Origin of the sequence: Cupriavidus cauae (assembly GCF_008632125.1) — a bacterium.
GTDB classification, from domain to species: Bacteria; Pseudomonadota; Gammaproteobacteria; order Burkholderiales; family Burkholderiaceae; genus Cupriavidus; species Cupriavidus cauae.
The window spans coordinates 1-57207 of the sequence record NZ_VWRN01000027.1 but is presented as its reverse complement, the minus strand read 5'-3'; the positions used below and the strand labels follow the sequence as shown (position 1 = coordinate 57207).

The window sequence follows — 57207 nt, the reverse complement described above, 5'->3', positions numbered from 1 at the left end:
CGATGACGGGATGGCTCATGGTCGTTCCAGCTCCGAAATGGTGTCGTTGGATGTCGTTGGATGTCGCCGAATGTCGTGGTGTCAGGATCGGCGCAATGGCCATTGGGACGGCCGTTTATTCACGGTCAAAGATTAATCGCCATCCTCGCGCGGTGAAATATGCGATATGCTCACCACAATCTTTACCGGCAGTGAATAATCGGGTGAAATAACCGTGGACCATTTGACGGCGCTGCGCGTATTTCGGGAAGTCGTCGAGCGCAACAGCTTTGCCGCGGCGGCGCGGCGGCTTTGCCTGTCTCCGGCGGCGGTCAGCAAGAACATTGGCGAGCTGGAGGCGCATCTGTCCACGCGGCTGCTGAACCGCACCACGCGGCGGCTCAGCCTGACCGAGGCCGGCCAGCAGTACTACACGCAGATTGCGCAGATTCTCGACGACCTCGACGAGGCCGATCGCGCGCTGGGCCGATGCAGAGCGAGCCCACCGGCACGCTGCGCGTCAGTGCGCCGATGTCGCTGACGCTGACGCAGCTGGCCGATGCGATCCCGCAGTTCCTGTGCCGCTATCCGCAGCTGTCGCTGGATCTGCGCCTGGACGATCGCCGCGTCGATCTCGTCAAGGAGGGCTTCGACGTTGCAATACGCGGCAGCGACAAGCTGGAGGATTCGAGCCTGGTTGCGCGCAAGCTGATGTCGATGACGCACGTGCTGTGCGGCGCGCCGGCGTATTTTTCGCGGCATGGCGTGCCCGATTCACCCGAAGCCTTGCGCCAGCACGAATGCGTGCAATTCAGCTTGTCCGGCCACGCTCGGCTATGGAGCTTTCGAAAGCATGGCGCGCAGGGCGATATCCAGGTCGACGTGCCGATCGACGGCCGCTACAAGGTCACCTCCAGCCTTGCCGTGCGCGAGGCGCTGCTGGCGGGCTTCGGCATCAGCCTGATTCCGCTGGTCTATGTGCGCAACGATATCGAGCAGGGGCGGCTCGTCACTGTATTGGACGAATGGTCCACCGTCGAGACGCATGTCTATGCCGTCTATCCGTCGCGGCGGTATCTCAATTCGAAGGTGCGCGCCTTCGTCGATTTCCTGATCGAGACCCTGGCCTGAACGCTCGGGGCTGCCGCATCGCGCCTTCGAGCCTTAACCTGCGTTCAAGGCAGCCATGCCGCGTGGGGCGGGCAAGCCGTCCTAGACTGGCTTCGTCCTGTCCGACCCACACCATAAAAGGCTGCGCCCATGATCGGTCTTCCATCCTTGCGCCGGCTTTGCGCCTGCCTGGCGCTGGCCGTTGCCACGCCGCTGGCGATCGCGCAGTCCGCATCGTCATCATCGTCCTCATCGTCATCCAGCGCCGGTTACCCGGAACGCCCGATCCGCCTGCTGCTCGGGCAGGCCGCCGGCGGCGCGGTGGACACCATCGCCCGCATGCTGGCCGAGCGCCTCGGCGCCACGCTGCGGCAGCCGGTGGTGGTGGAGAACCGGCCGGGCGCCGGCGCGATGATTGCGGCGGAGGCCGTGGCACGCGCGCCGGCGGATGGCTACACGCTGGCCCTGCTGGACGAAGGCGCGCTGACCGTCAATCCGGTGCTGCAGAAGAAGATTGCCTACGACGTTCTCAAGGATTTCAGTTACCTCGGCACCGTTGCGCGCATCCCGCTGGTGATGGTGGCGCATCCCTCGCTGAACGTCGCGACGTCCGACGAATTGACGCGCTACAGCAAGGCCCATCCGTCGGCATTGAGCTACGCGTCGGCGGGCGTCGGCAGCCCGCCGCACCTGGCCTTCGAAGCCTACAAGCAACAGTCGGGCGCAATCGTTGCGCATCTGCCCTATCGCGGCGGTGCGCCGGCCCTGGCCGATGTGGTCGCCGGCCATGTGCACCTGACCTTCATCGACACCAATCTTGGCAGCCAGTATGCGAAGACGGGCCGCGTCAAGCCGATCGCCGTGTCGACGCGCCAGCGCAGCCCCTTGCTGCCGGCCGTGCCGACCTTCGAGGAGGCCGGCCTGAAGGGCTTCGAATTCGCGCCGTGGGTCGGGGTGGTGGGACCGGCGGGGCTGCCGGCGCCGGTGGCCGAGCGCATTGCGCAGGCGCTGCAGACGGTGCTCGCGGACCGCGACCTGCTGGCGCGCGTGCGAGGCAGCGGCTTCGAGCCCTTCGCCAGCGGCAGCACCGCGTTCGCGGCACTGATCCGGCAGGATCTGGAGGCCCGCCGCACGCTGATCCGCGAACGGAATATCCGGCTCGAGAACTGAACCGCCGCAGCACCCGCCCACCGCCGAACCCTTATCGCTCGCTCCCATGACCAAGACCTTGTTGCTCGATGCCGTCCCCGGCGCCACCGTCGGCGCCGATCTCGATACCTTCGTCGATGCCTGCCTGATCCTTGCCGCCCAGGGCCATGCCGCGGGGCTGGCCGGGCAGATCACGATGCGCGATCCCGACTCCGGCGGCATGGTTACGCTCGCCCTCGGTACGGGCATGGAAGAGGCCAGCGCCGCCAATGTGCTGCTGGTCGATGCGGAACTGAACACGCTGCAGGGCAAGGGCCGGGCCAATCCCGGCGTGCGCTTCCACAGCTGGATCTATCGCCACCATCCGGAGGTCAAGGCGATCGTGCATACCCATCCGCCGGCGTTGTCGGCGCTGTCGATGCTGGGCATGCCGATGCCGGTGGCGCATATGGATGCGGCGATGTTCCACGACGACTGCGGCTTCCTGGCCCACTGGCCCGGCGTGCCGACCGGCGACGACGAAGGCGAACTGATCTCGGGCGCGCTGGCGGGGCGGCGTACCGCCTTCCTGGTCAATCATGGCGCCGTCTGCACCGGTGCGACGCTGCAGGAGGCCGTCTACCTGAACGTGTTCGCCGAGCGCAATGCCCGGATGTGCCTGGACGCGCTGGCCGTCGGGCCGCTGCAGCAGGTCGATCCGGCGGCTGCGCGCGAGGCGCACGACTTCCTGCTGCAGCCGGCAATCGTCAACGCGACCTTTGCGTACTGGGTCCGCCAGGCGAAAACGACGCTACGCCGTTGATACATGGGCCGCGCGCTATCGCGTCGCGATGCGGGCCGCGGCCGCCTCGATCGCGCGGATGGCCCGGCTGACCGCCTGGCTCGGGGGCGTGCCGCTGCGGTGGATCAGCACCACATGGCGATGCAGGTTGGCGCCTTCGATGGCGAGGCGATGCAGCCCGCGCGCCGTGATGGCGATGTCGGGCAGATCGCGCGGCAGGATCGTGGTGCCGACGCCCTGCATCGCCAGGTCGAGCGACATGCTGACCGAATTGCTCTCGACGGCGATCGACAACGGCGCCGGCAATTCCCGTTCGATCACGCGCCGCAGCGCGTACGGGCGCGGCGGCACGATCAGCGGCCGCTGTGCCAGCGCGGCGACGCTCAGCGTTCCCGGTGTCGGCGCGCCCAGCTCGCGGCTATAGGCGGCGATCTGCTCGATGCACAGCCGCCGCAGCGCCACCGCGTCGGTATCGACGGCGAGGTCGTAGACCAGGCCGATATCGGCGAGCCCGCGTTCGACCCGTTCCACCACATCGGGCGAGCTGGCGTTGAACACGCCGAGCGTGATGCCCGGGTGCGCGGCCCGCAGCGAGGCGACGACCTCCGGAATCAGATAGGCCGCCAGCGTATTGACGGTGGCGATCGTCACGCGCCCATGGCCGCCGGCCGAGGCCTGCCGCGCAACGTCCAGCGCGCTGTCGACCATGCCGAATCCCTGATCGATATCGCCGACCAGCCGTTCTCCCAGGGGTGTCGGCCGCATCCCGCGCCCGTGGCGGTCGAACAGTGGCGCCCCGAGGAACGTTTCCAGCGCGGCGATCTGCTTGCTGACGGCGGCCTGCGTGATGCCGAGCGAAGTGGAGGCAGCGCGCAGCGATCCGGCGCGCGCGACGGCGAGAAAGGTGCGAAGCAGGCGGTCTTTGTCTTGCATCGAGGGAGGGCGCTGGACAGTATCGGACGAAGCACGTGCTCCGTGGCGTCTGCATTGGAATCGATTCAACCGGCACTGTCCATCGGGGCCCGTGCTATGGTTCCAATACCGTTTCCTCCCAATCCGATGCCTGCCGGCCAGTTCCAGCTCCTCCCTTGCGCGTTGCCCGGTGTGCTCGCCGTCCAGGCCAGCTCGCGGCACCGTTTCGCCCGTCATACGCACGAACAGTTCGGCATCGGCGTGGTCGAGCGGGGCGCGCAGCGCTCGGCGAGCGGCCGTGGCGAGGTGCAGGCGGTAGCCGGCGACATCATCACGGTCAATCCCGGCGAGGTGCACGACGGCCTGCCGCTGGACGAGGCCGGGCGGTCGTGGCGCATCCTGTATTTCGATCCCGAGGTGGTGGCGCCGGTCTGTCACGATGTGAGCGAAGGGGCCGCGCGGCTCGGAGAATTCGTGCTGCCGGTGCTGAGCGATCGTGCCTCGGCCACGGTCTTCACGCAATTGTTCGACGCGATGACCGGGGGCAATGCCCCGGATACGGCCTTGCGTCGCGACAGCCTGCTGTTGATGCTGGTCGCGAGCACGATGGATTGCCGGCAAGGCATGCGGGACGGCGACGGCACCCCGGCGGCGATTGCCCATGCGCTGGCGCGCATCGACGACGATCCCTCGGTGCCGGTGACGCTGGACGAGCTCGCCCATGCCAGCGGCCTGAGCCGCTTCCAGGTGCTGCGCGCCTTTACCCGGGCCACCGGACTGACGCCGCATGCCTATCTGGTGCAGCGGCGGATCGACCTCGCGCGTCGCCTGATCGCGCGCGGCGAGCCGCTGGCCGATGCGGCAATCGGCAGCGGTTTTGCCGATCAGAGCCATATGACGCGCATTTTCGTGAAGAAATACGGCCTGTCTCCCAGCGCCTATGCCGCCGTCGCCACCGGCCGGTCCCTGCGCTGACGACGACCGTCCAGACGCCCGCTTTCCGCGCCGCTGCAATTTCGTTCAAGACGCCCGCCACGCCGCGGCCTAGCCTTAGGCATCCAACGATGCGGAGGCGGCCATGTCCGGCAAAACCGAAGGTTATTTCTATCTGGCGCTGGCCATGATCCTGGTCGGCAGTACCGTCATTGCCAGCAAGGTCATCGCGGCGGGGCTGCCGCCGTTCACTGCGACGGCGCTGCGCTTTGCCATCGCCTTGCCCGGCTTCCTGTTGCTGATGAAGCTGACCGGCACGCGCATGCCGGCCATCGGCCGTGGCGACGGGTTGCTGCTCGTACTGCAGGCGGTCGCCGGCAGCGTCGGCTATACCACCTTGCTGATCTCCGGCCTGCGGATGACCTCGGCCGCGGACGCCGGCGTGATCATCGGCACGCTGCCCGTGGTGTCGGCGCTGGTCTCGATCGTTGTACTGAAGGAGCGCCCGGGCGTGGCCTTGCTGCTGGCCATTGGGCTGGCGACGGCGGGCGTGCTTGCCGTGGCGGTACCGGAAGAGGGCGCCGACGGCGGCCGGGGGACGTGGCTTGGCAACGCCCTGGTGATGGGCGCGGTGGTCTGCGAGAGCCTGTTCATTCTGCTGAACAAGCGGCTGCGCCAACCGCTGCAGCCGCTGGCGCTGTCGACCGTGATGACGGCGATCGGCCTGGCCGCGTCCATCGTTCCCGCGCTGTTCGAGGCGCCATGGCGGCATGGACTGCCGAGCGGGGCGCTGGCGGCGGTGCTGTATTACGCGCTGGTGCCCACCGTGGCGGGCTTCGTGCTGTGGTATGCGGGCTCCGCGCGCACGACCGGCACCGAGGCATCGCTGTTCACCGCGCTGGCGCCGATATCGGCGGTGGCGATGGCCTTTCTGCTGCTGGGCGAGCCGGTCGGCACGAGCCAGCTCGTCGGCATCGGCTGTGTGGTGGTGGCCGTGCTGAGTCTGGTGCTGGTCGGCAAGCGCAATCCGGCCGGACCGCGCAAGGCTGCATGCCGCAAGCATGCATCCCGCAAGCACGCATGCGGGCTAGCGGAGCGATCGTGAGCGCGCGGCGCCGCCCGCGGGCATAAACGCGCGCGGCGTCGTGCCGAGATAGCGGCGGAACACCGCGATAAAGCTGCTGACGCTGGCATAGCCCAGATCGAGCGCAATCGCCGTGACGCTGTGGCCGGCGGCGAGCCGCTCCATCGCCGCAAGCAGCCGCATCTGCTGCCGCCACTGGCCGATGGTCCAACCGGTCTCGGCCTGGAAGCGCCGTGTCAGCGTGCGGCGGCTCATGCCGATGCGTGCGGCCCAGCCATCGAGACCGGTGTTGTCGTCCGGCGCGGCCAGCATCCGCGTCGCCATCCGCACCAGCCGCGGCTCGCGCGGCATCGGCAGGAACAGCGTCTGCGCAGGCTCGCGCGCGAACGCGTCGGCAAACACGGCGAGGTAGTGATCGAGGGCGGTGCCGGTGGGCGCTTCGTTGCTCGTCAGCGCGCCGAGCAGCGCGTCCAGCAGCGGCGACAGCCTGGCCACCTTGACCGTGTCCGGCATCGCGGCGCGGCTCCACGTACCGTCGAAATACAGGCTGGTGCCGACCATGCCGCCCTGCACGCTAGCGCCATGCACGATGCCGGGCGGAATCCACGCGATGCAGCCCGTCGGCATCACCCATCGGCCGCCGTCGGCCTCGATGGCCACCACGCCCGTCCGGATCGTGAAGAGCTGTCCGTCGTCATGACGATGCGGACGGCGCTCGCGGATGCCGGCGTGCGACAGCCGGCGGATGTGCTTCAGCGACACGGTGATCGAATGGTTGGCCCGATTGCATTATCGGTTGACATTCTAGCGTTGGCGGGCAAGGCGTGCGCCCCCTAGACTGCCTGCATTGCCCGATACCGGCCACTCACGGAGCCATTCGATGACATCTGCCACGCCATCCCGACCGTTCGCCGAGACCCACGGAGACCGCGCATGAAGCCGGAAGCCATGCTCCCCGACCATGTCGATGCCGTACAGGCCGACGGCATCACCGTACGCAAGGGCAGTGTCGGCGCGTTCCTCGCCAGCTGGCGCGTGCTGTCCGATCCCGCGCAATCCAACGAGAGCCGTGCCGCGGCGAGAAAGGACCTGATCGCGCTGATTCCGGCCCTGACCGCGCTGGGGCTGTTCGACGTGCTCGAGCCGCGCGATCCGCAACTGCGCGCGCTGATTGCACAAGGCCGCGGCGGCGCCTGAGCACCCGCCGCGGCCTTGTGCCGGCGTGGTCCGGATCAGACCAGCGTCAGGCGCACGTCGATGTTGCCGCGCGTCGCGTTCGAATACGGGCAGACGACGTGGGCCTTGTCGACCAGCGCCTGCGCGGTCTCGCGCGCCACGCCCGGAATCGAGATCTGCAGCTCGACCTCGATGCCGAAGCCCGTCGGGATCTGGCCGATGCCGACGTTGCCGGTGATCGTGGTCTCGGCGGGCAGGGCGACTTTCTCGCGGCCGGCGACGAACTTCAGGGCGCCAAGGAAACAGGCCGAGTAGCCGGCGGCGAACAGCTGCTCGGGGTTGGTGCCGGGACCGCCGGCGCCGCCCAGTTCGCGCGGCGTGCTCAGCTTGACCTCGAGCGCGCCATCGGACGAGACGGCGCGGCCGTCACGGCCACCGGTGGCTTGGGCTTGGGCACGGTACAGGACTTTTTCGATCGACATGGTTGGCTCCTTCGGGTTGATGGCCGGGTTCTGCTTCAGGGTTGGACTTCAGGGTTTTGCTTCAAGGTTTTGCTTCGGGTTTTTGCTTTAACATAGTGCGCTATTACATAGCGTGCTATATAAATTCGTCAAGTCAGGGAGCGTCGCCATCCCGTGCGGCTCAGTCGACCGCGTTCCGGGCGATCTTCGCCGTCACGCTGTCGAGCTTGCGCTTCAGGCTGGTCAGTTCCTCGACGCTGCACGCCGACGCGCACAACACCGACTCCGGGACCTTGCCGGCCTGTGTCTTCAGCGCGCGGCCGGCCTTGGTCAGGCTGACGATGACCTGACGCTCGTCCGCCGCCGCGCGGGCCCGCGAGACCAGCTCCTGCGTCTCGAGGCGCTTGAGCAACGGCGTCAGCGTGGCCGAATCCAGATTCAGCCGGGCACCGATCTCCGACACCGTCAGGCCGTCCTGTTCCCACAGCACCATCATCGCCAGGTATTGCGGATAGGTCAGGCCCAGCGGGCGCAGCAGCTTGCGGTACAGCTTGTTCAGCGCGAGCGAGGCCGAATAGACCGAGAAACAGAACTGCCGGTCCAGCAGCAGCGCGGTGGCAGGGTCGATCCGGGAGTTCGATGCGGCGTTCATGGAGCAGAATATAGATCGTACGCGATTGAATAGCAAGAAATTTATTTGCGGGAATGCCGATGGAGGGCGAGGATGGAGGGCCGGGCATCTTTCGCGGATACCCGGCCCGCCATCGTCAAGCCGCCACTTCCATCAACGCATCGACCACCACCACGCCATCCGGGCTCGCCATCACCGGGTTCAGGTCGACCGACCGGATCGCGCCGCCCGCGGCGTGCACCATCCTGCCGACCGACACCGCGGTGCGGCACAGCGCCGCCATGTCAACGGCCGCTTCGCCACGCACGCCGGCCAGCAGCGGGGCGATGCGAAGCGTGCGCAGCGCGCGGGCGACATCCTCTTCCTCGCAGGTCGCCAGCAGCACCGCGGTGTCGCGCAGCGCCTCGACATACTTGCCGCCGTCGCCGACCACCAGCACCGCGCCGAACACCGGGTCCCAGTGCGCGCCGATCATGCATTCGCGCTGCCCGCGCACCATCGCCGCGACGATGACGCCCTCGGCCTCGACACCCATGCCGGCCAGCGTGGCCATCTGCCGCTCGAATGCCGCGACGATCGAATCGGCGTCGTTGCAGCCGAGCGCCACCAGACCGTGTTCGCTCTTGTGCGGCACCGCGGCCGCGCAGGCCTTGACCGCGACGGGGCCATCCAGCGCACGCCAGGCCGACACCGCCTCATCGGCGCTGCGGCACAGGCGATGCGCGACGACCGGAACGCCGGCCTCGGCCAGGCGTGCGAGGCTGGCCGCTTCGCTCAGCGTCGCCGAGGGCGACGAGACATCGGGCGCCACCGCCGCGGGCGGTGCCGGTGGACGCGCGAACAGCTCCGCCAGCCGCAACCGGTGCGCGCGCCACTGGCTCAGCGCCGGCAGCGCCTCGCCGGCGTTGGCGTAGACCGGTACGCCGCGCTGCCGGAACGGCGCGGCCACGCCCTGCTGCCAGGCCGCCACCACGATGGGCTTGCCGCTGGTATCGGCGAAGGCGGCCGCATCGGTGGCAAAGCGTTCGATGTCGTAGCCCATGCCCGCCACCGGAATATCGAGCAGCACCATGTCCGCCGCCGCGTCGCCCGCGATCACCGGCAGCACATCACCGAACAGCGCGCTGTTGGTCAGCAGGGCGGCGGTCACGTCGACCGGATTGGCGGTGGCGGCAAAGCCGGGCAGGCGTTCGGCCAGCGCGGACTGGGTCTGTGCCGCCAGCGGCGCCATCGACAGTCCGCATGACTCGGCGGCGTCGGCCGCCATCACGCAGCTCGCGCCGGAATTGCTGACGACGACGAGCCCGCGCCCCTGCGGCTGCCAGTCGCGCAGATACAGCGGTGCGCAGCGCGCCAGCGCATGGGCGTCGTCGACGCGCCAGATGCCGTGATGCGCGAGGAAGGCATCGACGGCGCGATCCTCGTTGGCGAGCGCGCCGGTGTGCGAGGCCGCCGCGCGCTGGCCCGCGCTGGTGCGGCCGGCCTTGACCGCGACGATCGGCACGCCGCGTGCGCGCGCCACCGCGGCTGCCTGCGCCAGCGTAGCCGGATCGTTGAGCGTCTCCAGATACAGCAGCATCAGCTGCACGTCGTGATCGTGCGCGACGGCCAGCGCCAGGTCGCTGACCGTGACGTCCGCCTGGTTGCCGGTCGCATGCATGTGCCGCACGCCGATGCCCTGGTGGCGCAGCAGGCCGTAGACCATCGCGCCCATGCCGCCGCTCTGGCTGATCACCGCGACCGGCCCATCCTGCGGCGGCACTTCGATGAACATCGTCGAGAAGCTGGCGATCGCGCCGCTGCCGAAATTGGCCAGGCCCTGGCTGTTCGGGCCGACCATGCGCAGATTTCCTGCGCGCGCGATATCGACCATCTTCTGCTGCTGGCGCCGGCCTTCCTCGCCCGCTTCGCCGAAGCCCGAGGCGATCACGATGGCCGCCGCCACGCCGAGCCGCGCGCAATCGCTGACTGCCTGCACGGCGGCCTCGCCGGCGACCACGACGATGGCCAGCTCCGGCGCTTCCGGCAGCGCGTCCAGCGAGGCGTAGCTGCGCAGGCCCTGGATCGTGTCGCGCTGCGGGTTGATCGGATAAAGCGTGCCGCCGTAGCCGTGCTGCTGCATGTAGTGGATCGGCCGGCCGCCGATCTTGTGGATATGGTCCGAGGCGCCGATCACCGCGATCGAGCGCGGCGTCAGCAGGGCCTGCAGGCCGCGGGGGAGAGAAGCCGACATGTCGTAGTCCTGTAGTCGATCGGTTCAATGAAGTCGTTCAATGCCTGGGCTCAATGCACTGGTTCAATGCACTTGTTCAATGCATCGGTTCCATGCAAGCCAGGCTCAGTCGATGGTGGCGCCGGAGGTCTTGACCACGCCGGCCCATTTGTCGATCTCGGCGCCGAGGAAGCGGCCGGTCGCGTCGGGCGACGTCCATTCCGCGCCGAAGCCCTGCGTGGCGAAGCGCGAGCGGACTTCGGCATCGTCGAGCACGGCGCGCAGCGACTGGCTCAACTTGTCGATCACCGGAGCGGGCGTGCCGGCTGGCGCCAGCAGCGCATTCCACGCGGTCGCCTCGTAGCCGGCCAGACCCGCCTCCGCAACGGTCGGCACATCCGGCGCGGCTGGGGAACGCTTGGCGCTGGTCACGGCCAGGGCCTTGAGCTTGCCGTCGCGCACGAACGGCATCGCCGACAGCATGGTGTCGAACATCACCGTGGCCTGGCCGCCGATCACATCGGTCAGGGCCGGCGCGCTGCCCTTGTACGGCACGTGCGTCATGCGCACGCCCGCCATCGCGTTGAACAGTTCGGCGGACAGATGGGTCGACTGGCCATTGCCCGAACTGGCGAAGCTCACCTGGTCCGGCTTTGCCTTGGCCAGCGCGATCAGCTCGGCGACATTGCGCGCCGGCGTCGATGGCGCGGTCACTAGCACCAGCGGTCCGCGCGTCAGCAGGCTGACCGGCGCGAAATCGCGACGCGTGTCGTACCCCGGCTTGCGGAACAGCGTCATGTTGATGGCATGCGCGGTGGTGGCGACCAGCAGGGTATAGCCGTCGGGCGCGGCCTTGGCGGCGGCCTCCGCGCCGATATTGCCGCCCGCACCCGGCCGATTCTCGACCACCACCGGTTGTCCGAGCCGCTCGCCGAGCTTCTGTCCGACCACGCGCGCGACGATATCGGTGGGGCCGCCGGGCGGGTAGGGCACGATCATGCGGATCGGCTTTGCAGGCCAGGTTTCCGCTTGGCCGGGCCGCGGCAATACCGCGCACAGCGTGCCGAGCGCGAGCACCGGCAGCACGGCGCGCAACGCGTGCCGCCTGGTTGAAGAAAACGGACGGGCGAGCGCGGCCCGCCGATGCTGCTGATTCGGCTGCATAGGTGTCTCCATCTGGTTGTTGTCGTGCCTGGCTGGCTGTTTCGGTCCGCGGTTCCGGCTCACTACTCCCGCTCGAATCGCAACAGCGTCCGCTCCCCATGCCGGAAAAACCCGGCGCGCACACGGTCGCCGATCGCCACGCCGGGCTCGGCATGGCCCATCACGCGCGGCCCTTCGTCGAGAGTGGCCAGCACCAGCGTGTACGGGACCAGCGTGCGGAAGCTGTCGTCCGGCGCGCGCGCGACCGTGGTCACGGCGTAGACGGTGGCCACACCGGCGGCATCGCGCCAGGCGAGCCGGACGCTGCCGCAGCGCTGGCAGGCATGGCGCTCCAGCGATTGCGCCGCGCCACAGTCGCCGCACGACTGGTAGCGAACGCGGCCCGCTTCCAGGCCTTCGGCATAGGGATGAAGCCCTTCGGGCAGGGCGGATTCGGCTGAGATCGCCATCACAGGGCCTCCAGCACCAGGCTGACATGGGACGACAGCACGCCGCCATCGGCATGGAACAGCGCGCGGCGACGCGGACCGATCTGGCGGTCGCCGGCACGTCCGGCAAGCTGCCGCGTCGCCTCGGCCAGATGCATCAGGCCGCCCGCGACGCCGGAATGGCCGAACGCGAGCAGGCCGCCATGGGTATTGAGCGGCAGCGCGCCATCGACATCGAAGTCGCCGGCCAGCAGCCGCGCAGGCGCGCCGCCTCGCGGCGCCACGCCGATCTCCTCGAGCAGCATCAGCAGCGTGATGGTGAACGAGTCATAGATCGCCAGATAGTCGAGGCCATCGACCCCGATGCCGGCCTCGCCAAGCGCGCGCGTGGCCGCTTCGCCGGCGCCGGTCGTCATCACGCTGTCGATCGCGCATAGATGCTGATGGCGATGCGCCTGTCCCGCGCCGGCGATGCGCACAGGCCGGCCGGGCCCCGGCTCCGCCGAGACCACCAGCGCCACCGCGCCATCGGAGATCGGGCAGCAGTCCGACAGCAGCAGCGGCGTCGCTACCGGCTTGGCGGCGCACGCGGCGGCCGCGGTCAGCGGCTCGCGCAGATGTGCGTCGGGGTGGGCGCCGGCATGCTTGCGCATCAGCACCGCGAAATCCGCCAGCGCGTCGCGTGGCAGGCCGGTCTCCATCAGATAGCGCGAGGCCAGCAGCGCGTAGTACGCCGGCACCGAGGCGCCGTTGGGCACTTCGATCTGCGGCTCGCCGACCTGGGCCAGCGTCTGCACCGACTGGTCGCGGCTCTGGCCGCTGAGGCGGTTCTCGCCCGCCACCACCAGCACATGGCGGCAGCGGCCGGCACGCACCAGTTCGCGCGCCAGCATCGCCATCGCCCCGCCGGTGGCACCGCCGGCGGCCATGCCGTGCGCATAGGCGGGTTGGAGCGACGCGTATTCGCAGAAGCGGTCGGCCAGCATCAGATGCGGCAGCGTGGTCGCGTAGCCGCACAGCACGCCATCGATCTCGGCGCGCGACAGTTCCGCCTCGGCCAGCGCGGCATCGGCGGCCTGCGCCATCAGCGTCAGCGGCGTGCTGCCCGCGAGCCTGCCGAAGCGCGTATTGCCGGCGCCGCGCAACCAGGCGCCGCGTTGAAGGGAGTCGCTCATGTCAGCGCTTGAGCAGCGGGCACTTCGACTTCGACGGCGGGATGAAGGCCTGGTCGCCGGGCACCGTGGCGAGGACCTTGTAGTAGTCCCATGGATATTTCGATTCGGCCGGCGTCTTCACCTCGAACAGGTACATGTCGTGCACCATGCGTCCGTCCTCGCGGATACGGCCATTGGCGGTGAAGAAGTCCTGGATCGGCATCGTCTTCATCTGCTTCATCACGGCGACGGTCTCATCGGTGCCGGCCGCCTGCACCGCCTTCAGGTAGTGCATCACCGACGAATAGACGCCCGCCTGGCTCATGTTGGGCATCTTCTTGAGCTTGTCGAAATAGCGGCGCGACCATTTGCGGGTGGCGTCGTTCATGTCCCAATAGAAGGCCTCGGTCAGTACCAGCCCCGCGGCGGTCTTCAGCCCGATCGCATGGATGTCGTTGATATAGAGCAGCAGGCCGGCCAGCTTCTGCTTGTTGTCGCGCGTCAGGCCGAACTCGTGCGCGGCCTTGATCGCGTTGACCGAGTCGCCGCCCGCATTGGCCAGGCCCACGACCTGCGCCTTGCTGGCCTGCGCCTGCAGCAGATACGAGGCGAAGTCGCTGGCGCCGATCGGATGGCGCGCCGCGCCGAGCACCTTGCCGCCGGCCTCGGTGACCACGGTGGTGGCCGAGTCCTGCAGCGTGTGCCCGAACGCGTAGTCCGCCGTCAGGAAATACCAGGTCTTGCCGCCGCGCTGGACCATCGCACGCGCGGTGGTATTGGCGAGCGCATAGGTGTCGTAGGCGTAGTGCACCGAGATCGGCGTGCACAGGTCGTTGGTCAGACGCTCGGTACCGGGGCCGGAGAACACCACGATGCGGTTCTTCTGCTTGGCGACTTCGAGCACGGCAAGCGCGGGCGCCGACGCCGCGACATCGAGGATCGCGTCGACCCGGTCGGTGTCGAACCATTCGCGCGCCTTGTTGGCGGCGATGTCGGCCTTGTTCTGATGATCGGCGACCACCAGTTCGATCTTGCGGCCGAGCACCTTGCCGCCGAAGTCGTCAATCGCCATCTGCGCGGCGGTGGCGCTGCCGCGGCCGGTCACATCGGCATAGAGGCCGCTCATGTCGAGGATCAGCCCGATCTTGACCAGATCGTCGGAGAGGGTGGCCTTGGGCTGGGCCTGAGCCTGGGCGTAGGCGGTGCCGCCGAGCGACAGCGCGCATGCGCCCAGCATGCCGGCGAGCGTGCGGGAAACAAGGCCGGCAATGCGCCGGCGTGCGGGAAATGGCTTCATATCGTAGGTCTCCTCCGGATCGTTGGTGTCGCCACTCAGACGGTGGCGATCGGCGTGGTGGGCGAACCGACCGCCCCGGGCAGGCGCAGCGGCGGCGCCGTCAGCATGAAGCGGGTGCGGCCGTGCTCGCGCAGCCATTGCGCCAGGTCGCGCAGATACCAGAGCTCGCCCAGCGGCAGGCCAAGCTTGAACAGGCAGTGGTGGTGCAGCGGCAGCAGCGGATGCGGGCCCGGGCCGCTGGCCGGCTGCGCCGGATAGCGCTCGACCGCGTAGTTGTCGGCGATCAGCGCGGCGATGCCGGCGTCGGTGATCCACTGCAGCAGCTTGTCGTCGCGTCCATTCAGCGCGCTGCAGCTGTGGTGCAGCACGTTCTCGTCGGGCTCGCGCTGCATCGACAGCACCACCTCGGCGAAGCCGGTGCGCAGCAGCAGCATGTCGCCGCGCTCGACTTCGACGCGGTCCGCCTCCATCGCGCGCATCAGCTCGTCGTAGCCGATATCGCGGAAGTCGGTGCCGTAGCAGTGCGCCAGATCGACCAGCACGCCGCGGCCCTGCATGCCCTTGACAGCGAAGTTTTCGATGCCGAGCGCGCGCGCCTCGCTGTGTTCGTGATTGCAGCCATGCGCGGCGAAATGATCGTCGTCGGCATAGTCGACCGGACCGACGATATGCTCGTTGGCGCGATAGCCGTTGTAGTAGACCCGCTCGGCGCGGCCGTCGCCGTCGGCATCGAACAGCGCGCCGACGTGGGCCAGCGAATCCCATTGCGTCGAGTACTGCAGCGACAGCAGGACCTGGTCGTCGCTGATCACGTCGGTGGCCTCGGGGTCGACCTTGGCCAGCGGGAAATTGACGTAAGGCAGGTCGTCGCGGAAGGTCGGACGCAGCACCGGCGGATGGCGGCGCGGATTGAGCTTGTTGCCGCCGGGATAGTCGAGTGGCAGCGACAGGCAGAAGCTCAGGCCCGCCTGGACCTCCTGCGCGGCCCTGCGTACCTGCTCGGCGCCGATCAGATTGAGCCGCCCGATCTGGTCGTCGGGCCCGAAGTCGCCCCAGGTGGAGCCCTGCGGACGTTGTTTCCAGCGCATGCCTGATGTCTCCATATCCGTGGTCCTTTTCTTGTTGAGGGTCGTGCAGAGGGACTGCCGCGCCGTCTCGGCTAGGGCGTATCGGCCGGCGACAGCGTGGCGCCGCCCGTGCGTGCCGCGGTGCCGCGATGCGGCCAACGGTCGGGCAGCGACGCCTCGATGGCGCCGAGATTGGCAACGATGCCGTCGGCCTCGCGCCGCAGCGCCTTGGCCATCGCGGCCTCACGTTCGGTGATGCGCTCGTTCAGTGCGGCGATGCTCAGCGCGCCGAGCGGATAGCCGTCCGGGCCCGGCAGGGCGATCGCGATGCCGCCCATGCGCTCGACCACCACATCGAGCAGCACCGCATAGCCGCGTTCGCGCGTCGCTTCGACATGGCGCAGCAGCGCGGCCGTGCTCAGCCGCGGATAGCGCTTGAGCGCCGGCGCCACGCAGCGCAGTACCGCGTCGATTTCGTCGTCGGGAAGGGCGGCCAGCAAGGCCAGGCTGCCGGCGCCCACGCCGAGCGGGCGGCGGCTGCCGATATCGAGATAGTTGGCGCGGATCGGGAAATTGCCGAAGCGCAGTTCGGTGCAGACCGATTCCCAGCCGCTCGGCACCGACAGGATGGCGGTGTCCTCGAACGCGCACGCCAGGCGGATCAGAGCGGGACGGGCGAGCGGGCGCATGTCGAGGCGCCGCAGCGCGGCCGCCCGCAGCACCAGCCATTCGGGGCCGGGGCTGAAGGCCTTGGTGGCGGGATCGCGCGAGACCAGCCCTTCGGCCGCCAGCGTGTCGAGCAGCCGCAGCGCCGACGCCTTGTCGACGCCCGACGCCTGCGCCAGGTCGGTCAGCCGCGTATTACGCGGGTCCGACAGCGCCCGTAGCAGCTGGCACGCCTTGCGCAGCGACGATCCCTGCGTCGTCATCCGGCCGTCTCCCTGTTCTGGTCATTTTGCGGAATGAAACCGCAGATGCCGTTATAGGGCGGCTGGAGGGCCGCGTCATTTTGCGGCGCGTCAAAGTTTCGCGGGATGAAACTGCATCGGCCGACCCGGGGAACACATCGAGGCTATGTCCGCCGTGTTCGTTTTACCGGACATTCGCCGGCAGAGGCGGGGCGATGCCCGGAATTCTTGACACGGCAGGGCGGGCTTACGCCGCAAAAGGCAGGAAGCCGGTTTCCCCTGACGACGTCGCCTACCCCGCAAACACCGGCTCGTCCCGATCCACCTTTGCCGCGGCCAGCAGGGCGTTCAGTTCGGGCACGCACGATCCGCAGTTGCCGCCGGCCTTGACGCAGGCGGTGATCTCGGCCGCGCTGCGCAGGCCGTGTTCGCGAATCGCGTCGCAGATGGTATTGCGGCCGACGCCGAAGCACGAGCAGACGGTGGGGCCGGCATCGACGCCCGGCTGGGCGGCCTGGCCGATCAGCAGGCCGATGCGGTCGTCGTCAACGAGCCGGTCCTTGGCGAACAGGCTGCCGAGCCAGGCCCGGGCCGGCAGGTCGGGCCGCGTCGAGACGTAGACGCAGGCCTGCAGGCGGTCGTCGACGACCAGGGCGGCGCGGTAGACGCCGGCGGAACGGTCCTCGTACTCGATCCAGTCTGCCTCCGGGTCGGCCGCGCCGAGCAGCTGCCGCGCCCACGCAGCGCGATCGGCGACCGACTCACGGCCGGCGAACTCATAGCGCTGGAACTGCCGGCCGGTCACGCGCGTCCACCAGGTCAGCGCGCCGCAGTCCAGCGTGTCGCGCGCCAGCGCGAAGCCGTGCCACGAGACCGGAAAGGGATCGATGCGGACCGGCGTGTGCTTGAACTCGGGCTCGCCGGACACCGGATCGACCACCGGATTGACCAGCGCGCCGACGCGCGCGTCGGAACTGAACTGCCCGTTCCAGTGGATCGGCACAAATACGCTGCCGCGCGGAATGCCGCCGCCATGGCGCACGCGCACCACCATCGCGCCCCAGCGCGTCGACACCCGCGCGAGGCGGCCTTCGCCGACGCCGCACAGCAGCGCGTCCTGCGGATGCATGTCGACGAAGGGTTCGGGCAGATGCTCGGCCAGGCGCGCCGACTTGCCGGTGCGGGTCATCGTGTGCCATTGGTCGCGCACGCGGCCGGTGTTCAGGATCAGCGGATAGTCCTCGTCGGTAGCGTGGACGGGTTTGCGCGGCGCGGTGGCGACGAAGCGCGCGCGCCGGTCCGGATGCGAGAAGCCGCCGTCGGCGAACAGCCGTGTCGTGCCATTGCCGTTGCCGCTGGCGCGCACCGGCCATTGCACCGGTTGCAGCGTGTCGTAGCTGTGGGCGTCCAGGCCGGCCAGGCCGCCGATGTCGAAGGCGCGCGGGACCGTGTCTTCCCTGCGGGCATGGCCGTTCTCGTTGCTTTCGTCGCTGTCGTTGCTTTCGTGGCTGTCGTTGCTGTCATTGCGGTATGCCGACAGCCGCGCATGCTCGTCGAAGATCTCGCGCGGCGATCCATAGTCGAAGCCGGCAAATCCCATCCGGCGTGCGACCTGGCAGACGATCCACCAGTCGGCGCGGGCCTCGCCGGGCGCGGGAAGGAAGGCGCGCTGGCGCGAGATGCGCCGCTCGGAGTTCGTCACCGTGCCGTCCTTTTCGCCCCAGCCCAGCGCCGGCAGCAGGATATGCGCGCTGTCGTTGGTATCGGTGCGGGTGACGATGTCCGACGCGATCACCAGTTCGCAGCGCTGCAGCGCGCGGCGAGCCTGGTCGGCGTCGGGCAGGCTGACCACCGGATTGGTGGCCATCACCCACACCGCCTTGATGCGGCCCTGTTCGATCGCCTCGAACAGCTCGACCGCTTTCAGCCCGGGACGATCCGCGATGGCCGGCGCATCCCAGAAGGTCTGCACCAGTTCGCGATGGCGCGGCTCGGTCAGATCCAGATGGGCGGCCAGCATGTTGGCCAGGCCACCGACCTCGCGTCCGCCCATCGCGTTCGGCTGGCCGGTCAGCGAGAACGGGCCCATGCCGGGCTTGCCGATGCGGCCGGTCAGCAGGTGGCAATTGATGATGCTGTTGACCTTGTCGGTGCCAGCCGACGATTGATTGACGCCCTGCGAGTACGCGGTAACCGTACGTGGGGTCTCGGCGAACCATTGGTAGAAGGTCAGCAGATCGGTTGGATCGACCTTGCAGGCGCGGGCGACGGCAGCCGGATCGGCCTCGCCGGCGGCGGCCTGCAACGCGGCCGCCAGCGCGTCGTCGCCATCGGTATGCGCCTGCACGAACTGCGCATCGATGGCGCCCTCGCGGTGCAGATGATGCAGCAGGCCGTTGAACAGCCAGACGTCGGTGCCCGGCCGTATCGGCAGGTGCAGGTCGGCGAGATCGCAGGTGGCGGTGCGGCGCGGGTCGATCACCACCAGCTTCATCTGCGGGCGTTCGGCCTTGGCCCTGGCCAGCCGCTGGAACAGGATCGGATGGCACCACGCGGTGTTCGAGCCGACCAGCACCACCAGATCGGCCATCTCCAGGTCCTCGTAGCAGCCGGGCATGATGTCCTCGCCGAACGCGCGCTTGTGGCCGGCCACCGCCGAGGACATGCACAGCCGCGAGTTGGTATCGATATTGGCCGTGCCGATGAAGCCCTTCATCAGCTTGTTGGCGACGTAGTAGTCCTCGGTCAGCAACTGCCCGGAAACATAGAGGGCGACCGACTCCGGACCGTGGCGCGCGATGATGTCGCGCAGGCCGGAGGCCGCGCGATCGAGCGCCTCGTCCCACGACGCGCGCCGCAGCGTGCCGTCGGCCGCGCGCAATTGCGGATGCAGCAGGCGCTCGTTCAGCTCGACGGTTTCGGCGAGCGCCGAGCCCTTGACGCACAGGCGTCCCGCGTTGGCGGGATGCGAGGGATCGCCGGCGACCTCGACGGTGCCGTCGGCGTGCCGCTGCGCGCGCACGCCGCAGCCGACGCCGCAGTAGGGGCAGGTGGTCTGCACGCTCGCCACCGGCGTGGACGGCGCCGCGGCGTCTTCCGCGGCGCCGTCTTGCGTGATGGCGCCCGCGGCGATGGCGACTGGAATATCGGAGAGTTTCACACCTTGCCCCTTGCTGGCTTGCTGCTGTGCGCGATCACGCGGCTACCGCCTCGCACTGTGCCTTGCCGAACAGCAGCCGGTTGCGCATCGCGCCGATCGGCGTGCCGTTCTGGATCAGCTCGAAATACCACGGACCGTCCTGCACGTCGCCGTAGAGCACGGCGCCCGCCAGCCGGCCCTGTTGCAGCACCAGGCGCTTGTAGACGCCGCGGCGCGGGTCGCGCAGCACCAGGTCCTCGCTGTCCTCGCCGCCGACGATGTCGCCGGCCGAGTACAGCTCGACGCCGCTGACCTTCAGCCGCGTGGCCGTGGCATGCTGGACATAGCGGCGGTGTCCGGCACCGGCCAGGTGCGCGGCGCACACGCGCGCCTGATCCCAGATCGGCGCCACCAGCCCGAAGGTGGCCTGGCGGTGCTGCACGCATTCGCCGACGGCATAGATGCGCGGGTCGTAGGTCTGCAGCGTGTCGTCGACGACGATGGCGCGCTCGCAATGCAGGCCGGCGGCCCGGGCCAGCTCCGCGTTCGGACGCACGCCGGCGGCCATCACGACCAGATCGGCGGGAATCCGCGCGCCGTCGGCCAGGCGCACGCCGGTGACACGCTCGTCTCCAAGGATCTCGCTGGTATTGGCGCCGAGCAGGATGCGCAGGCCGCGCCGTTCCAGCGTGCGCTTGAGCAGCGCGGCGGCGTTGGCGTCCAGCTGGCGATCCATCAGCGCATCGCCCAGATGCAGCACGGTGACGTCCATGCCCTGGCGCAGCAGGCCGTTGGCCGCCTCCAGCCCGAGCAGCCCGCCGCCGATCACCACGGCATGGCGATGCGCGCGTGCCGCCGCCAGCATGGTCTCGACATCCTGGATGTCGCGGAACGCGATCACGCCGTCGAGCTGATGGCCGGGAACGGGGACGATGAAGGGACGCGAGCCGGTCGCCAGCAGCAGCCGGTCGTAGCGGACCTCCTTGCCGGACTGCGAACGCACCAGCCGCCGCGGGCGATCGATCGCCACCACCGGATCGCCGGCCAGCAGCGTGATGCCATGGCGCGCATACCACTCGCGCGGATGCAGCATGATGTCGTCGACGGTCTTTTCCCCGGCCAGCACCGGCGACAGCAGGATGCGGTTGTAGTTGCCGTGCGGCTCGGCGCCGAACACGGTGATGTCGTACAGGTCGGGCGCCAGCGCCAGCAGCTCCTCGACGGTGCGCATGCCGGCCATGCCGTTGCCGACCACCACCAGGCGGGGCTTGTCGGTTCGCGTCATGCCGCCACCCATACCTTGCCGTCGTAGACGCGCGCCGGATAGGCGGGCACCGAATGCTCCGGCGCCTCCAGGCATTCGCCGGTGCGCAGGTCGAAATGCTGCTTGTAGATTGGCGAGGCCACCACCAGCCGGTCGCCCAGGTTGCCGACCAGACCACGCGACAGCACCGAAGCATCGGCGTTCGGATCGTAGTTGCCGATCGCGAAGACCTGGTTGTCCGGGCCGACGCGGAACACCGCGATCTGCTGATACCCGACCAGTGCGCAGACGCCGGTGTTCGGCACGATGTCGCGGAGCGCGCAGACCGCGGTCCACTGTTCGGAAGAAGCGTGCGTGGCAGACTGGCTCATGATGGTTTCCTCGGCTGCGTAGGGCATGGCGGCTGATGTGGCGACAGATGTGGCGACAGATGTGGCGGCTGACGTGGCTGGTGTCGTTCGGCTGGCGAAAGGGTCCGGTTACGCTACCGGGTCCGCCTCGGCGACCCGATCCATGCGGACCAGCGGCACCGCCACCGGGCGCTGCGCCGGCATGCCGCCGCCAGCGCCGCGTTGCAGCTTCCGTTCCTCTGGCGTGGCCGGACGGATCTGGCCGCGCTCCTGCACGAACACGACATGCTCGTCCCCTCGCTCGCTGTTGACGAAATGGTGGAAGCGCTGGCGCGTCTGCGGATCGGTGACGGCCTTCTTCCATTCGCACTCATAGGTATCGACCACCAGTTGCATCTGCGCCTCGAGCTCGGCCGCGATGCCGAGGCTGTCGTCGACGACGACGGCCTTCAGGTAGTCGAGGCCGCCTTCGAGGTTGTCGCGCCAGACGCTGGTGCGCTGCAGTCGGTCGGCGGTGCGCACGTAGAACATCAGCACGCGGTCGATGTAGCGGACCAGCGTGTCGCGATCCAGATCGCTGGCCAGCAGCTCGGCATGGCGTGGCTTCATGCCGCCGTTGCCGCAGACGTACAGGTTCCAGCCCTTGTCGGTCGCGATCACGCCGATGTCCTTGCCCTGCGCCTCGGCGCATTCGCGCGTGCAGCCGGACACGCCGAACTTGATCTTGTGCGGCGCGCGCAGGCCCTTGTAGCGGTTCTCCAGGTCGATGGCCAGGCCCACCGAATCGCCGACGCCATAGCGGCACCAGGTCGAGCCGACGCAGGACTTCACGGTGCGCAGCGACTTGCCGTAGGCGTGGCCCGATTCGAATCCCGCTTCGATCAGCTCTTCCCAGATCAATGGCAGCTGCTCGACGCGCGCGCCGAACAGGTCCACGCGCTGGCCGCCGGTGATCTTGGTGTAGAGGCCGTACTTCTTGGCGACGCGGCCTACCGCGATCAGTCCGTCGGGCGTGACCTCGCCGCCCGGCATGCGCGGCACCACCGAATAGGTGCCGTCCTTCTGGATATTGGCCAGGAAGTAGTCGTTGGAGTCCTGCAGGCTGGCGTGCTCGGGCTTGAGCACGAATTCGTTCCAGCACGAGGCCAGGATGCTGGCGACGGTCGGCTTGCAGATGTCGCAGCCCTGGCCCTTGCCGTGCGCGGCCAGCAGCGCGTCGAAGGTGCGAAAGCCGCCGACGCGGACCAGGTGATACAGCTCCTGGCGCGAGTAGGCGAAGTGCTCGCACAGGTGGTTGTTGACCGCCAGGCCCTGCTTCTTCATCTCGGCCTTCATCAGCTGCGTGACCAGCGGCACGCAGCCGCCGCACGCGGTGCCGGCCTTGGTGCAGGACTTCAGCGCGCCGATGCTGGTGGCGCCGTCGCCGACCGCGGCGCAGATCTGGGCCTTGGAGACGTTGTTGCAGGAGCAGATCTGCGCGCCGTCGGGCAGTGCATCGACCCCGAGGCCGGATCTGGCCTTGCCGTCGGAGGGCGGCAGGATCAGGAATTCGGGCGATTCCGGCAGCGGGATGCGGTTCAGCATCATCTGCAGCAGCGTGCCGTATTCCGTCGCATCGCCGACCAGCACGCCGCCGAGCAGATAGGTGCCGCACTCGGACACCACCAGCTTCTTGTAGACCTCCTTGCGCTCGTCGGCGAACTGGTAGACGCGCGCGCCGGGGGTGTGGCCGTGCGGGTCGCCGAGGCTCGCCACGTCTACGCCCATCAGCTTGAGCTTGGTGCTCATGTCGGCGCCGGTGAAGGCGGCCTCGTCGCCGAGCAGCTGGCTCGCGGTCACGCGGGCCATGTCGTAGCCGGGCGCGACCAGGCCGAAGATCTTGCCCTGCCACAGCGCGCATTCGCCGATCGCGAAGATGTCCGGGTCGGAGGTGCGGCACTGGTCGTCGATCACGATGCCGCCGCGCTCGCCGATCGCCAGGCCCGCCGCGCGCGCCAGTTCATCGCGCGGACGGATGCCGGCCGAGAACACGATCATGTCGGTGTCCAGATGCGTGCCGTCGGCAAAGCGCATCCGGTGCGTACCGTCGTCGCCGTCGACGATCTCGACGGTGTTCTTGCCGGTATGCGCGGTGACGCCCAGCGCCGCGATCTTCCGCCGCAGCATCTGGCCGCCGCCGTCGTCGACCTGCACCGCCATCAGCCGCGGCGCGAACTCGACCACGTGGGCCTCCAGACCCATGTCGCGCAGCGCCTTGGCGCATTCGAGGCCAAGCAGGCCGCCGCCTACCACCACGCCGGTGCGCGAGCGGGCGCCGCACTCGCGCATCGCTTCCAGGTCCTCGATGGTGCGGTAGACGAAGCAGTCCGCGCGATCGCGGCCCGGCACCGGCGGCACGAAGGGATAGGAGCCGGTCGCCAGCACCAGCTTGTCGTAGTGCAGCGTCTCGCCGGTCGACACGGTGACCGTGCGCGCGGCGCGGTCGATCGCCGTGGCGCGCGCGTTCAGCCGCAGCGCGAAGCCGGTCTCGTCGAAAAAGCCGGGCGCGACCAGCGACAGGTCCTCGGCGCTCTTGCCCGCGAAGAACTCGGACAGGTGCACACGGTCATAGGCCGGGCGCGGCTCCTCGCACAGCACGGTGACCTGCAGGTTGGGGCCGCCTTCGTCGCGCGCCTGCGCCAGGCATTCGAGCAGTTTGTGGCCGACCATGCCGTGGCCGATGATGACGAGCTTCATGATGCGTTCCTTGTTCGTGGGCGCCTGCGTGGGCATCTGTTCTTGCGTTCCGGTCCGTTCTCGCGGGCAGTGGGGCGGGCGGGATCGGCTAGCTGGCGAGCGCGCTTTCCAGCAGCGCCTGCTCACGGGCCTTGTGCTCGGCCGAGAAGCGCACCGCCACCGCGCACAGCGCCGACAGCACGACCAGCACGCCGAGCACCATCAGCGTTTGCTGCAGGCTGCCCAGGCTCTTCATCAGCAGGCCGGCGGCCACCGCGCCGACGTTGCCGCCCGCGCCGATGATTCCGGACACGCCGCCCAGCGCCTTGCGATCGATGAAGGGCACCAGCGCATAGGTGGCGCCGCATGCCATATGGGTGAAGAGACCAAAGGCCAGCATCGCGATCACCGCCAGCGCGACCGAATTCGATTGCGAGAACCACAGCAGGCCCAGGCCCTCGCCGAGCATCAGCACGAACAGCAGCGTGGTGCGGGCGCTCAAGCCATGGGTGCGCGCGACCTTGTCCGAGGCCCAGCCGCCCAGCGCGCGGGCGAACAGCGCCAGCAAGCCGAAGCTTGCGGCGGCCAGGCCCGCGGCCTTCAGCGACAGCTCGAACTTGTCGACGAAGTACATCGCGGCGACGTTGTGGATGAAGATCTCGACGCCGAAGCAGGCGCCGTAGGTCACGAACAGCAGCCACACGCGGTAGTTGGCGCTGGCGGCGACGAAGCTGGCCCAGCCGCCCTTCTTGCCGCCATCGATGGCAATGCCCTGCGCGCGCAGCTCGGCGTAGTTGCCCTGCGGGCAGTCCTGCGTGAAGCGCCAGTACAGCGCGGCCATCAGCAGCATCGCGACGCCGGGCACCAGCAGCGCCACGCGCCAGCCCATCGTCTCGCTGACGCCGAGCATCAGCACGCCGGCCAGCAGCAGCGGCATCAGGCCCTGCGCGGCGCCGCCGCCGGCATTGCCCCAGCCGGCCGAGGCGGCGTTGGCGGTGCCGACCACGTTGGGCGCGAACATCACCGAGGTGTGGTACTGCGTGATCACGAAGCTCGCGCCGATCGCGCCGATCAGCAGCCGGAAGAACAGGAAGGCCTCGTAGGTCTGCGCCATCGCCACGCCCAGCACCGGAATCGCGCCGAGCACCAGCAGGCCGGTATAGGCCTTGCGCGGGCCATAGCGGTCGCACAGCGGACCGATGATCAGCCGCACCAGGATCGTCACCGCGACGGCCGCGATATTGATGTTGGCGACCTGATCGGGCGTCAGGCCGAACTCGCCGCGCAGCATCGGCATCAGCGGCGCGCAGGCGAACCAGGCGAAGAAGCAGATGAAGAACGCCATCCACGTCATATGGAAGGCGCGCATCTGTGGCGTGCGGAAGGTGAACAGCGCGATGCGGGTCGCTTTGCCTTGCGCGCTGGAATTCAGGCTTGCATCCGGGCTGGGGGTCGCTGCCATGCTGGCTCCAAGAAAACAAAAGGCGTCCCGAGAGCCGAGGCGGTAATGCGATCGGTTCAGGGGACGCCGTTGTCCTGACGTCGGCGGTAAAAACCGCCGACGCGCTGTGTGTCTGGAGCGGGCCGCCGTTGGTCCGCTCGCGTCACAATTCAGCAAGCGGCATGCCAGGGGGTTTTGTGCTGTGGGATGCAGAAACGGCGCTGCCGCGGCGCGGCATACGCCACGCGATGCGCGCTGATGGGGCGGGGCGGCACGACGATGGTGCGGCGCAATGCGCGGCTGCGGTGCGGCCGCCTGGTCGGCGTGGGAGGGGCCGGGGATGCTGGAGGGCCGGGTGGCGTCGGTCGCCTTCGTGACGTCGCTGGCCTGGGTCGGCTCGGACCAGGGGCAGGGCCAAAGGCCGGGTAGGGCAGGGCTACGGCCAGCCAAGGCCAGGGGCTAGGGGCTAGGGCTAAGCCTAGGGCTGGGCCTAGCGCCAAGGCCAGGGCCAGGGCCAGGGCCAGAGGGCGGGGCCCGTCGGGCTAGCGGGCTTCGGACGGCGATGGCTGGGAGCGGGCGGCATCGCCCGGCGCCGCATCCGCGTCCGGATAACGTGCGCGCACCACCTTCAGCTGGTTCGGCGGCACCTCGTTGCCGGCCTCATCGAGCAACGCGGCGTGGACCTTGAGCCCGCTGCTGACCGAACGCACTTCCATCAGCCCGCAGCCATCCTTCAGATGACGGTCGCCCCACTGCATCAGCCCGATCAGCACCGGCAGCAGTTCGACCGCGGCGCGGGTCGGCCGGTAGGCGAAGCGCTCCCGCTCACCGGGCTCGCGATAGCCGACCCGGCGCAGCAGGCCGGCCTCGGTCAGCGTCTTCAGCCGGGCCGACAGTACCGCCGGCGAACACTGGAGCCGGCCGAGCAGGTCGTCGAAGCGGCCGACGCCGTTCAGCACATCGCGCAGGATCAGGATCGACCACTTCTCGCCGATCAGCGAGAGCGTGCCGGCGATCGAGCAATGGCGGAGGTCTTCGTGGGTCAGTTCCATGACCGAAGCATAGCAGGCTGACTTCATTTGCAAAAGTCAGGTTTCCGCCTATACTCTGGCTACGACAAATGAAGTCAGGATGCCACTCATGCCCGCCGTCTTGCGTGCCGCCGAAATCGCTCCCTTCCTGTTTGCCAAGCCCCTGGCGTTCGGCGACTTCCCGCAGACCTGGACCATCAAGGGTGGGCAGACCTTGACGGCCCGTGCGGTGCGGCCGGACGACTTTGCCCGCCAGCGTGCCTTCGTCGACGGGCTGTCGCGCGAGAGCCGCTACTACCGCTTCCTGACGGGCGGGCTGGTGTCCGACGAGTTCATCGCACAGTTCGTCCGCAGCCGCTGCGCGCTGGTGCTGACCACGCGGGGGGAGGGCGATGGCGCCGAAGAACGCATCGTCGCCAATGGGGAATACGTGGCTGGGGAAGGCGGCGTGGCCGAATTGGCCCTGGTCGTGACCGACCGCTGGCAGGGGCGCGGCATCGGACGCCGGCTCGTGCAGACCCTGGTGCAGGGCGCCCGGGCTCAGCGCCTGCGCGCCTTGCGTGGCGAGGTGTTGAGCGAAAACCGCCGCATGCTGGCGATCCTGCGCGAGCACGGCTTCTCCGTGCGGCTGCATCCCGGCGACGCGTTGCTGCACGAGGCCATGCTGACGCTGGCGCCGGCCCGGCAAACCAACGAGTGGCTGCCGGAGGACTGGTTCGCGATGCGCTGAGCCGCGGCGGCGCGGCGTTCAGCCTTTGGCGCCTTCAGCGCCTTTGGTTCCTTCAGGACCTACGGCGCTTTCCGCGCCCTCGGCGAGGATCTGCCGGATCACCCGTTCGAACGCTTCGGCCGGTTGTCCGCCGGTGACCAGATAGCGCCCATTGAAGATGATCGACGGCACCGAGTGAATGCCCATCGACTGGTATTCCCTTTCCTCGGCGCGGACCTCGTCGGCATAGTTGCCGCCTTCCAGCACGCGCCGCGCCGCGGCACCATCGAGTCCGGCCGACTGCGCCGTCTCGACCAGCACGTCATGGTCGCTCGGATCCTTGCCCTCGCCGTGATAGGCCCGCAGCAGCGCCAGCTTCAGCGGCAACTGATGGCCTTCGAGCCGCGCCCAATGCAACAGCCGATGCGCGTCGAAGGTGTTGTACACGCGCTCGCGCGGACCGAACGAAAAGCCGACATCGGCGCCGCGCTCGCGAATCATCGCCTGCGTCTCGGCGATCTGGGCCGGCGTGCGGCCGTACTTGTTGCCGAGATAATCGACGATGGCCTCGCCGTCGGGCCCCATGTCGGGGTTCAGCTCGAACGGGTGCAGCACGACCTCGGCGTCGACCTCATCTCCGAGGTGCGACAGCGCCAGCTGCAGCGAGGACAGGCCAATCGCGCACCAGGGGCAGGCGATGTCGGAGACGAAGTCGATTTTCAAGGCTGGGGGCATGGGGAATCCTGGTTGCTCGGCGCGAAGCCGGTTTCAAGGCAAGGGCGGACAGGGTAACGGGGATCGGGGCCGCCTGCACAGACCCCTGTGAGAGAGGGTATTAAGACACTAGACGACCGGTCTAATTCTGCTATCATCCCACCCCATGGCAACCACCACTACCGCTGACGTCCGCCAGCACATCCTCGACACGGCCAAGCCGATCATGCTCCGCAAGGGCTTCTCGGCGGTGGGGCTGAACGAGATCCTGCAGGCGGCGGGGGTGCCGAAGGGGTCGTTCTATCACTATTTCGGCTCCAAGGAAGCGTTCGGCGAGGCGCTGCTCGAATCGTATTTCGCCGACTATCTGGCCCACCTCGAACAGATGCTGGTGCGCGGGCAGGGCGATCACGGACAGCGGCTGTTGCGTTACTGGACCGAGTGGCAGAACGCGCAGGGTACCGAGGATCCCGAGGGCAAGTGCCTGGCGGTCAAGCTCGGCGCCGAGGTTTGCGACCTGTCGCAGGCGATGCGCGGCGCGCTGGAGCGCGGCACCGGGCAGATCGTCCAGCGGCTGGCGGCATGCATCGAGGCAGGGTTGCGCGACGGTTCGCTGCGGGAGATCGACGACCCGCATGGGCTGGCGACGACGCTGTACCAGCTGTGGCTCGGCGCCACGCTGTTGGGGAAGTTTCGGCAGGACGGCAAGCCGTTCGCGCTGGCGATGGCCGCGACGCGGCAATTGCTGAAGCTGTCGTAGAAGAGCAGGGCCGGCGGACAACCCGCCGGTGGCGACGCGGCAATGAGGCGTCGCTTTTTTTGGCTTCGTTACTAGACGACCGGTCTAATTCCGGCGTTTCCGTTTCGGTTATCTCCGTTTCAGTCACCTCCATTTCACCGAATCGACCGACAAGGATTCGCATCATGAAACTGCTGATCGTATTGACCTCGCACGACCGCCTCGGCGACACCGGCCAGAAGACCGGCTTCTGGCTGGAGGAACTGGCAGCGCCGTACTACGTGTTCCGCGACCAGGGCGTCGATATCACGCTGGCCTCGCCGCAGGGCGGGCAGCCGCCGCTGGACCCGAAGAGCAGCGACCCGGCTTCCCAGACCGACGCCACCCGGCGCTTCGAGGCCGATGCGGAGGCGCGCGCCGCGCTGGCGTCGACGCGCAAGCTGGCCGAGGTGTCGATCGACGATTTCGACGCCGTGTTCTATCCCGGCGGCCACGGCCCGCTGTGGGACCTCGCCGAAGACCGGCATTCGATCGCGCTGATCGAACGGGCCATCGCCGCCGGCAAGCCGGTCGCGGCGGTGTGCCACGCGCCCGGAGTACTGCGCCACGTCAAGGGACCGGACGGCAAGCCGCTGGTCCAGGGCAAGGCGGTGACGGGCTTCTCCAATACCGAGGAAGCGGCGGTCGGCCTGACCGACGTGGTGCCGTTCCTGGTCGAGGACGTACTCAAGGCCAATGGCGGCCGCTATGAAAAGGCCGCGGACTGGCAGCCGTACGCCGTCACCGACGGGCTGCTGATCACCGGCCAGAACCCGGCTTCGTCCGAGCCGGTCGCGCACGCGCTGCTCGGCGCGCTGGCGGCACAAGGCCGCTGAGGGCACTTCGTGCCAGACGCCTCTTGCCCAAGTTCGCTCCTGTTTTGATCTCACTGAAGGAAAACAATAGATGTCCGCGCTGTTCCAACCGTTCCAACTGAAAGATGTCACGCTGCGCAACCGTATCGCGGTGCCGCCGATGTGCCAGTACGTCGCCGAGGACGGCGTCATCAACGACTGGCACAAGGTCCATCTGGCCGGCATCGCGCGCGGCGGCGCGGGTCTGGTGATCGCGGAGGCGACGGCCGTCTCGCCCGAAGGCCGGATTACGCCGGGATGCGCCGGCCTGTGGAACGACAGGCAGGCCGAGGCATTCGCTCCCGTGGTGAGCGCCATCAAGGCCGCCGGCGCGGTGCCCGGCATCCAGATCGGCCACGCGGGACGCAAGGCCAGCGCGAACCGGCCGTGGGAAGGCGACGACCATATTCCCGAAGGCGATCCGCGCGGCTGGCAGACCATCGCGCCTTCCGCCATCGCGTTCGGTGCCGGGCTGCCCAAGGTGCCCCGTGCGATGACGCTCGACGATATCGCCCGCGTGCGCGCCGATTTCGTCGCCGCCGCAGAGCGGGCGCGCGACCTCGGCTTCGAATGGCTGGAGTTGCATTTCGCGCATGGCTATCTGGCGCAGAGCTTCTTCTCGCCGCACTCCAACCAGCGCGACGATGCCTACGGCGGGTCGGCCGAGAATCGCGGCCGCTTCCTGGTCGAGACGCTGGCGGCGGTGCGCAAGGTCTGGCCGGAGCGCCTGCCGCTGACCGCGCGTTTCGGCGTGATCGAATACGACGGCCGCGACGAGGAAACGCTGAGCGATGCCATCGCGCTGACGCAGCGGCTCAAGCAGGAAGGGCTGGACATGCTGAGTGTCAGCGTCGGCTTTTCGACGCCGGAGGCGAATATCCCGTGGGGTCCGGCGTTCCTCGCGCCGGTGGCCGAGCGGGTGCGCCGCGAGACCGGCCTGCCGGTGGCATCGGCCTGGGGCATCGATACGCCGCAGCTCGCCGAACGCGTCGTCGCCCAGCAGCAGATGGACCTCGTGATGGTTGGGCGTGCCCATCTGGCCGATCCGCATTGGCCGTATCACGCGGCCAAGGTGCTCGGCGTCGAGCGCGCCGCGTGGACGCTGCCCGCGCCCTACGCCCACTGGCTCGAGCGCTACAAGGTCGCCTGAGCGCGACGAAGGCCACACCGCGGCGGGGCGCTGTCCGCGCCCTCCGCGCATTGGCTCGAGCGCTACAAGGTTGCCTGAGCGCGACGAGGGTCCCGCTGCGGCGGGGCCCTGAGCGCGCCCTACGCGCATGGCTCGAGCGCTACAAGGTCGCCTGAGCGTGACTGCGGCCGCGCGACGGCGGGGCCTTCAGCGCCTTCACGCGGCCGAGCCGGTGCCCCGCGCCTCCGCCTTGGCCGGGCGGCGCGCACCGGCCGTCGCGGTGCAGCCGATCGACGCGACGATGATGCAGCCGATCGCCAGCCACTGCATGGCGCTCAGCTGCTCGTGCAGCATGACGAGCCCCGCCAGCGCCCCCATCGCCGGCTCCATGCTGAGCAGGATGCCGAAGGTCCGCCGCGGCAGCCGCTTGAGCGCGACCATCTCCAGCGAGTAGGGAATCGCGCTGGACAGCACGCCTACGGCCAGCCCGGCCAGCAGCAGCGCCGGGCTGAACAGCGCCGTGCCCGCATGGGCGAAACCGAACGGAAACACCACCAGCGATGCCATCAGCAAGCCCAGCGAGGTCGCCTGGCCGCCGTGGGCATTGCCCGCGCGTTGGCCGAAGATGATATAGAGCGCCCAGCCGACCCCGGCCGCGAGCGCATAGCCGATGCCGACCGGATCCAGATTGCCGGCATGTTCGCGCAACGGCAGCAGCAACAGCAATCCGATCACCGCAAAGGCGATCCAGAGGAAATCGATCGCACGCCGCGACGAGGCGATCGCCACGGCCAGCGGGCCCGTGAATTCGATCGCAATCGCCAACCCGAGCGGCACCGTCCGCAGCGACATGTAGAACATCAGATTGGTCGCACCCAACGCCGCGCCGTACAGCGCGATGGCACGCGCATCGGCCCCCTTCAGCGGCCACCGCCACGGCCGCCACGCAATCAGCAGGATCAGCGCGGAAAACCCGACGCGAAGCGCGGTGGTGCCCTGCGCGCCGACCGCATCGAACAGGCTCTTGGCAAACGACGTGCCGATGCACAGCGAGGCCATCGAACCCATCAGGGCAAGCACGGCGAGCACGGTGGAACGGTCTTGGGAAGCGGGAGACGACACGGTTTCTTGTTTTGTGGTCCGACGGGCGGGCCGATCGGGCTCTCGCCGCAACCATACCGGCGCGGCGGTGGATGAGGCGCAAGTGTAGTGGAAGGCGTGGGTATGGGACAGCCAGCAAAGCCGATTGGACCGAACCGGCGCTTACTGCGCCTCCGCACTCCCTGCCGGTCCTGCCTGCGTTGCCCCGTTCTGTTCGACCTGCTTCGCCTTGCGCATCCCTCGCAGATTCAGCGCGGCCAGCGCGAACTGCAGCACCACCAGCGCATAGGCGCTGGTGTGCAGGCCCCAGACAACCCACAGCACATTGCTGAGCAGGAAGACCCAGAAGCCGACCTTGCGGCGCGTGGCGATGCGCGAACCGATCAGCCAGGTGGCCGCGACGGTGATGGCCATCGCCGGCCATTGCAGCATGTCGATCCAGTCCATCGCCTCTCCCGGTTGCGTGTCGGCCCATGCAGGCCGAACGCCGCCAGCATAGGCCGGAGCGCCTACCGCGGGACACCGGCGTCGGGCCGCATCGGCTGTCAGCCGATTCCGACACCGACGCCGCGGCCGGCAGCCCTCAGCTCGCGAAGGTGACGTAGCCCTCGGGCGAGATCGGCCAGGCCGGGTTGTAGGCCACCTCCCACAGGTGTCCGTCCGGATCGGCGAAATAGCCCGAATAGCCGCCCCACGGCAAGGCGCGCGCCGCCGATACCAGTTCGGCGCCGCTGGCCACGGCCTGCGCCATCAGGCGGTCCACTTCCTCGGGCGATTCGACGTTGTGGCCCAGCGCCGAGCCGCGTGCGCCGGGGCTCGACGGCCCATGGATTTCCGCCTCGAAGGAGGTCTTGTTCCATAGCCCGACGATGAAGCCGTTGAACTGGAAGAACGCGATGTCGCCGTTGTCGAATACCGGCGACCAGCCCAGCCCACCGCAATAGAACGCCTTGGCGCGGTCAAGATCGGCGACGGGGAGGGTAACGACGGAGATGCTTTGCTTCATGATGGCCTCGCTGAAAAGGCTGCACGGCATGCCGATGGGGCAGCCGACACAGCGTCGAACGAAAAGGCTTCGCGCCGAGACCGGGGATGGACAGCAAGTCGACGTGTCGACGTGGACGCACGCGGCCCTGCCCACGGATCTGCGGGCGAAGGTCGCGGGTCGGCGGGTGCCGACAGAACCCCTGATTCGGGGCGGGCGGACTAACCGATACCGCCGCTGTCTTTTTCGACGCCGCGATTATCCCGCACGAGGTCGGCACCCGCAAATTCCGCTTGCCTTCGCATGGAATGGCGTGAATGGCGCGCGGAATGGCACGCAAACAGCCCGGCTTTACATTTGCCAACCCCCCGCCTTAAATGTTCCGCACCAGCGCCCTCCGCCGATCCCGCCTTCTACCCTCATCCTCCCAGGTCCCAGACCCGATCGATCCGGGCACGCACACCACGTGATGGCCATCACCCCGCCACCGCGCGGCCCCAGGCCGGACAGCCTGTCGAGGGCGCTGCGTCAAAAGCAAGACGAGGTGCGCCATGACCAGTGTGACCAGGGAAACCATCGACCAATGGAAGTCGGGTATGCGGGGAGCGGTGTTGCAGGCAGACGATCCCGGCTATGAGGAAGCGAGAAAGGTGTGGAATGCCACGGTGGATTGCCGGCCGGGCGCGATCGCCCGTTGCGCCGGCGCCGCCGACGTCATCAGCGCGATCCGCTTTGCCAGGCAGAACGGCATGCGCGCGGCGGTGCGAGGCGGCGGCCACAACATCGCCGGCACGGCGGTCTGCGACGAAGGACTGGTGCTCGACATGTCGACCATGCGGTCCGTGGTGGTCGATCCGCAGGCGCGGGTGGCCTGGGTCGATCCAGGCGCGACGCTCGCCGATTTCGATCATGAGGCGCAGGCCTTCGGGCTGGCGACGCCGCTGGGCATCAACTCGACCACGGGCGTCGCGGGGCTGACGCTCGGCGGCGGCTTCGGCTGGATCAGCCGCAAGTACGGCACCACGGTGGACAATCTGCTGGGCGCGCACATCGTCACGGCGGACGGCAAGTTCCGCCGTGTCGATGCCGACAACGATCCCGATCTGTTCTGGGCCATCCGCGGCGGCGGCGGCAATTTCGGCGTGGTCACGCAGTTCGAGTTCGAGATGCATCCGGTCGGCCCCGAAATCTACGGCGGCCTGGTGGTGTATCCGTTCGAACAGGCGGCGCAGGTGTTCCCGCGCTATCGCGACTTCATCGAGGCCGCGCCCGACGAACTGACGGTATGGGCGGTGTTCCGGCTGGCGCCGCCGCTGCCTTTCCTGCCGGCCGAGGTGCACGGCAAACCGGTGATGGTGCTGGCCAGCTGCTATATCGGCCAGTCGGCCGATGGGGCGGACGCGGTCGCGCCGCTGCGCGAATTCGGCCAGCCCTATGGCGAGCACCTGGGCGCGATGCCCTATACCGCGTGGCAGAAGGCCTTCGATCCGCTGCTGACGCCGGGCGCGCGCAACTACTGGAAGTCGCACAATTTCGCGCGGCTGGACGACGGCATGCTGGCGGTGCTGAACGATGGCCTGGCGACGCTGCCGTCGCCGGAATGCGAGATCTTCATCGGCGCGCTCGGTGGGCATGTTGGCCGCGTGCCGGTGGACGCCACGGCCTATGCGCATCGCGATGCCAACTTCGTGATGAACATCCACGGCCGCTGGCAGCAGCCCGCCGACGACCAGCGTTGCATCCAGTGGACGCGCGGCCTGTTCGATGCGCTGACGCCGTTCGCATTGGGCAGCGTCTACGTGAACTTCCTCACGCAGGACGAGACCACGCGGGTCGATGCGGCCTATGGCAGCAACTATGCGCGGCTGGCGCAGATCAAGCGCGAATACGATCCGGACAATCTGTTCCGCGGCAATCAGAACATCCGGCCGGCGCAATAAGGACGCCGCGCACGCCGGCGCGGATGCCGGCGTGCAGGCAGTGTCGCCATCGCGCTTCCGAGTGTCGCGCGGTGGCGCGGCCTAGGCCGTCGCTACCCGCGGCGGCCGCGGCCGCGTCACCACGGCGAACGCGATCTGCGCGAGGCCGGCGGCCAGGCCCAGCGATACGCCGACCTGCCAGGCCAGCGTGTACGAGCCGAGCGCGTCGAACAGCAGTCCGCCGCCGAAGGCGCCGACGAAGCTGCCGATCTGGTGGCTGAAGAACGCCACGCCGCCCAGCATGGCCTGCCAGCGCAGGCCGAAAGTCTCCGCGATCCAGCCCGCCACCAGCGGCGCCACGCCCAGCCACAGGAAGCCCATCACCGCGGCGAACACCAGCGTGCTCTCGGGCGTCGGTGCCGACGAGAAGTACCAGGTCAGCGCCAGCGAGCGCACCGTGTAGATGCCGCCGAGCAGCAGCAGCTTGTTGACGCGGCCGCCGGCCCAGCCGAAGAACAGGCTGCCCAGCACGTTGAAGCCGCCGATCACGCCGAGCGCCTGCGCGCTGAGCATCGCGTCCATGCCGCAGACATCGAGATAGGACGGCAGATGCGTGGTCAGGAAGACCAGCTGCATGCCGCAGACGAAATACGCCAGCGCCATCACCAGGAAGGGCGCATGGCGCAGCGCGGTGCCCAGCGCCTGGCGTGCGTTCTGCTCGATCCCGGTGGTCGACACCGGCGCGGGCAGCCGGTCCACACGGCCGGCGAACCACGCGGCCGGCAGCATCGCCAGCGCCAGCACGACGAAGGCCACCATGCCGACGCGCCAGCCGTAGCCCTGCGCGACGACCTGCCCGATCGGCGCGGCGATCAGCGCGCCCAGCGACCCGGCGGCCGACACGATGCCGAGCACCGTGCTGCGCAGCGTCGGCGAGATAGGACGGGCGGCGACCGCCATCGCGATCGCGCTGCCGGTGCAGGCCATCGAGGCGCCGATCGCGACGCCGGCGCCCAGCGTGACGCCGATCATCCCCTCCGCCCCGGCGAGCAGGGCCAGCCCCAGCACATACAGCGTGGCGCCGCTCATCATCAGCGGGCGAAAGCCGACCCGCACCGCCCACGCGCCGGCGATCGGCTGCAGCAGTCCCCAGGCGAGGTTCTGCACCGCGATCGCCACGGTGAAGTCCGATACCGAGATGCCGATGTCGCGCGTCAGCGGCGGCATGAAGATGCCCAGGCTCTGGCGCAGGCCCATGGCCAGGCTCAACATCACGGAAGCGCCGATCAGGATCGGCAGGGCGGGACGCAGTTCGCTGAGCAGCGAGGGGTTCAGGCGGGAGGAAGGCACGGCGGGGCTGTCTCGGAGAGATTTGTCGTTATGGGTATGGGGGACTGCGGTGCCCGGAAGGGCTTGCGGCGCGGCGGCGCGAGGCGGCGTGCGGGGCATGTCCAGGGACGACCGAGCGTAAGTCCGTCCGTTTGGGGGTGTCAATTTTTCTCAAAGACGGACCGCCGCGGCCGCATCGTGGAACGCGCGCGGCCGGGAGGGCGCGGCACGGAAATTGCAGCGGCCGCTCCGACATGACGACCTCGCTGCCCGATTCCATCCGGCGCCTGCTGCGCGAACGCTTCGACATCCGGCGGCTGCGCCCCGGGCAGGCCGAAGTCATCGACAGCGTGCTCCAGGGCCACGACACGCTGGCGGTGATGCCCACCGGCAGCGGCAAGTCGCTGTGCTACCAGGTGCCGGCGATGTGCCTGGACGGCCTGACGGTGGTGGTCTCGCCGCTGATCTCGCTGATGCAGGACCAGGCCGAGAAGCTGGAAGGACTCGAGCTGGATCCGGCGGTGGTCAACAGCGCGGTCGGCGATGCCGCGGCCGATGCCGCGCTGGACAGCCTGGCCCGCCGCGACGAGCGGATCGTGCTGACCACGCCGGAGCAGCTGCAGGACCCCGAAGTCATCGCGTCGATCCAGCGCAATCGCGTCGCCTTGCTGGTCGTCGACGAGGCGCACTGCATCTCGCAGTGGGGCCATGATTTCCGTCCCGCGTATCTCGGCATTCCCGATGCGGTGCGCGCGCTCGGACGCCCGCCCGTGCTGGCGCTGACCGCGACCGCTACCGACGCGCTGATCCACGATATCGCCGCGCAGCTGGACCTGCAGTCGCTGTGCGTGGTCAAGGCCGGCCTGTACCGGCCCAATCTGATCTATGCGGTCCAGCATGTCGCCGGCGACGACGAGCGGCTGGCGCAGGTGCGCAGCCTGGTCGCGCGCGAGCCAGGCGCGGGCATCGTCTACACGGCCACGGTGCGCGAGGCCGAGCGGCTGCATGCCGGGCTCAAGGAGGCCGGGCAGGACGTGGCCCTCTATCACGGCCGCTGCACCGCCGCGCAGCGCCGCGACAGCCAGGCCGCCTTCATGGCCGGCGATTGCCGCGTGATGGTCGCCACCAACGCCTTTGGCATGGGCATCGACAAGCCCGATGTCCGCTTCATCGTCCATGCCCAGCTGCCCGGCAGCCTCGATGCCTATTACCAGGAGACCGGCCGTGCCGGTCGCGATGGCGAGCCGGCACGCTGCACGCTGCTGCACGACGAGCGCGACAAGCGGGTCCAGCAGTTCTTCCTGGCCAACCGCTATCCCGGCGCCGATACGCTCGAACAGATCGTCGCGGCGATGGGCGGCCGCCGCGATGCCGCCGCGCCGCTGTCGCTCGACGCGCTGCATCAGGCGTTGCCCAACGTGGCCCGGCGCAAGCTGCAGGTCGCGCTGACGATGCTGTGCGAGGCCGATATCGCGCGCCGCCACCAGGACGGCAGCTACAGCCGGCAGCCGGACAAGAACGATGCCGAGGCGGTGCGCAGCATCGCGGCGCAGTACGCCGAACGCAGCGACAAGGACCGCGCCACGCTCGAGGCCATGCTGCACTACGCTCGCAGCGGCCGCTGCCGCTGGGCGATGCTGCTGGAGTACTACGGCGAGCACGGCGGCCCGGAACGCTGCGGCACCTGCGACAGCTGCGTGCGGGCCGCCGAGGCCGCGCGCCATCCGGTCAAGCCGCTGCCCGAAACGAAAACCGGCGCCAGCGCGCTGCGTTTCGCCGAAGGGGACAAGGTGCGCGCCCGCCGTCATGGCGTCGGCACCGTGGTGGCGACCACGCGCGAACGCGTCGATGTGCGCTTCCCGGACGGCACGATCCGCCGCTTTGTGCCGCGCTATCTGAGGCGCGAGGCGTAGGCCGCCGCTCGTACGCGTGGCGGTCGCGGTCCTGTGGCGGCGCACGGAAGGCGCCTGAGCCGTGCCGGGCGATACATGACAAAACCGTCAGCCTGGCGCCAGCGGCTTGACCGGCAGCGACGGATAGCATCGGTGCCGCCCGATGTTCTCCGATTGCCGCCATGCCTGCCGACCCCGCCTTCGCCGCATCCCGTTCGCCGTCTTCACCGGCATCGTCTTCTTCGAGGCTGCCAGCCACCGCGCCGCTGCTGTTGCCGTTGCTGCTGGCGGCATTGACCCTGGCCGCCTGCGGCAAGGAGCAGGCCCCCGCCGCCGCCCGGACCCCCGAGGTCGCCTATGTCACGCTGCGGCACCAGCCGGTGGCGCTCAGCACCGAACTGCCCGGCCGTACCGTGGCCTACCGCGTCGCCGAGGTTCGGCCGCAGGTCGACGGCATCATTCTGAAGCGGCTGTTCAAGGAGGGCAGCGAGGTCCGGCAGGGCCAGCAGCTCTACCAGATCGATCCGTCCATCTACCAGGCCGCGCACGCCAGCGCGTCGGCGACGCTGGAGTCCGCGCGGCAGACCGCGCAGCGCTACGAGCGGCTGGCGCGCGATCGGGCGGTGAGCCAGCAGGAATACGAGCAGGCGCGAGCGGCCTGGCTGACGGCGCAGGCGGCGGTGGACCGCGCGGCGATCGACCTGCGCTACACCCGGGTGCTCGCGCCGATCTCGGGGCGCATCGGCCGCTCCTTCGCCAGCGAGGGCGCGCTCGCCACCAACGGCCAGGCCAACGCGCTGGCCACCGTGCAGCAGCTCGATCCGATCTATGTCGATGTCACGCAGCCGTCGTCCGCGCTGCTCGGGCTGCGGCGCGATCTCGCGGCCGGCCGCCTCGAAGCCGCGGGGGACAACGCCGCGCGCGTGCGCTTGATCCTCGAAGACGGCAGCGAGTACGCCGAGCCAGGCCGGCTCGAGTTCACCGAGGTGGGGGTGGACACCGGCACCGGCTCGGTGACCTTGCGCGCGGTGTTTCCCAATCCCCGCCACGAACTGCTGCCCGGCATGTTCGTGCGGGCGCGGATGCAGCAGGGCGTGCGGCCCGCCGCCATGCTGGCGCCGCAGCGCGGCGTCACGCGCGACGCGAAGGGGCAGGCCACCGCGCTGCTCGTCAATCAGAACGACGAGGTCGAGCTGCGCCGGATCGAGGCCGAACGCGTGATCGGCGACAACTGGCTGGTCAGCGGCGGCCTGCAGCCGGGCGAACGGCTGATCGTGGACGGAGTGCAATTCGTGCGGCCGGGCATGAAGGTGCGGCCGCTGCCGCTGACGGCGGTGGCGCCGGCCGACACGGCCAACACGGCCAACGCAAGCAGCGCGGCCAGCGCCGTCGTCTCCCAGCGTTGAACGGAGCGCCTCGATGTCCCGATTCTTTATCGAACGCCCCATCTTCGCCTGGGTCATCGCGCTGGTGATCATGCTGGCGGGCGCGCTGTCGATCGGCGCGCTGCCGGTGAGCCAGTATCCGGCCATCGCGCCGCCGACCATCGCGATCCAGGTCAACTACCCGGGCGCGTCGGCGCAGACCGTGCAGGACACCGTGGTGCAGGTCATCGAGCAGCAGCTCAATGGGCTGGACCGCCTGCGCTATATTTCGTCCGAGAGCAACGGCGACGGCAACATGACCATCACCGTCACCTTCGAGCAGGGCACCAACCCGGACATCGCCCAGGTGCAGGTCCAGAACAAGCTGCAGCTGGCCACGCCGCTGCTGCCGCAGGAGGTGCAGCAGCAGGGCATCCGCGTGACCAAGTCGGTGCGCAATTTCCTGATGATCGTCGGCGTGGTGTCCAGCGACGGCAGCATGACGCGCGAAGACCTCGCCAACTACATCGTCTCGAACATCCAGGACCCGCTGTCGCGCACGCCGGGCGTGGGCGACTTCCAGGTGTTCGGCGCGCAGTACGCGATGCGGATCTGGCTCGATCCGGCCAGGCTCACCGCCTACCAGCTGACGCCGTCGGACGTCAGGACCGCGATCCAGGCGCAGAACGTGCAGGTCGCGTCGGGCCAGCTGGGCGGACTGCCGTCGGTCGCCGGCCAGCAGCTGAACGCGACGGTGGTCGGCAAGACGCGCCTGCAGACGCCCGAGCAGTTCCGCGAGATCCTGCTCAAGGTCAACGGCGACGGCTCGCAGGTCCGGCTCAAGGACGTGGCCGAGGTCGGCCTCGGTGGCCAGGACTACAACATCAATGCGCAGTACAACGGCCGCCCGGCCTCCGGCATCGCGATCAGGCTCGCCAGCGGCGCCAATGCGCTCGATACCGCCAAGGCGATTCGCGCGACGCTGGGCGAGCTCGAGCCGTTCTTCCCGCCCGGCATGCAGGTGGTCTATCCGTACGACACCACGCCGGTGATCTCGGCCTCGATCGAGGGCGTGGTGCGCACGCTGCTCGAAGCGGTGGTGCTGGTGTTCCTGGTGATGTATCTGTTCCTGCAAAACGTGCGCGCCACGCTGATTCCCACCATTGCGGTGCCGGTGGTGCTGCTGGGCACCTTCGGCGTGCTGGCGGCGTTCGGCTATTCGATCAATACGCTGACGATGTTCGGCATGGTGCTGGCGATCGGGCTGCTGGTCGACGACGCCATCGTGGTGGTCGAGAACGTCGAGCGGCTGATGGCCGAGGAAGGGCTGTCGCCGAAGGAAGCCGCGCGCCGTTCGATGGGGCAGATCCAGGGCGCGCTGATTGGCATCGCGCTGGTGCTGTCCGCGGTGTTCCTGCCGATGGCGTTCTTCGGCGGCTCCACCGGTGTCATCTATCGGCAGTTCTCGATCACCATCGTGTCGGCGATGGTGCTGTCGGTGCTGGTCGCGCTGGTGCTGACGCCGGCGCTGTGCGCGACGATGCTGCGTCCGCTGCCGCAGCATGGGCAAGGGCAAGAGCAAGGGCAAGGGCATGGGCATGGGCACGGCGCGCCGAAACGCGGCCCGCTCGGCTGGTTCAATCGCGCCTTCGACGCGGCCACGCGCGGCTACGAGCGCGGCGTGGTGGCGGTGCTCAAACGCCGCGGCCGCTATTTCGCCGTCTACCTGCTGATCCTAGCGCTGGCGGCGTGGATGTTCACGCGGATCCCGACCTCGTTCCTGCCCGACGAGGACCAGGGCGTGCTGTTCGCGCAGGTGCAGACGCCGCCCGGCGCGTCGGCGCAGCGCACGCAGCAGGTACTGGACCGGCTGCGCGAGTATCTGCTGCAGGAAGAGGGCGGCGTGGTGCAGTCGCTGTTCACCGTCAACGGCTTCAACTTCGCCGGCCGCGGCCAGAGCTCGGGCTTTGCGTTCGTGCTGCTCAAGCCGTGGCACGAACGCATCGGCGAGGCGACCAGCGTGTTCGACCTGGCGCGGCGCGCGCAGGCGCGGTTCAGCGGCATGCGCGATGCGATGGCCTTCGCCTTCGTGCCGCCGGCGGTGATGGAGCTGGGCAATGCGACCGGCTTCGACGTCTATCTGCAGGACCGGGCCGGCGTCGGCAGGGAGGTATTGATGCAGGCGCGCGACCGCTTCCTGCAGCTGGCCGCCCAACGCCCGGAATTGCAGCGGGTGCGGATGAACGGCCTGAACGACGAGCCGCAATACCGGCTGCAGATCGACGACGAGAAGGCCCGCGCGCTCGGCGTGTCGCTGGCCGAGATCAATGGCACGGTGTCGATCGCCTGGGGCTCGAGCTATGTCAACGACTTCATCGACCAGGGCCGCGTCAAGCGGGTCTATCTGCAGGGCAGGCCCGACGCGCGGATGAATCCCGACGATCTGGCCAAATGGTTCGTGCGCAACGACCGCGGCGCCATGGTGCCGTTCACCGCGTTTGCCAGCGGGAGCTGGGGCTACGGCTCGCCCAAGCTGCAGCGCTACAACGGCGTGGCGGCGATCCAGATCCTGGGCGAGCCGGCGCCGGGCCACAGCTCCGGCGAAGCGATGGCCGCGGTGGAGGCGATCATGGCGCAGATGCCGGCCGGCGTGGGCTACTCCTGGAGCGGACTGTCGTACGAGGAGCGGCTCTCGGGCGCGCAGGCTCCGGCGCTGTACGCGCTGTCGCTGCTGGTTGTGTTCCTGTGCCTGGCCGCGCTGTACGAGAGCTGGACGATTCCGTTCTCGGTGATGTTGGTGGTGCCGCTCGGCATCGTCGGCGCGCTGGCGGCGACGCTGCTGCGCGGCCTGCCCAACGATGTGTTCTTCCAGGTCGGCCTGCTGACGACGATGGGGCTGTCGGCCAAGAACGCCATCCTGATCGTCGAGTTCGCCAAGGCGCTGCACGACCAGGGCAAGGGCATCGTCGAGGCCGCGATCGAGGCGAGCCGGATGCGGCTGCGGCCCATCGTGATGACGTCGCTGGCCTTCGTGCTCGGCGTGGTGCCGCTGGCCACGTCGGTCGGTGCCGGCTCGGGCAGCCAGCATGCGATCGGTACCGGCGTGATCGGCGGCATGATCACGGCGACGGTGCTGGCGATCTTCTGGGTGCCGCTGTTCTATGTCGCGGTGCATCGCTGGTTCGGCGGAAAGTACCGTCCGCAGGCCGGCGAAGCCTCGACAAGGACCGCGTGAAGAACCTTACCGCCCGGGTATTTGTTACTCACGGGGCCGATGCGCGGGCGGGAGCCGATGCGGCCCGCACAGGCCTTCCTCCCGCCGCAAGCCCGTCCTGACGCGGTTGCGGCCCCCGCTGCGCATGCGCCGCCGCCAATGGCAGGCTTCTTGCAGCTTCCGCTGCAGGCATCGTGACGAATGGAGGACACCATGGCACAGCAACCGCAAGGCGGAAAGGGCGGCAGCGGCGGGGGCCAGCAGAACCCCGGGCAGAATCCCGCCACCGATCCGGCGCAGCGTCCCGATCCCGAGGCCGCCAATACCGATGAGACCGTGCAGGCCGAGGAGCGCGCTGCGGGCAGCGCGTCGGGCGGCGCCGCGGGCGGCGTGTCCGGCAGCGGCAACACGCTGGGCGATGGCATGACCTCCGGCGGCGCGGAGAACGTCGAGGAGCGCAAGGTCCTCCAGCAAGCGGAGGACGGCCAGGACAGCCAGAACGACAACAAGGGAGACAAGGGCCAGCAGGGCCCCGTGAAGATCGCCGTCGCCGGCGACGAACATGGGGACGAGGACGCGACCAGCCAGTAGCAATGGATTGCCGCGGCGCACCGACGCAGGTCCACGGCGCGATGGGCGCCATGGGCGCTTTCGGCGCCGATGCGTCAGGCGTCAACCGCTGAGCAAGCAGAGGAGCACCCGATGAAAACCACCTGGGTCCTGGTGGCCGACGAGGCCATCGCCCGTATTCTCGAAGGGCACAAGCCCGGCCAGGAACTGGCCTGCATCGATGAACTGACCGACGCCGGCGCGCATGCCGATGCCGCCGATCTGCGCCGCGACGCCTACGGACGCCGCGCAGGCGCCGGAGCGGGTCCCGGCGCGGGGCCGGCCGTGGGCGGCGGCACGGGCCGCCAGCGTGCGCCGTCGAGCGTCACGTCGTCGGCCGGCGAGGACGAACTCCATCTCGAAGCCGAGGGCTTTGCCCGGCGCGTGGCCGAGCATCTGGCCGAGGCGCTGCAGAAGCAGCGCTACGACGAACTGCGCATCGCCGCCGCGCCGCGCTTCCTGGGGCTGCTGCGCAAGCATCTGCCCGCGCAGGTCGCCAACGTGGTGACCGAGGAAGTCGACAAGGACCTGGTGCATCTGCCCGAGCGCGAACTGACCGAACGGCTGTTCGCCGCGAAGTTCGCCGGCGATCGGGCCGGCGGCCAGGCCGCGAGCTGAGCGCGAGGCCGCCATGCCGCGCCGCGTGGTGGGCGCGGTCCGTAATCTCTACGGACTGCTGAAGGACACGGTCAGCGCCTGGATCGACGATTACGCGCCCAGCATGGGCGCCGCGATCGCCTACTACACGGTGTTCTCGGTGGCGCCGCTACTGCTGATCGTCATTTCGGTGGCGGGCGTGGTGTTCGGCGCCGACGCCGCACGCGGGGCCATCGTCGCCGAACTGCAGGGCTTTTTCGGCACCGAGGGCGCGAAGGCCATCGAGGACATGCTGGCGGCGGTCAGCGAACCGGCCACCAGCACGCTGACGGCGCTGGCCGGGCTGGTCACGCTGCTGATCGGCGCGACCACCGTGTTCGCGGAACTGCAGAGCGCGCTGGACCGCATCTGGCGCGTGCCGGAACGGCAGAAGACCTCGGGGCTGTGGGGACTGCTGCGCGCGCGCGTGCTGTCGTTCGGCATGATCCTCGGCATCGGCTTCCTGCTGATCGTGTCGCTGCTGGCCAGCGCCGCGCTGGCCGCGCTGTCGCGCGGATGGGCGCCGCTGTTCGGGGAAGAGGAGGCGGTGGCCCATGCCGTCGACTTCGTCTTCAGTCTGGCGGTGATCACCACGGGATTCGCGATGATCTACAAGATCATGCCGCGCGCCCGCGTGCGCTGGCCCGACGTCTGGCTGGGCGCGCTGGTGACCGCGCTGCTGTTTACGTTCGGCAAGTTCCTGATCGGCCTGTATATCGGCAAGACCGGCGTGGCCTCGGGCTACGGCGCCGCGGGTTCGCTGGTGGTGCTGCTGGTGTGGGTCTACTACTCCGCGCAGATCTTCCTGCTCGGTGCGGAATTCACCTGGCTGTACGCGCATCGCTACGGCTCGCTGCGCGGGCAGCAGCCGGCCGAGCGCACGGTGGCGGTGAAACCGGGCCGCTACGTCGAGCCGCAGGAGCTCAGGGGGCGGCCGGAGGAGCAGGGCAGGCATCAGGGGCCGTGAGTCTGGGGGCGGGTCGCCCCCGCGATTTGGGACAGCCGCCAGCGACCCGGCTAATTCATGTCGCCGAAGCGCGCCAGGTAGTGCCACACCTTCTTCAGGTCCTGCGAATCGTGGTCACCGCCGCGGGCGGCCTCGCCGATCGTGGCCGGCGTCAGCCAGCCACCGCGCGCCAGCGCGCAGCCCAGCTCGACGTAGCGCGCGCCGCGATAGTCGGGATGGCGGCGCAGTTCATCCACCGACAGCCGGAAGCCGGCATGCCATTCGATCGCGCAAGGCAGCGTGCGTGCCAGCGCTTCGATCTCCGTGCCGCGATAGCAGGGATCGAGCACCAGCGCCTCGACATCGCGCGCCAGCTCGACCGGTCCGTGCACCTGCGCCTCGATATAGTCGTCGAGCGGGTCGGGCTGCGGCGTGGCGGCCAACGCGATCAGCCCCATGCGCTCGGCGACGCCGAAGGCGGTGGGTTCGTAGACGCTGTCGGGATAGCAGAAGGTCGTGCGCGCCAGCACCGCGCCGGTGAGCCGCAGATGCGCCGAGCCGAAGCGCGGCGAGCCGCCGGTGGCACGGCCGCGGAAATTCAGCGCCCCGTACTTCGGACGCTCGGCCGGCGCGGCGTCATCGTAGGCGCCGCCGAACAGGCGGCTCTCCCACTGCCAGCGGTCGCCGCCCGGATGCGCGGTCAGGCCGCCATTGCTGGTGCCGGTCTCGAACTGCGAACGATAGACGTCGTCGCGTGCGAGCGCCTGCAGGAAGGGCTCGCCGCGATGCAGGCGGTCCGGATGGAAATTGAGCGTGACGCGCAGCGCGCGTTCGATCGGCTCGCCGAGGCTGCGCGCGGCGACATGGGCGAGGGCACGGGCCTGGGGGGAATCCGGGGACGGTACCCATGAATCCCCGGCATCGGTGGCATGGACGGGCATGACGGTCGCTTGGCGATTGGCTTGCGGTGCGGTCTGCGGGTCGGCTTGCGGTTCGACTTGCATTGGGCTTGCGGTTGGGCTCGCAGGTCGACTCGCGGCGCGGCTGGCCGGCGCCGCAGCCGATGCATTCTAACGTCGCCGATGCGAAGCGCGTGCCATGCCTGTCCTTCGCCCGATCAAGCCCGCATGCCGTCCAGCACCTTGTCCAGCGTCAGCGGATAGCTGCGCAGCCGGATGCCGGTCGCGTTGAACACGGCATTGGCCAGCGACGCCCCGGCCCCGCAGATGCCCAGCTCCCCGACACCCTTCGCTCCCAGCGGATTGGCCTTGTCGTCGTATTCGTCGAGGAAGACCGCCTCGATCGCCGGGATGTCCGCGTGCGCGGGCACGTGGTAGCCGGCCAGGTCGCGATTGACGAAGGCGCCGTAGCGCGGGTCCACCATGGTTTCTTCCATCAGCGCCGCGCCCACGCCCCAGATCATGCCGCCGATCATCTGCGAGCGCGCCGTCTTCGGGTTCAGGATGCGGCCGGCGGCGAACACACCGAGCATGCGCCGCAGCCGGATTTCCCCGGTGTCCATGTCGACGCCGACTTCGGCGAAATGCGCGCCGTAGGCGTGCTGCGAGTACGTCTGATATTCCGGGCCGCGCTGCACCTCGCCGGTTACGCTGAGCCCGTCGGGCATCGTGCGCGCCAGCAGGGCGCCCAATGGTTCGGATTTGCCGCCGGCGTGCAGACGGCCGTCCGCGAGCCTGGCCTGCGCCGGGTCGCTGCCGAACAGGGGCGAGGCGCGGTCGGCCGCGGCAACTTCCGCCAGCTTGCGGCACAGCGCCGCGCAGGTATTGAACACCGCCGAGCCGGTGCTGGCCGCGCCCCAGGAGCCGCCCGAGCCCGGCGTCGGCGGGAAGTCGCTGTCGCCCATCTCGACCTGCACCGCCTGCAACGGCAGGCCAAGCGATTGCGCCGCGATCTGCGTCAGGATCGTATAGGTGCCGGTGCCGATATCGGTCATCGACAGCCGCACCCGCGCGGTGGCATCGCGATACAGCGTGACCTCCGCCTTGGACGCCTGCAGGTAGTTCGGCCGGATCGCCGCCGACATGCCATAGCCGATCAGCCAGCGGCCCTCGCGCATATTGCCCGGTGTCGAGGGCCGGCGCGACCAGCCGAAGCGCTCGGCGCCCTCGCGCATGCAGGCGACCAGGCCGCGCGTGGAGAAGGGGACGTTGCGTTCGGGATCGACGCGCGGCTCGTTGCGGATACGCAGTTCGATCGGGTCCATCCGCAGCGCATGCGCCAGCTCGTCGACCGCGCACTCCAGCGCCAGCGCGCCCGGCGCCTCGCCCGGCGCGCGCATGATGTCCGAGGGCGGCAGGTCGAGCCGGACCAGCCGATGGCTGGTGCGCCGGTTCGGCGCGGCATACAGCGAGCGCGTGAAGGCCGCGGTCTGCTCGGCGAATTCGTCGTACATCGCGGTCTGCTCGATGACATCGTGCGCCAGCGCCGTCATGCGGCCGTCGCGGCCGGCGGCCAGGCGGATGCGCTGGCGCGTCTCGGTGCGGTGGTTGGTGTTGGCGAACATCTGCTGCCGCGTCAGCGTGACCTTGACCGGCCGGCCCGTCATCCGCGCGCCGATCGCCGCCAGGATCGCGTCGGCATGGGTCGGCACCTTGGAGCCGAAGCCGCCGCCGACATGCTTGCAGACCACGCGCACGTTCTCGGTCGGCAGGTTCAGCGTGCGCGACACCGCGATCCGGCAGGTATCGACCATCTGTGTCGAGGTATGGATCAACAGCCGGTCGCCCGACCACTGCGCGACGGTGCCGTGCGGCTCCATCGGATTGACGTGTTCGTACGGGGTCGTGTAGGTGGCGTCGATCCGCACCGGCGCGGCGGCAAACGCCGCGTCGAAGTCGCCGACCGCGGTGTCGTGCGGCATGCCCGCATTGATGCCGTCCGGCACATAGGCGTTGCGCAGCTCGGCGGTCATGTCGAACTTCGCGCCCCATTCCGGCGTGTACCGCACGCGTACGTGCGCCGCGGCGTCGCGCGCGGCCTCGAACGATTCGGCGATCACCAGCGCGACCGGCTGGCCGTAGTGACGTACGCGGTCGCTGTCGAGCATGGGCTTGGGCCGTTCGAAGCGCCGCGCCACCTTGGGCGGACCATAGGGCGACTGCGCCGGCGCGTTGCGATGGGTGACGATCAGGATCACGCCGGGCATCTGCGCGGCGGCCTCGGTATCGATCGCGGCGATGCGGCCGCGCGCGATCGTGTTTTCGACCAGATAGCCGTAGGCGAGCCGGCCGTTCGGCACGTGATCGCACGCATAGACCGCGCGGCCGGTGACCTTGAGGCGCCCCTCGACCCGATCGACCGGCGCGCCGATCCATTGCTGGCCGCTGCGCTGGCGCTGCTGAAGTTCATCCATGGTGGGCTCCGTCGCGTTGCGATGCCTGCGTCAGGCTGGCCTGCAGCAACTGCCTGGCCAGCGGAATCTTGAAATCGTTGCCGCCGAAGCCGCGCGCGCCGGCCAGCGCCGCGTCGGCGGCCCGGGCGAACAGCCGGGCCGACGGCGCCTTGCCGGTCAGCATCGCCTCGACCTCGGGAACGCGCCACGGCCGATAGGCGATGCCGCCGAAGGCCGCGCGCACGTTCTGCATGCGACCGCCGTCGACTTGCGCGACGAGCGCCACCGATACCAGCGCGAACGCGAACGAGGCGCGGTCGCGTACCTTGCGGTACGACTGCACGCCGGGCGGAGGCGGCGGCAGCACCACCGCGCCGATCAGCTCTCCCGGCGCCAGGTTGGTCTCCAGATGCGGCGTCTGTCCCGGCGCGCGATAGAGCTGCTGGATCGGGATCACGCGCATGCGACCATCGGGCTGCACGGTCTCGATGCGCGCGTCGAGCGCGCTCAGCGCGACCGCCATGTCCGATGGATGCACCGCGATGCAGGCCTCGCTGTGGCCGACCACCGCATGCATGCGGTTGAAGCCGCGCAGCGCCGCGCAACCCGATCCGGGCGAGCGCTTGTTGCACGGCATCGCGGTGTCGTAGAAGTAGGGGCAGCGCGTGCGCTGCAGCAGATTGCCGGCGGTGGTGGCCTTGTTGCGGATCTGCGCGGAGGCGCCGGCCAGCAGCGCGCGCGTCAGCAGCGGATAGCGTTCTCGCACCAGCGGGTGGGCCGCGAGGTCGCTGTTGCGCACGGTCGCGCCGATGCGCAGCGTGCCGTCGGCGCCGGCCTCGATGCCCTGCAGCGGCAGCGCGTTGACGTCGACCAGCCGCGTGGGCCGCTCGATCTGCAGCTTCATCAGGTCGAGCAGATTGGTGCCGCCGGCGATGAAGCGCGCGTCGGGCTGGGCCGCTGCCGCGACCGCCTCCCTGAGCGCGGTCGGGCGCTCGTAGGTGAATGGGATCATCGCTGGCTCCCGGCCGCGCTGCGGATCGCGGCGACGATATTCGGATAGGCGCTGCAGCGGCACAGGTTGCCGCTCATGCGTTCGCGCACCTCGGCCTCGCTCAGGTCCTGCAGCGATACCGTGCGGGCGCCGCTCAGGTCGGCACTGGCATGGCTGGGCACGCCGTCGGCGACCTCGCGCAGCATGCCGACCGCGGAGCAGATCTGCCCGGGCGTGCAGAAGCCGCACTGGAAGCCGTCGTGCGCGATGAAGGCGGCCTGCACCGGATGCAGCTGCCCGCCGCGCTCCAGGCCCTCGATCGTGGTGATCTCGTCCTGCTGGTGCATCACCGCCAGCGTCAGGCACGCGTTGATGCGGCGGCCGTTCAGCAGCACCGTGCATGCGCCGCATTGCCCGTGGTCGCAGCCCTTCTTGGTGCCGGTCAGATGCAGCGTCTCGCGCAGCGCGTCGAGCAGCGAGGTGCGGACATCGAGCGCGAGCTGATGGCGCTGGCCGTTGACGGTCAGCGTGACCGGTGCGTTCGGTGCGCCCGGCCTGCCGGGTTCGCCGGCTGCGGCCGGCATCGGCGCGCTGTCCGCGGCGCCCGGTGTTTGCGCGACGGCCGGCGGGACGGGCAGCACCGTGATGCCGCCGGCGGCCACCGTGGTACCGAGAAACGCGCGCCGGCTGAGCCGTGGCGTGCCTGTGTCGTCGTGGCGATTTCCCATGGGGTGCTCCCGAGTCGAGGTGGCGGGGCGCGGTGCTGCCATGGAGGGGCCGAGGCGGCAGCAGCGCGATGCGGCGCAGTTTGCGCAATCGCTGGATCGGGTGGTAGCCTCGGCGCGGTTGAAACCTCTTCAACCGGATGGCGAGGAACGAGGCGGGCATTGGCTTTGGCGGCGACGCCGTCAGCGCATCGTCACGACGCTGTCAGCGTGGTGACAGTTTCGGGTCAGCGGCTTGTCAGCGCGCTGCCGCGATACTGCAAGCCAGGGACCGCCGGGCGCGATCGACACAGGCCGCGACGCCCCCGAGCATCCCCACATTGCCCATATCGAACCGCACGAAGAGGATCGCCTGATGGACCGCTTGCGAGCGCTGACGGTATTCGTACGTGTGGCCCAGGCCCGCAGCTTCAGCCAGGGCGCGCGCGAGCTCGGCATGTCGCCGCAGGCGGCGAGCAAGCAGGTGATGCTGCTCGAACGCATGCTCGGCGTGCGGCTGCTGCACCGTACCACGCAGAAGGTCGGGCTGACTCGCGAGGGCGAGCAGCTGCTGTCGCAGTGCCAGCGCCCCGTCGAATCGCTGGAAGTGGCGCTGCGTCATATCGATGGCGACCGCGAGCAGGTGGCCGGCGTGGTGCGGGTCGCGGCGCCGTATTCGCTGGCGCACCGCTATGTCGCGCCGGCCGTCGCCGAATTCGTGCAGTCGTATCCCGACGTCGCGGTCGAGCTGCTGGTCGGCGACCAGCTGACCGACGTGATCGAGCAGGGCATCGATATCGGCCTGCGTACCGGCAGCCTGCCTGACAGCTCGCTGGTGGCGCGCCGCATCGCGCCGCTGCAGCTGATCGTCTGCGCGGCGCCGGCCTATCTGGAGCGGCACGGCGTGCCGCGCAGCATCGCCGAGCTGGAGCGGCACCGCTGCACCAGCTTCCTGCATCCGCGCACGGGCAAGGTGTTTCCGTGGGAATTCCTCGTCGACGGCGCGATCGAGACGCGCACCTTTGCGCCGTTCGTCGCGACCAACGACGTCGATGCCGAAGTCGAGACGGTCGCCAGCGGCGCGGCGATCGGACAGTTCTTCCAATACGCGGTGGCGGAGCACCTGCGGGCCGGGCGGCTGGTGCCGGTGCTGCCCCAGCATGCGACCGAGCGCTACGGGGTGTTCCTGTACATGCCGGCACGCGCGCACGTGCCGCGGCGCAACCGGCTGCTGGCGGATTTTCTGGTGCAGAGGCTGGCCGGACATGAGGACTTCCAGCGCATTGCGCTGGAGCTGCCGGCCGTGCGGCGGCGCGCCTGATCGACGCGCCGCCGCGGTTCCACTACGCGGCTCGCCTTACGACGCCGGACACGGCAGGGCTGCGGCGATCTGCGGGCGGCCCTGCGCGATGGCCGGCGAATCGTCCGCGCTCACCGTGTTGTCGGTGAACCTGCAGCCGTAGTCGGGCCGCGCCACGGTGGCGGCGTCGAGCACGTTGTCGCCCTCCGGCCTCGGCCCGCCCTGTTCCCACTGCACCATCGCATCGAACGCCGCCTTCTGCTCGGCCACCGTGAAATCGCAATGGCTGACGCCACGGATCGCGCGCTGCACGAGCCATTGCGCGGTGCCCTGCGCATCGGCCCGCCGCTTGTAGATCTGCTGCATGCTGAACGGCACGTACATGTCGCCGAGCGTATGCAGCGTGACCACCGGCACGTTGATGCGCGCATTGGTCTTCGGGATCCAGCGCAGGCCGTCGCGCCGCAGGCGGTTGGCCTCGGGATCGGCCCTGGCGCGCAGGATGGTGTCGTTCAGCGTGGTTTCTTCCGCCGACAGCGCCGGATCGCCGTCGAGCTGGTAGACGATGCTGGTGGTCGACACGCCGTTGCGGTTCAGGATGCCGTTGATGGTGCCGTCGCCGCCGAAGGTGCCCCACACCGTGTTCTGCACCGGGCCGGCGAAGCCCTGATCGAACATGGGACGGGCGCCGCCGGTGAGGTTCTGCACGATCGCCTTGACCTTGTCGCCCTGCGCGGTGGTTGCGCTCGGGAAGGTGGTGAACAGCGCGTCGCGCACCGCCGGTGCGATCTCGGCCCAGTTGTTTACCGGCCACGCCGTGGCCGGACGGCCCGCGTATTGCTGGGCGGCGAGCTGGTAGGCCGCGAAGTAGTCGAACAGTTCGGTGTCGCCGAGCACGCCGCACATCGGCACTGCGCCGTGATAGCGGACCTTGTTGTTGGCGGTATCCAGCGTCTCCTGGTCCACCGCCGCGGCGGCGATATGGCCGCCCATCGAATGGCCGATGATATAGATGCGGCTCGGCGGCGCGAGCGGCCGCCGATTCTGCGCGGCGATCTGCACGAAGGCCAGCGCCAGCGCATTGGTGTCCTCGACGCCGGCGCGCACGTCGTAGTAGTTCTTGCTGTAGCTCGACGCCGCCCACGCGTAGCCGGCCTCGATCAGATGGCGGCGGATGCTCGGCGTGGTGACGCCCAGCACCGCGCCGGTGCCGGCATAGCCGTGCGCGTACATCACGAGCTTGCCGTTCCACTGCTTGGGAACCTCGATGCGGTAGCCGGAGCCCTTCAGCGTGCCGGTCCAGCGGTCGGTCTCCGGCGCGTCGGCCAGCGCCGGGAAGGCGAGGGCGGCTTCGTTGACGGTGAAGGTGCGGCTGTCCTGGGCGCGGGTCTCTTCCGGCTGGCGCGGCGGATCGTCGTCGTCGCCGCCGCAGGCAGCGAGCGGCAATGCGGCGGCCAGCGCCAGCGCCAGGGCGGCGCGCTTGGTGAGCTGCATGGTTGTCTCCTCGTTATCTCGTTTTGGACACTGGGGAGGCCTTCGCCTTCATGCCGCACTGCCACATCGCTTCGTCACGAAAACGAACGACCGTGCACGAAGTCTAAAGACGAGGAGACGAAAAGTAAAAGAAAAGCCGCCCAGCGTTTCGTCTGGCGAAATGCCGGGCGGCTGCTGCAGGCGGCTCCTGCGGGCGGCCGCTCCAAGGACGGTGGTGGCCGCCGGTCAGCCGCGCCTGGGAATTTCCAGCCCGCGGATCACCGCCGGCCGCGCGACAAAGGCATCGAGCACGCGTTGCACCTGCGGGAAATCGTCGAAGCCGACCAGCTCCCGGGCCTCGTAGAAGCCGATCAGGTTGCGGATCCACGGGAAGGTGGCGACATCGGCGATGGTGTACTGCTCGCCCATGATCCAGTCACGCCCGGCCAGGTGTTTCTCGAGTACGCCCAGCAGGCGCCGCGATTCGGCGACGTAGCGGTCGCGTGGGCGCTTGTCCTCGTACTCCCTGCCGGCGAACTTGTGGAAGAAGCCGACCTGTCCAAACATCGGGCCGACGCCGCCCATCTGGAACATCACCCACTGGATGGTCTGATAGCGCGCGGCCGGATCGGCGGGGAGCAGCTTGCCGGTCTTCTCGGCCAGGTAAAGCAGGATCGCGCCGGACTCGAACAGCGCCAGCGGCTTGCCGCCCGGGCCGTTGGGATCGAGGATCGCGGGGATCTTGTTGTTCGGATTCAGCGACAGGAATTCGGGCGAGAGCTGATCGTCGGCGTCGAACCGCACCAGGTGCGGCTCATAGGGGAGCCCGATTTCCTCCAGCATGATCGACGCCTTGACGCCGTTGGGCGTCGTCAGCGAATACAGCTGCAGCCGGTCGGGATGCTGGGCGGGCCATTTGCGGGTGATCGGGTACGCGGAAAGATCGGGCATGGTTCCTTGGTCTTGGTCCTGGCTTGACGGGACGGTTGCCGCCGCGGATGGCGATGGCGCCGGGCGGTGCCACCGGAGGGCACCGGGAGGCGCCGGCGAAGGCGCCGAGGTTGGCATCGACGGTGGCGCCGTGCATCGCGACCGCCGCGGCGGGCAGAGGCGATCATAAGCCCTTTGCCGGCAACGCGTAGGGACGGTCCCGCGCCGGGCTTCGGCGGCGGCCACCGCCCGTTTTGGTACGATGCACGCTTCCCGAATTCGCAGTACTCCGTGTGAAGCGTCTTTTCCTACTCAGCGCCGGCCACGCCGGCGAGCGCGCGCCATGATGCGCGACCGTCTGCGCAGCACCTTTGCCGACTGGCGGGCGCGGCTGCGCCGGCCGACCGGCCGCCAGATCGCCTGGGGCGTGGCCGCGGTGCCCGTCCTCTTTCTCGCCTATACGCTGGTGCTGGTGCCGTTCACGCCCGGCATCAGCGATATCCGCAAGGCCAAGTCCGAGCGGCCGGCGCAGGTGCTGTCGGCCGACGGCAAGGTGCTGGCCGAGTTCAAGCGCGCCAACCGCGACTGGGTGCCACTGGACAAGATTTCGCCCAACGTGGTCGCGGCCTTGATCTCCACCGAGGACCACCGCTTCTACGAGCATTTCGGCCTGGACTGGCGGCGCACCGCGGCGGCAGCCTGGTACACGCTGTCCGGCGATCGGCAGGGCGGCTCGACGCTGACCCAGCAGCTGGCCCGCAACCTGTATCCGGAGGAGATCGGCCGCGCCGCCAGCGTGACGCGCAAGATCAAGGAAGCGATCACCGCGCTGAAGATCGAGGCGCTGTATTCGAAGGACGAGATTCTCGAGACCTATCTGAACACGGTGCCGTTCCTGTACAACGCGACCGGCATCGAGATGGCGGCGCGCACCTATTTCGACAAGCCGGCCGACCGGCTCGACGTGCTCGAGAGCGCCACGCTGGTCGGCATGCTCAAGGGCACCAGCTACTACAACCCGGTGCTCAATCCCGAGCGCGCGGTCGAGCGCCGCAATACGGTGCTGGCGCAGATGGTCAAGCGCGGCAAGCTCAAGCCCGCGCAATTCGAGGCGTTGAAGAAGCGCCCGCTGCGGATCGACTTCGAGCGGCAATCGCCAGAAGAGGGGCCGGCCCCGCATTTCGCGCAGCAGCTGCGCAAGTGGCTGATCGACTGGGCCGACCGCAACGACTACAACATCTACACCGACGGCCTGGTGGTCCATACCACCATCGACTCGCGCCTGCAGGCGATGGCCAACCAGGCGGTGGCGCGCCAGGGCGCGCGGCTGCAGGGGATCGCCAATGCGGCGTGGTCCCCGCGCGGCGGCTGGAGCGCGAATCGCGCGCTGGTCGAGGCCTTCATGCGCGAGACCGCCCAATACCGTGCCGCGCGCGAGGCGGGCCTCGCCGATGCCGACGCGCTGGCGCAAGTGCGCAAGGACGCCGACGCGATGCAGAAACTGCACGAACAGAAGACGCGCATCCAGGCGGGCTTTCTGGCGATCGATCCGCGCAACGGCGAGATCCGCGCGTGGGTCGGCAGCCGCGACTTCGCCGACGATGCCTTCGATCACGTGCAGCAGGCGCGCCGCCAGCCCGGCTCGACCTTCAAGCCCTTTGTCTACGGCGCGGCCTTTGCGCAGGGCATCGGCCCGGACACGACGCTGCGCGACGAGGCCGTCGAGATCCGGCTGGCCGGGGGCGAGATCTGGCGCCCGACCGACGGCGGCCCGCCGAGCGGACGCGAACTGACGCTGCGCGACGGCCTCGTCTATTCGAAGAACACCATCACCGCGCAGCTGATGCAGCAGGTCGGCCCGGTGCGCGTGGCCAACCTGGCGCGGGCGATGGGCGTGCGGCAGAGCCGGCTCGACACGGTGCCGTCGCTGGCGCTGGGCACCAGTCCCGTGACGCTGAAGGAAATGGTCGCGGCCTACGGCACCATCGCCAACGGCGGCGCCTATCAGGAACCGACCATGGTGACCCGCATCGAGGACCGCGACGGCCATGTGCTCGAGTCCTTCCGCCCGGCATCGCCGGAGCGCGTGTTGCCGCCCGCGGTCGCCTACACGCTGCTCGACGTGATGCGCGATGTGGTTGCCCGCGGCACGGGCGCCAGCATTCGCACCCGCTACGGCATCCATGCCGACGTCGCCGGCAAGACCGGCACCACGCAGGACAACGCCGACGGCTGGTTCATCCTGATGCATCCACAGCTCGTGGCCGGCGCCTGGGTCGGCTTCAACGACGCGCGCGTGACGCTGCGCAGCGACTACTGGGGCCAGGGCGCACACAGCGCGCTGCCGATCGTCGGCGACGTGTTCCGCCGCGCCTTGCAGACGCGCGCCATCGATCAGCGCGTGCGCTTCGAGAACCAGCAGCAGCCGGGCATGCTCGATCCGTGGCTGAAGTCGGTGGAAGGCTGGTGGGCGCGCACCTTCGGTCCGGCGTCGGAGCCGGAGGCGGCGGCCGAGGTCCACGTCACGCCGGCGCCGGCCGCGCGGCAGGAGACGCCGGTGGACAGCGGCATGGCCTCCGAGCCTGAGGTGCTGGACGAGGCCGAGCCGCTGCCGTTGCCGACCGATCCGCAGGCATCGGCGCCGTTCGGGGAGCCGGTTGCCGGGGCCGGCCAGCCGGCATCGGCCGGGGCGGCGCCTGGGGCGATCAATGGAACCGGTACGCCTGGCGCCGCCGGCACGAATGCGGGGCCGAATCCGGGGGGCTATCCGGGAAGCTATCCGGGAAGCTATCCGGCACCGGGCGTCGGCACTGGCAACGCCCCGCCTCCCGCGGTTTCGCCGCCGGCGGGGCAGGGCAGCGGGGCCGCGCAAGGGGCCGCGAACGGATCGGCCGGTGCACGGCCATCGGCAACACCACCGACGCCGGCGGCGCCCGCGCCGTCGCCTGCACCGTCTGCCGCGCCGCTGCCGCAGGCGGCACCGCCCGCCGTGCCGTCGGCACCGCCATCCGCACCGGCCCCGCCACCGGCCCCAACCCCAACGCCGGCACCGCTACCGCCGCCCACCAACGGCGCGGCGAGCCCCAATGCCCCCGGCTGATCGCAGTAGTCGCCGCAGTGCCCCATGCGCTATGCTTGCGCGATTTGGTGAGGATAGGCGCGCACAATGGGCATCCTGAGCTTGAGCAATCTGGTGGCGGAGTTCCTGCTCGCGTTCTCCGCGCTGCTCAGTATCATCAACCCGTTCGGCATGGCATTCGTGCTGTTCGACCGGACCCGCTTCCTGACCGTCGAGGAGCGTCGCAAGCTGAGCCGCCAGGTCGCGATCAATTCGCTGATCGTGCTGCTGGTGACCTTCTTCCTCGGCACCGCCATCCTCGGCTTCTTCGGCATCTCGCTGCAGGCGCTGCGCCTGGCCGGCGGCTTCGTGGTGGCGTTCAGCGGCTGGACCATGCTGAACGCGCCGACGCAGCCCGCCGAGAAGCGCATCGAATCGGTCTCGACCGGCGATGTCACGCAGATGGCGTTTTTCCCGCTGACGATTCCGCTGACCACCGGCCCCGGCTCGATCGCCACCGCGATCGCGCTGAACGCCAGCCGCAGCCGCGAATGGCGCGATGCGATCGAATCGGCGGTGGTGTCGGTGACGGTCAGTGTCGCCGTGGCGATCGTCGTCTATGTGGTCTACAGCCGCGCCGAACTGCTGGCCCGCGTGCTGGGACCGGAAGGCACCAACGTCGTCACGCGGCTGTCGGCCTTCCTGCTGCTGTGCATCGGCGTGCAGATCATGATGACGGGCATCAGCGAATACCTGACGACGCTGCCGGGCCTGGGCTGATCGCCCGCACCCCCCCGCACCCCCGCACCCCGCACCCCCGCACCCCCGCACCCC

The 57207-nt window shown here is 69.2% G+C and carries 48 protein-coding genes and 1 pseudogene (1 of these 49 only partly in view); 20 read left to right on the top strand and 29 right to left on the bottom strand.

The features are described from left to right. Positions 1-19, bottom strand: the start of a protein-coding gene (locus F1599_RS09220) for a nitroreductase family protein (protein ID WP_149316348.1). It extends 599 nt beyond the left edge of the window; the window shows 19 of its 618 coding nt (coding positions 1-19); it begins with the start codon at positions 17-19; its stop codon lies beyond the left edge, outside the window. Positions 20-214: 195 nt separating this feature from the next. Here F1599_RS09220 and F1599_RS09215 point away from each other — a divergent pair. The 3 genes and pseudogenes from F1599_RS09215 to F1599_RS09205 all read left to right on the top strand — a co-directional run bounded on the left by F1599_RS09215 (position 215) and on the right by F1599_RS09205 (position 3040). Further along, positions 215-1110, top strand: a pseudogene (locus F1599_RS09215) (LysR family transcriptional regulator). A 129-nt stretch (positions 1111-1239) separates the two neighbouring features. Continuing rightward, a complete protein-coding gene (locus tag F1599_RS09210) occupies positions 1240-2259 on the top strand; it encodes a Bug family tripartite tricarboxylate transporter substrate binding protein (protein WP_150082841.1) in 1020 nt (339 codons plus the stop codon). 46 nt (positions 2260-2305) lie between these two features. Beyond that, on the top strand, positions 2306-3040 hold the full coding sequence (locus F1599_RS09205; protein ID WP_150082840.1) for an aldolase: 735 nt from the start codon (positions 2306-2308) through the stop codon (positions 3038-3040). 15 nt (positions 3041-3055) lie between these two features. On the opposite strand, the gene F1599_RS09200 is transcribed toward F1599_RS09205, so the two are convergent. Further along, positions 3056-3952: a LysR family transcriptional regulator gene (locus F1599_RS09200; protein ID WP_150082839.1), complete on the bottom strand. Its 897-nt coding sequence runs from the start codon at positions 3950-3952 to the stop codon at positions 3056-3058. Between the two features lie 126 nt (positions 3953-4078). On the opposite strand from F1599_RS09200, the gene F1599_RS09195 reads away from it, so the two are divergent. Continuing rightward, entirely contained in the window at positions 4079-4906 is an 828-nt protein-coding gene (locus F1599_RS09195) for an AraC family transcriptional regulator (RefSeq protein ID WP_150082838.1), read from the top strand. Positions 4907-5009: 103 nt separating this feature from the next. Continuing rightward, complete coding sequence (locus F1599_RS09190) at positions 5010-5969, top strand: DMT family transporter (protein ID WP_223819543.1); 960 nt, start codon at positions 5010-5012, stop codon at positions 5967-5969. Here F1599_RS09190 and F1599_RS09185 read toward each other — a convergent pair. Next, positions 5952-6710 (bottom strand): helix-turn-helix transcriptional regulator, encoded by a 759-nt coding sequence (locus F1599_RS09185; protein WP_149316342.1) that lies wholly within the window; start codon positions 6708-6710, stop codon positions 5952-5954. The genes F1599_RS09190 and F1599_RS09185 overlap by 18 nt on opposite strands. 171 nt (positions 6711-6881) lie before the next feature. On the opposite strand from F1599_RS09185, the gene F1599_RS09180 reads away from it, so the two are divergent. Then, positions 6882-7145: a hypothetical protein gene (locus tag F1599_RS09180; protein ID WP_149316341.1), complete on the top strand. Its 264-nt coding sequence runs from the start codon at positions 6882-6884 to the stop codon at positions 7143-7145. Positions 7146-7180: 35 nt separating this feature from the next. Here F1599_RS09180 and F1599_RS09175 read toward each other — a convergent pair whose 3' ends face one another. The 15 genes from F1599_RS09175 to F1599_RS09105 form a co-directional block, all read right to left on the bottom strand. Next, on the bottom strand, positions 7181-7606 hold the full coding sequence (locus F1599_RS09175) for an organic hydroperoxide resistance protein (protein WP_149316340.1): 426 nt from the start codon (positions 7604-7606) through the stop codon (positions 7181-7183). A gap of 160 nt (positions 7607-7766) precedes the next feature. Then, entirely contained in the window at positions 7767-8237 is a 471-nt protein-coding gene (locus F1599_RS09170; RefSeq protein ID WP_149316339.1) for a MarR family winged helix-turn-helix transcriptional regulator, read from the bottom strand. A 115-nt stretch (positions 8238-8352) separates the two neighbouring features. Beyond that, positions 8353-10449 carry an acetate--CoA ligase family protein gene (locus tag F1599_RS09165; protein WP_150082837.1) on the bottom strand — a complete coding sequence of 699 codons (2097 nt, stop codon included), beginning with the start codon at positions 10447-10449 and terminating at the stop codon, positions 8353-8355. A gap of 105 nt (positions 10450-10554) precedes the next feature. Continuing rightward, positions 10555-11592, bottom strand: coding sequence for a tripartite tricarboxylate transporter substrate binding protein (locus tag F1599_RS09160; protein ID WP_370639487.1), 1038 nt, complete (start codon positions 11590-11592; stop codon positions 10555-10557). 62 nt (positions 11593-11654) lie between these two features. Continuing rightward, positions 11655-12041 carry a Zn-ribbon domain-containing OB-fold protein gene (locus F1599_RS09155; RefSeq protein ID WP_150082836.1) on the bottom strand — a complete coding sequence of 129 codons (387 nt, stop codon included), beginning with the start codon at positions 12039-12041 and terminating at the stop codon, positions 11655-11657. Further along, a complete protein-coding gene (locus F1599_RS09150) occupies positions 12041-13195 on the bottom strand; it encodes a thiolase family protein (protein WP_150082835.1) in 1155 nt (384 codons plus the stop codon). The genes F1599_RS09155 and F1599_RS09150 overlap by 1 nt, the downstream gene beginning before the upstream one ends. A gap of 1 nt (position 13196) precedes the next feature. Then, positions 13197-14411 (bottom strand): ABC transporter substrate-binding protein, encoded by a 1215-nt coding sequence (locus tag F1599_RS09145; RefSeq protein WP_223819551.1) that lies wholly within the window; start codon positions 14409-14411, stop codon positions 13197-13199. 95 nt (positions 14412-14506) lie between these two features. Next, positions 14507-15559, bottom strand: coding sequence for a cyclase family protein (locus F1599_RS09140; RefSeq protein WP_150082833.1), 1053 nt, complete (start codon positions 15557-15559; stop codon positions 14507-14509). A 71-nt stretch (positions 15560-15630) separates the two neighbouring features. Next, a complete protein-coding gene (locus tag F1599_RS09135; RefSeq protein WP_150082832.1) occupies positions 15631-16467 on the bottom strand; it encodes an IclR family transcriptional regulator in 837 nt (278 codons plus the stop codon). A 271-nt stretch (positions 16468-16738) separates the two neighbouring features. Next, positions 16739-19564: a molybdopterin-dependent oxidoreductase gene (locus F1599_RS09130; RefSeq protein ID WP_395895223.1), complete on the bottom strand. Its 2826-nt coding sequence runs from the start codon at positions 19562-19564 to the stop codon at positions 16739-16741. A 76-nt stretch (positions 19565-19640) separates the two neighbouring features. Beyond that, the gene (locus F1599_RS09125; protein ID WP_150082831.1) at positions 19641-20870 is read right to left on the bottom strand and encodes an NAD(P)/FAD-dependent oxidoreductase; all 1230 of its coding nucleotides are present in this window, start codon (positions 20868-20870) and stop codon (positions 19641-19643) included. Beyond that, positions 20867-21220 (bottom strand): nitrite reductase small subunit NirD, encoded by a 354-nt coding sequence (gene nirD, locus F1599_RS09120; protein ID WP_187829076.1) that lies wholly within the window; start codon positions 21218-21220, stop codon positions 20867-20869. The genes F1599_RS09125 and nirD overlap by 4 nt, the downstream gene beginning before the upstream one ends. A 108-nt stretch (positions 21221-21328) precedes the next feature. Further along, complete coding sequence (nirB, locus tag F1599_RS09115) at positions 21329-23935, bottom strand: nitrite reductase large subunit NirB (RefSeq protein ID WP_150082830.1); 2607 nt, start codon at positions 23933-23935, stop codon at positions 21329-21331. 88 nt (positions 23936-24023) lie between these two features. Further along, positions 24024-25376: an MFS transporter gene (locus tag F1599_RS09110; protein ID WP_150082829.1), complete on the bottom strand. Its 1353-nt coding sequence runs from the start codon at positions 25374-25376 to the stop codon at positions 24024-24026. Positions 25377-25897: 521 nt separating this feature from the next. Next, positions 25898-26407, bottom strand: coding sequence for a winged helix-turn-helix transcriptional regulator (locus F1599_RS09105; RefSeq protein ID WP_150082828.1), 510 nt, complete (start codon positions 26405-26407; stop codon positions 25898-25900). Between the two features lie 88 nt (positions 26408-26495). On the opposite strand from F1599_RS09105, the gene F1599_RS09100 reads away from it, so the two are divergent. Further along, positions 26496-27116, top strand: coding sequence for a GNAT family N-acetyltransferase (locus F1599_RS09100; protein WP_150082827.1), 621 nt, complete (start codon positions 26496-26498; stop codon positions 27114-27116). Between the two features lie 18 nt (positions 27117-27134). Here the strand turns inward: F1599_RS09100 and F1599_RS09095 are convergent, their stop codons facing one another. After that, positions 27135-27830 carry a DsbA family oxidoreductase gene (locus F1599_RS09095; RefSeq protein ID WP_150082826.1) on the bottom strand — a complete coding sequence of 232 codons (696 nt, stop codon included), beginning with the start codon at positions 27828-27830 and terminating at the stop codon, positions 27135-27137. 145 nt (positions 27831-27975) lie between these two features. On the opposite strand from F1599_RS09095, the gene F1599_RS09090 reads away from it, so the two are divergent. From F1599_RS09090 to F1599_RS09080, 3 genes are all read left to right on the top strand, one after another. After that, complete coding sequence (locus F1599_RS09090) at positions 27976-28569, top strand: TetR/AcrR family transcriptional regulator (protein WP_150082825.1); 594 nt, start codon at positions 27976-27978, stop codon at positions 28567-28569. Between the two features lie 164 nt (positions 28570-28733). Beyond that, positions 28734-29423, top strand: a complete 690-nt coding sequence (locus F1599_RS09085; RefSeq protein ID WP_149316324.1) for a type 1 glutamine amidotransferase domain-containing protein — start codon at positions 28734-28736, stop codon at positions 29421-29423. A gap of 70 nt (positions 29424-29493) precedes the next feature. After that, the gene (locus tag F1599_RS09080) at positions 29494-30591 is read left to right on the top strand and encodes an NADH:flavin oxidoreductase/NADH oxidase (protein ID WP_150082824.1); all 1098 of its coding nucleotides are present in this window, start codon (positions 29494-29496) and stop codon (positions 30589-30591) included. A 195-nt stretch (positions 30592-30786) separates the two neighbouring features. Here the strand turns inward: F1599_RS09080 and F1599_RS09075 are convergent, their stop codons facing one another. From F1599_RS09075 to F1599_RS09065, 3 genes are all read right to left on the bottom strand, one after another. Beyond that, complete coding sequence (locus F1599_RS09075; RefSeq protein WP_150082910.1) at positions 30787-31638, bottom strand: EamA family transporter; 852 nt, start codon at positions 31636-31638, stop codon at positions 30787-30789. 195 nt (positions 31639-31833) lie between these two features. Further along, a complete protein-coding gene (locus tag F1599_RS09070; protein ID WP_149316322.1) occupies positions 31834-32118 on the bottom strand; it encodes a hypothetical protein in 285 nt (94 codons plus the stop codon). Between the two features lie 136 nt (positions 32119-32254). Further along, complete coding sequence (locus F1599_RS09065; protein WP_223819542.1) at positions 32255-32677, bottom strand: VOC family protein; 423 nt, start codon at positions 32675-32677, stop codon at positions 32255-32257. 530 nt (positions 32678-33207) lie between these two features. On the opposite strand from F1599_RS09065, the gene F1599_RS09060 reads away from it, so the two are divergent. Further along, positions 33208-34596: an FAD-binding oxidoreductase gene (locus F1599_RS09060; protein WP_149316320.1), complete on the top strand. Its 1389-nt coding sequence runs from the start codon at positions 33208-33210 to the stop codon at positions 34594-34596. Positions 34597-34677: 81 nt separating this feature from the next. Here F1599_RS09060 and F1599_RS09055 read toward each other — a convergent pair whose 3' ends face one another. Further along, complete coding sequence (locus F1599_RS09055; protein ID WP_223819550.1) at positions 34678-35847, bottom strand: MFS transporter; 1170 nt, start codon at positions 35845-35847, stop codon at positions 34678-34680. A gap of 311 nt (positions 35848-36158) precedes the next feature. Here F1599_RS09055 and F1599_RS09050 point away from each other — a divergent pair, with 311 nt between their 5' ends. The 6 genes from F1599_RS09050 to F1599_RS09025 all read left to right on the top strand — a co-directional run bounded on the left by F1599_RS09050 (position 36159) and on the right by F1599_RS09025 (position 44586). Next, positions 36159-37817 (top strand): RecQ family ATP-dependent DNA helicase, encoded by a 1659-nt coding sequence (locus F1599_RS09050; RefSeq protein WP_150082823.1) that lies wholly within the window; start codon positions 36159-36161, stop codon positions 37815-37817. Between the two features lie 161 nt (positions 37818-37978). Continuing rightward, positions 37979-39202 (top strand): efflux RND transporter periplasmic adaptor subunit, encoded by a 1224-nt coding sequence (locus tag F1599_RS09045; protein WP_150082822.1) that lies wholly within the window; start codon positions 37979-37981, stop codon positions 39200-39202. 13 nt (positions 39203-39215) lie between these two features. Continuing rightward, complete coding sequence (locus F1599_RS09040; protein ID WP_150082821.1) at positions 39216-42395, top strand: efflux RND transporter permease subunit; 3180 nt, start codon at positions 39216-39218, stop codon at positions 42393-42395. A 192-nt stretch (positions 42396-42587) separates the two neighbouring features. Beyond that, complete coding sequence (locus F1599_RS09035) at positions 42588-42965, top strand: hypothetical protein (protein ID WP_150082820.1); 378 nt, start codon at positions 42588-42590, stop codon at positions 42963-42965. Between the two features lie 111 nt (positions 42966-43076). Next, positions 43077-43601, top strand: coding sequence for a host attachment protein (locus F1599_RS09030; protein WP_149316315.1), 525 nt, complete (start codon positions 43077-43079; stop codon positions 43599-43601). Between the two features lie 13 nt (positions 43602-43614). Beyond that, positions 43615-44586 carry a YihY/virulence factor BrkB family protein gene (locus F1599_RS09025; protein WP_149316314.1) on the top strand — a complete coding sequence of 324 codons (972 nt, stop codon included), beginning with the start codon at positions 43615-43617 and terminating at the stop codon, positions 44584-44586. Positions 44587-44636: 50 nt separating this feature from the next. On the opposite strand, the gene F1599_RS09020 is transcribed toward F1599_RS09025, so the two are convergent. The 4 genes from F1599_RS09020 to F1599_RS09005 all read right to left on the bottom strand — a co-directional run bounded on the left by F1599_RS09020 (position 44637) and on the right by F1599_RS09005 (position 49636). Then, the gene (locus F1599_RS09020; protein WP_149316313.1) at positions 44637-45506 is read right to left on the bottom strand and encodes a DUF3626 domain-containing protein; all 870 of its coding nucleotides are present in this window, start codon (positions 45504-45506) and stop codon (positions 44637-44639) included. Between the two features lie 176 nt (positions 45507-45682). Beyond that, positions 45683-47938, bottom strand: a complete 2256-nt coding sequence (locus F1599_RS09015; protein ID WP_150082819.1) for a xanthine dehydrogenase family protein molybdopterin-binding subunit — start codon at positions 47936-47938, stop codon at positions 45683-45685. After that, on the bottom strand, positions 47931-48929 hold the full coding sequence (locus tag F1599_RS09010) for an FAD binding domain-containing protein (protein ID WP_150082818.1): 999 nt from the start codon (positions 48927-48929) through the stop codon (positions 47931-47933). The genes F1599_RS09015 and F1599_RS09010 overlap by 8 nt, the downstream gene beginning before the upstream one ends. Further along, positions 48926-49636 carry a 2Fe-2S iron-sulfur cluster-binding protein gene (locus F1599_RS09005; RefSeq protein WP_150082817.1) on the bottom strand — a complete coding sequence of 237 codons (711 nt, stop codon included), beginning with the start codon at positions 49634-49636 and terminating at the stop codon, positions 48926-48928. Before F1599_RS09005 ends, F1599_RS09010 begins: the two co-directional genes overlap by 4 nt. Positions 49637-49988: 352 nt before the next feature. On the opposite strand from F1599_RS09005, the gene F1599_RS09000 reads away from it, so the two are divergent. Continuing rightward, the gene (locus F1599_RS09000; RefSeq protein ID WP_150082816.1) at positions 49989-50933 is read left to right on the top strand and encodes a LysR family transcriptional regulator; all 945 of its coding nucleotides are present in this window, start codon (positions 49989-49991) and stop codon (positions 50931-50933) included. 36 nt (positions 50934-50969) lie between these two features. Here F1599_RS09000 and F1599_RS08995 read toward each other — a convergent pair whose 3' ends face one another. Both F1599_RS08995 and F1599_RS08990 read right to left on the bottom strand, forming a co-directional pair. Further along, on the bottom strand, positions 50970-52406 hold the full coding sequence (locus F1599_RS08995; protein WP_149316308.1) for an alpha/beta hydrolase family protein: 1437 nt from the start codon (positions 52404-52406) through the stop codon (positions 50970-50972). A gap of 225 nt (positions 52407-52631) precedes the next feature. After that, positions 52632-53336, bottom strand: coding sequence for a glutathione binding-like protein (locus F1599_RS08990; protein ID WP_150082815.1), 705 nt, complete (start codon positions 53334-53336; stop codon positions 52632-52634). 322 nt (positions 53337-53658) lie between these two features. On the opposite strand from F1599_RS08990, the gene F1599_RS08985 reads away from it, so the two are divergent. Both F1599_RS08985 and F1599_RS08980 read left to right on the top strand, forming a co-directional pair. Further along, positions 53659-56415 (top strand): penicillin-binding protein 1A, encoded by a 2757-nt coding sequence (locus F1599_RS08985; RefSeq protein WP_150082814.1) that lies wholly within the window; start codon positions 53659-53661, stop codon positions 56413-56415. Positions 56416-56481: 66 nt separating this feature from the next. Beyond that, positions 56482-57153 carry a MarC family protein gene (locus F1599_RS08980; RefSeq protein ID WP_149316305.1) on the top strand — a complete coding sequence of 224 codons (672 nt, stop codon included), beginning with the start codon at positions 56482-56484 and terminating at the stop codon, positions 57151-57153. Positions 57154-57207 lie beyond the last annotated feature (54 nt).

Excerpts from the sequence above, each read along its gene's own strand:
- F1599_RS09210 (WP_150082841.1), top strand. The coding sequence starts at position 1,240 with ATGATCGGTCTTCCATCCTTGCGCCGGCTTTGCGCCTGCCTGGCGCTG.
- F1599_RS09205 (WP_150082840.1), top strand. The coding sequence starts at position 2,306 with ATGACCAAGACCTTGTTGCTCGATGCCGTCCCCGGCGCCACCGTCGGC.
- F1599_RS09200 (WP_150082839.1), bottom strand. The coding sequence starts at position 3,952 with ATGCAAGACAAAGACCGCCTGCTTCGCACCTTTCTCGCCGTCGCGCGC.
- F1599_RS09195 (WP_150082838.1), top strand. The coding sequence starts at position 4,079 with ATGCCTGCCGGCCAGTTCCAGCTCCTCCCTTGCGCGTTGCCCGGTGTG.
- F1599_RS09190 (WP_223819543.1), top strand. The coding sequence starts at position 5,010 with ATGTCCGGCAAAACCGAAGGTTATTTCTATCTGGCGCTGGCCATGATC.
- F1599_RS09180 (WP_149316341.1), top strand. The coding sequence starts at position 6,882 with ATGAAGCCGGAAGCCATGCTCCCCGACCATGTCGATGCCGTACAGGCC.
- F1599_RS09175 (WP_149316340.1), bottom strand. The coding sequence starts at position 7,606 with ATGTCGATCGAAAAAGTCCTGTACCGTGCCCAAGCCCAAGCCACCGGT.
- F1599_RS09170 (WP_149316339.1), bottom strand. The coding sequence starts at position 8,237 with ATGAACGCCGCATCGAACTCCCGGATCGACCCTGCCACCGCGCTGCTG.
- F1599_RS09165 (WP_150082837.1), bottom strand. The coding sequence starts at position 10,449 with ATGTCGGCTTCTCTCCCCCGCGGCCTGCAGGCCCTGCTGACGCCGCGC.
- F1599_RS09160 (WP_370639487.1), bottom strand. The coding sequence starts at position 11,592 with ATGCAGCCGAATCAGCAGCATCGGCGGGCCGCGCTCGCCCGTCCGTTT.
- F1599_RS09155 (WP_150082836.1), bottom strand. The coding sequence starts at position 12,041 with ATGGCGATCTCAGCCGAATCCGCCCTGCCCGAAGGGCTTCATCCCTAT.
- F1599_RS09150 (WP_150082835.1), bottom strand. The coding sequence starts at position 13,195 with ATGAGCGACTCCCTTCAACGCGGCGCCTGGTTGCGCGGCGCCGGCAAT.
- F1599_RS09145 (WP_223819551.1), bottom strand. The coding sequence starts at position 14,411 with ATGCTGGGCGCATGCGCGCTGTCGCTCGGCGGCACCGCCTACGCCCAG.
- F1599_RS09140 (WP_150082833.1), bottom strand. The coding sequence starts at position 15,559 with ATGCGCTGGAAACAACGTCCGCAGGGCTCCACCTGGGGCGACTTCGGG.
- F1599_RS09135 (WP_150082832.1), bottom strand. The coding sequence starts at position 16,467 with ATGACGACGCAGGGATCGTCGCTGCGCAAGGCGTGCCAGCTGCTACGG.
- F1599_RS09125 (WP_150082831.1), bottom strand. The coding sequence starts at position 20,870 with ATGACGCGAACCGACAAGCCCCGCCTGGTGGTGGTCGGCAACGGCATG.
- nirD (WP_187829076.1), bottom strand. The coding sequence starts at position 21,220 with ATGAGCCAGTCTGCCACGCACGCTTCTTCCGAACAGTGGACCGCGGTC.
- nirB (WP_150082830.1), bottom strand. The coding sequence starts at position 23,935 with ATGAAGCTCGTCATCATCGGCCACGGCATGGTCGGCCACAAACTGCTC.
- F1599_RS09110 (WP_150082829.1), bottom strand. The coding sequence starts at position 25,376 with ATGGCAGCGACCCCCAGCCCGGATGCAAGCCTGAATTCCAGCGCGCAA.
- F1599_RS09105 (WP_150082828.1), bottom strand. The coding sequence starts at position 26,407 with ATGGAACTGACCCACGAAGACCTCCGCCATTGCTCGATCGCCGGCACG.
- F1599_RS09100 (WP_150082827.1), top strand. The coding sequence starts at position 26,496 with ATGCCCGCCGTCTTGCGTGCCGCCGAAATCGCTCCCTTCCTGTTTGCC.
- F1599_RS09095 (WP_150082826.1), bottom strand. The coding sequence starts at position 27,830 with ATGCCCCCAGCCTTGAAAATCGACTTCGTCTCCGACATCGCCTGCCCC.
- F1599_RS09090 (WP_150082825.1), top strand. The coding sequence starts at position 27,976 with ATGGCAACCACCACTACCGCTGACGTCCGCCAGCACATCCTCGACACG.
- F1599_RS09085 (WP_149316324.1), top strand. The coding sequence starts at position 28,734 with ATGAAACTGCTGATCGTATTGACCTCGCACGACCGCCTCGGCGACACC.
- F1599_RS09080 (WP_150082824.1), top strand. The coding sequence starts at position 29,494 with ATGTCCGCGCTGTTCCAACCGTTCCAACTGAAAGATGTCACGCTGCGC.
- F1599_RS09075 (WP_150082910.1), bottom strand. The coding sequence starts at position 31,638 with ATGGGTTCGATGGCCTCGCTGTGCATCGGCACGTCGTTTGCCAAGAGC.
- F1599_RS09070 (WP_149316322.1), bottom strand. The coding sequence starts at position 32,118 with ATGGACTGGATCGACATGCTGCAATGGCCGGCGATGGCCATCACCGTC.
- F1599_RS09065 (WP_223819542.1), bottom strand. The coding sequence starts at position 32,677 with ATGAAGCAAAGCATCTCCGTCGTTACCCTCCCCGTCGCCGATCTTGAC.
- F1599_RS09060 (WP_149316320.1), top strand. The coding sequence starts at position 33,208 with ATGACCAGTGTGACCAGGGAAACCATCGACCAATGGAAGTCGGGTATG.
- F1599_RS09055 (WP_223819550.1), bottom strand. The coding sequence starts at position 35,847 with ATGTTGAGCCTGGCCATGGGCCTGCGCCAGAGCCTGGGCATCTTCATG.
- F1599_RS09050 (WP_150082823.1), top strand. The coding sequence starts at position 36,159 with ATGACGACCTCGCTGCCCGATTCCATCCGGCGCCTGCTGCGCGAACGC.
- F1599_RS09045 (WP_150082822.1), top strand. The coding sequence starts at position 37,979 with ATGCCTGCCGACCCCGCCTTCGCCGCATCCCGTTCGCCGTCTTCACCG.
- F1599_RS09040 (WP_150082821.1), top strand. The coding sequence starts at position 39,216 with ATGTCCCGATTCTTTATCGAACGCCCCATCTTCGCCTGGGTCATCGCG.
- F1599_RS09035 (WP_150082820.1), top strand. The coding sequence starts at position 42,588 with ATGGCACAGCAACCGCAAGGCGGAAAGGGCGGCAGCGGCGGGGGCCAG.
- F1599_RS09030 (WP_149316315.1), top strand. The coding sequence starts at position 43,077 with ATGAAAACCACCTGGGTCCTGGTGGCCGACGAGGCCATCGCCCGTATT.
- F1599_RS09025 (WP_149316314.1), top strand. The coding sequence starts at position 43,615 with ATGCCGCGCCGCGTGGTGGGCGCGGTCCGTAATCTCTACGGACTGCTG.
- F1599_RS09020 (WP_149316313.1), bottom strand. The coding sequence starts at position 45,506 with ATGCCCGTCCATGCCACCGATGCCGGGGATTCATGGGTACCGTCCCCG.
- F1599_RS09015 (WP_150082819.1), bottom strand. The coding sequence starts at position 47,938 with ATGGATGAACTTCAGCAGCGCCAGCGCAGCGGCCAGCAATGGATCGGC.
- F1599_RS09010 (WP_150082818.1), bottom strand. The coding sequence starts at position 48,929 with ATGATCCCATTCACCTACGAGCGCCCGACCGCGCTCAGGGAGGCGGTC.
- F1599_RS09005 (WP_150082817.1), bottom strand. The coding sequence starts at position 49,636 with ATGGGAAATCGCCACGACGACACAGGCACGCCACGGCTCAGCCGGCGC.
- F1599_RS09000 (WP_150082816.1), top strand. The coding sequence starts at position 49,989 with ATGGACCGCTTGCGAGCGCTGACGGTATTCGTACGTGTGGCCCAGGCC.
- F1599_RS08995 (WP_149316308.1), bottom strand. The coding sequence starts at position 52,406 with ATGCAGCTCACCAAGCGCGCCGCCCTGGCGCTGGCGCTGGCCGCCGCA.
- F1599_RS08990 (WP_150082815.1), bottom strand. The coding sequence starts at position 53,336 with ATGCCCGATCTTTCCGCGTACCCGATCACCCGCAAATGGCCCGCCCAG.
- F1599_RS08985 (WP_150082814.1), top strand. The coding sequence starts at position 53,659 with ATGATGCGCGACCGTCTGCGCAGCACCTTTGCCGACTGGCGGGCGCGG.
- F1599_RS08980 (WP_149316305.1), top strand. The coding sequence starts at position 56,482 with ATGGGCATCCTGAGCTTGAGCAATCTGGTGGCGGAGTTCCTGCTCGCG.